Origin of the sequence: Endozoicomonas sp. ALC013 (assembly GCF_049310205.1) — a bacterium.
In the GTDB taxonomy this organism is placed as follows: domain Bacteria; phylum Pseudomonadota; class Gammaproteobacteria; order Pseudomonadales; family Endozoicomonadaceae; genus Endozoicomonas.
On record NZ_JBLYNS010000013.1, the window covers coordinates 1 to 57,671 of the forward strand.

The following is a 57,671-nucleotide window of genomic DNA, read 5'->3' on the forward strand; positions in this document are numbered from 1 at the left end:
GTGCGGCGTTGCAACTCCGGTCACATAGCTACGGCTATGCTCCCTGCGTTGCGCCGTGCATAGCAACTGCCCACTTAGCCAGAAATATACGATTCCATTTGGCCAACTACTTAGCCCGGAAACAAGGGAAACCATGAACGCTTCCCGTTAAATGTTTAAACTGCCGGACTGGTTTGTTGAAGATCCTGGCCTTTGCGGAACAGGCCAAAACCCACCATGGCAAGTACCACAGCAAGAACCGGACTGAGCCAGTTTAAAAGAGCCCAGGGCGCATACTCAATCACGGCAACACCCAGGGTCGAGGCAAAAAACGCACCTCCGGTAGTCCAGGGTATAAGCGCTGTGGTGAGTGTCGCCCCTTCTTCCAGAGAGCGCGAAAGCACACGGCGATCTACACCCTTTTGATCATAGGCTTCACTGAACAGCTGACCACCCAATATGATCGATATGTAAGCTTCCCCCATGGTCAGATTGCCCGTGAAGCAGGCAATAACAGTGGTCGCAACCAGAGTGGATGCCCTGGTTATTTTTATCACAATCGTTTGAATAAGCACCCGCAAAAAACGGCAACGCTCCAGAATGCCACCCAGTGCCAGGGCCATAAGAGATAATGACAGTGTCCACATCATTGAGGTGATCCCCCCTCGTCCAAGCAATGCATCCAGGCTCTCCAGGCCTGTCGCAACCGTGCCGCCGCCATAAAGACTGTTAAGCACCGTGGGCAGACTCTGATCCTGCAGGACGATAGCCAGCACCACCGCAACAGAAGATGCCACCATCATGCTGGGTTCAGCTGCAACACGGGCCATACTGAGCAGCAACATAACGATCAGCGGTAACAAAGTCAGGCCATTGATCGTGAAGGTATCCTTTAAAGCCGCCTGCATGGCGAACAACTGTTCAGCGGGCAACGGGTTCTCAGCGTAACCGAGCCCCATCAGCGAGAATATCACCAGGGCCAACAAATAGGCCGGTCCTGTAGTAAACAGCATGCTCTGAATATGGGAGTAGAGATCAACCCTTGAGGTCATGGCAGCCAAGTTAGTGGTATCGGAAACCGGTGACATCTTGTCACCAAAGCAGGCACCGGAGATAACCATTCCGGCAACCAGGGGTGCGGGTATGCCCATGGAGGTCCCGATCCCCATCAGGACAACCCCCATGGTGCCAACCGTTCCCCAGCTGGTACCGGTGGCCAGGGACATCAGGCTACAGAGAAGCAACCCGGCAGGCAGGAAAAGCGCCGGACTGACAAATTCAATGCCGTAGTAAATCAATGTTGCCAGCGTACCACTCTGAATAAACGCGGCAATCAGCACCCCGATCAGAATAAAAATATAAACCGCCGTCAGCGCTCCGCTAATCCCGGCATTCATGGCACCCCGAATGGCACGAAAGTCATAGCCAAGGGCAAAGGCACTGATGGAAGCGATCATCAGGGACAACAGAATCAAGCTGTGCAGGCTGGTTTCCAGAACAAAAAGCCCGACACTGATGACGCCAATGATTGCAGCAAGGGTGATAAAAGCATGGAGAAAACCGGGCTCTTTCCATGACGTTTCTGCCGAAGTCGATACAGCCAAACCAGAACTCCTTTGGATACTGGGCAAATAGCCAGATATAAATATCTATTTCCCAGTATGAAATACGTTATTTTTAAGAATTTGATCGTTTTATATCCCAATCAATCTATTTAGCAAGTGTAATGACAAAAATATTGCTCTGCTGGACGATAATCGGGATCCTCTTCAACAACCATCAGGCGTGATCACTTATCCACAGGCAGACACCATCCATGCCAGCCCGGTCTCCCTGCGCTGGCGGCAGAGGGAGAAGGCTCCAGTGAATTTCCCTTGGTGGCAACATCGGTTCACCCTCTTAAGCCACCACCATTGCAGTACGATACAGGGCCTGAGCTGGATTTTGCCCGGGTCGCCACCCGAATAACATCCATTGTTATTGACTTGAAGGATCTCGCGTAGTCGTGACTGATAAGACTCATAAGTAATGTAAATATTGTTTTATTAATCAAGATGATAAAATCACCGTTTAAATTTAGTGAACTTATTACTTTTGGAATTGTATATGTAATTTAAGAAAACCAACTTTAAATCGCTTTTGTTGCCACCATACTGGCCACTTCTATCGATCAAGTTGATTCTGAAATGGCTCTTGAATCCAAGGAGAAGGGAAGACCCCCCCTGATTAATAATGGAAAAATTATTTTTAGCATTGATGTTCTCCTCTTCTGTTTTTGCCCAGACACAAAGTCCCATTCACATTGGTGGCAAAGACAATATCGAAGAAGCGATTCGAATGACACGAGTCACAACAGTAGAGATCAAAGTGTCATCGATATCGAAATCGTCTGACTATGAAATCACTGTAGATGGTGAAGTGATTGATACAACTGGAGTGATCCAGGCTCATTCCACCAGGAAGATTGATGTACCTCTTATATTCAAAACATCAAATAAGCCACAGAGGTTTCAAATCTGTTCTGTTTCGATCCCCGGTGAGCGTGATCTATTCAGGACTCGTGTTTGTACCAACGCTGATCTCGTATTCATTATTTGATGAAATCATGAACATCAAATCAATTTTCGCTGCAACACTTTTCATTTCTGCTTCTGCAATGGCTCTCGATGATAATCAAATGCAGTTCTCTACTGACGTTGATCCAATGTATGGAATCGAAATTACCGATGCACAAGGTGCTCTTCGCTTCAAAGGAGAAGCTGCTTCCAATCCAACGGCATTCAAAGTTATTTCCAATACAGGAGAAACATTGACTGTCCATGTCGAATTGGAATCCCTGAATACTCCATCGGGTCAACCTGTTAATAATCTTGAAGATGATCTCTATATGGGTATTGGCTCAAAATCCAGCAAGATAGGCGACGGTGCTGATTTCAGCAATCTGAAATCAGACAAAGTGTATCTTGCTACAGCTCAGTTCGTACATATCGAACGGACAGATGTCAAAGCAGGAACGTATGACGCGATCATCACTCTGACAGTTCAGCACAAGTAAGAGAGACAAATGAAGAAACTTATTGCTATTGCCGCTATGACGCTTTCCATGCATGTATTTGCTGACTCGATTCGTACTGCTGATGGAATCTCCTGTTCTTTCGATGCTGATGATTCTCCATGGAGTGTGGAGACCTATGCTGAAATGGGAAATGATGATTACGATAATCAGTATGAAAGAGGGCACAACAATAGCGTAAGAGATAATAATAAGTTTGGTGTGAAGCTCGTGTATAAATTTGGCGGACCGGGGAGACTCCAGTGTAATGATCTTTATCAACTGGAGCTTCGAGATAAAGAAGCTCGTGTAAAACAATTGGAAGCCAAGCTCAAGATGTACGAAAAAGCTTCGAACCTGGCATGGGACTGATTTGTCAAACTAAAAAATAATTTATATTTCAACCAATTACCGCAAAACATTCCTCACAAAAAAAACCTCCTGAAATGAACTATGGCCTGGCAATATTGTCAGACCCTGTAACCAGAGTGTTATGCAAAAACAAAGCCCCAGCCCTTACTATTTCGATCATTAAGGGATCACACCGGGAGAAGGAGTATGGAATTAACCATTAATCTCGAAAGCTATCAAAATTACACACTGATTATTCTGGATGGCGATCTTAATGCCAGTACCATCCAAATTCTGGAGAATGCTGTAGAGAATGCAACCAGAATCGACACCAGCCATATTGTGCTGGATTGCACCCTGCTCAAAAGCATCAGTAGCGATGGGTTGCAATTACTCCTTCATTGTCAGGTACAACTGGCAGGACATTTCTATCTCTCGCTATATAACGTACCCAACAATGTTGCCTCACTGATGGAGTTATGCGGCATTACGTATTTTATCCAGATGAACACGCAGGAGCAGAATCAAAAAAAACAACCGGCATCAGCCTGATCCATAATAACGGCGGCACTTAAGTAGTTGGCCAAATGGAATCGTATATTTCTGGCTAAGTGGGCAGTTGCAACGCCGCAGAGTGACTGACAACTTAGTCAGAAATATATGATTTCATTTGGTTAACTACTTAACAACAGTACCGCCTGTTTCCGCTTCTCAGGCAACGTCTTCTTTGCCAACTTCAGCAGACTGGTATCGATCCTCCCCGGCACGATGGGGTAGCAGCAAATTCAGAATGACTGCAGTCAGTGCACAAAGACTGACGCCCTTCAGTGAAAATTCACCCAGTGAAATACCCATATTACCGATACCAAATACCAGCACGATAGAGACAATCACCAGGTTGCGGGGCTGTCCCAGGTCAACCCTTGCCTTAATCAGCGTGTTAAGGCCAACAACGGCAATGGAACCAAATAGCAGCATCATAATACCGCCCATTACCGGCACTGGAATGGTTGACAGGAATCCACCAATTTTACCGATAAACGCCACACCAATGGCAATGACTGCGGCCCAGGTCATAATAGCGGGGTTGTAGGCTTTGGTGAGCATCACCGCACCCGTGACTTCTGAATAGGTGGTATTGGGGGGCCCACCCAACATACCCGCAGCCGTCGTCGCCAGACCATCACCGAGCAGTGTATTTTTCAGCCCCGGTTTTTCCAGATACTTTTTCCCGGTCACTGAACTGATCGCCAGCATATCACCAATGTGCTCAATGGCGGGGGCAATGGCCACCGGAATCATATAAAGCACCGCATTCCAATTAAGTTCCGGGGTGGTGAAATTCGGAATAGCAAACCATGGGCGGTCAAACAAAGGCTGAAAGTCCACAACCCCCATGATCACCGCAGCAATATAGCCTGCACCAATGCCACAGATGATGGGAATCAGTCGCAGAATCCCACCGGCCATGGTCGCCACCAGCAGGGTCGCCAGCAGCGAGATCGCGGCCAGGAACAGAGCCTGATCAGCAGAGATTAACCCTTCAACAGGGGATGTTGCCATCCCAACGGCAACCGGTGCCAGGCCAAGGCCGATCACCATAATCACCGGCCCGACCACCACAGGTGGAAACAACCGGTACAGTATGCCGGATCCACGCAACCTGACCAGCACACTCAAGGCGGCATACAGCACACCGGCGGCCATAATGCCACCCATGGTGGCCGCCAGGCCCCAGGATTGAATACTGAACGTCATCGGCGCAATAAAGGCAAAAGAAGATGCCAGGAAGACAGGCACCTGTCGGCGTGTGATCAGCTGGAAAATCAGGGTACCGATACCTGCGGTAAAGAACGCTACATTGGCGTCCAACCCGGTCAGCAACGGCACCAGAACGAGTGCACCAAAGGCAACAAACAGCATCTGCCCCCCCATCAGCGCCTGCCGCCAGAGCGACATCTCTGAGTGCAGGCTGTCCCCCGACTGTGCTGAATGATTCATTGTTGGATATCCTTATTCGTTACTTATCGAGTACCAAAAATTTTGTCACCGGCATCACCCAGGCCCGGAATGATGTAACCGTTGTCATTAAGCCCCTGATCAACAGATGCGGTAAAAATCTTCACGTCAGGATGCGCTGAGCAGATCTTTTCAATACCTTCCGGCGCAGCCACCAGCACCAGACAGCGGATCTCTTTGCAACCTGCCTTCTTCAGCATATCTATAGTCGCCAGCATGGAACCACCGGTAGCCAGCATTGGATCCAGGATCAGGGCAATACGCTCATCGATATTACTGACCAGTTTTTCAAAGTAAGGCACCGGTTCCAGGGTTTCTTCGTCGCGGTACAGACCTACCACACTGACCTTGGCATTGGGGATCATATCCAGAACGCCATCCATCATACCAATGCCGGCACGCAGGATCGGCACAATGGTGATTTTCTTACCCTTGATCTGCTGAACGGTCACCGGACCATTCCAGCCTTCAATCACCGTATCTTCCAGCTCGAGGTCTTTGGTTGCTTCGTAGGTCAGCAGGCTGCCAACCTCACTGGCCAGGGTACGGAAGCCCTTGGTACTGATATCGTGGGATCGCATCAGTCCCAGCTTGTGTTGTACCAGCGGATGCCTGATTTCCTGTACGCTCATGCATGACCTCAACTGTCTGATTGGAGGTGGATGGGTAATGAAGTAAAAAATGAATGGCTGAGATAGAAAACGTTTCTGAGTAAGCACTCATTGAGAGAATGATCGTGCAAAAGCTTTCAACGCCTAAACCTTCTTATTCTCCCACAGGATGTCCGCACTGCCCATAGGTTTTTACAACCGCAACAATCATGTAGTTTTCTCTTGCCCATTGACGACAACAACGGTATTTTTTCCTGCTTTGCTTTTCGTGAAAACTGTTTCCAGCTCTCCACAGGAGAGTAAAAATGGTTTTTTAATCAAAAATGGACTGCCGCTCGCCAGGGTGTCCGACACCTGTACTGCATGAGTTGACTCACTGGAATAACCGGCCGCCAATCAAACGATCAGGGTTTGCACAACATGTCTGTTGATCTCGACCATATCCGGCAAGTGATGGATGAAGCCGACTGTCTCTATAACGAGCAGCAGATTGAAGATGCCATCGCCACCATGGGACGCAACATTACCCACCAGCTGGCAGATAGCAACCCGCTGGTATTCTGCGTAATGAATGGCGGCCTGGTGATTACCGGCAAACTGCTGACTCATATGCAGTTCCCCCTGGAAGCCTCCTACGTGCATGCAACCCGTTACCGGGACCAGTTGACCGGTGGCGGCCTGGAGTGGAAAGTTCGCCCAACCCAGACCATCAAAAATCGTACCGTCCTGATCATCGACGATATTCTGGATGAAGGACATACTCTCGATGCAATTATCGATTTTTGTAAGGAAGAAGGTGCTGCCAGCGTTCTGACTGCGGTTCTGGTGGATAAAAAGCATGACCGTAAAGCCCGCCCCGGCCTGAAGGCTGACTTCACCGGCCTGGAAATCGAAGATCGCTATATTTTTGGCTACGGTCTGGACTATCAGGGTTACTGGCGTAATGCCAATGGCATTTATGCCCTGAAAGGTCATTGAAATCCTGCAATTTCTTAGAAAAAAAGCCTCCGGTCCGGAGGCTTTTTGATTTGGGTTAATCCATTTCGCCAGTGTTATGCTTCAGGATTATTTTCCTGGTCATTTTGTGGTTGGGCAGTGTCTTTCTTTTTAAATCCAGAGCCACTGAACATTTTGGTTACCGTCTGGTTTTGAGCCTTGATATCCTGGTCATACAATTTGCTCATCTCCGAAGTTTTATCATCGTATTGGTTTTCGATTTTCTTTCGTGCTTTTTGTAATGCTGTCATCTCTTTCTTTTTCTCAGCTTGCAGAGTTTTTAAGTCTTTCATAACCTGTATTTGATCATCCTGATTTTTTTTCAGGGCATATTGCAGATTTTCAAGCTTTTTCTGTTCAGCTCCAAGTTCTGAGAGAAGCTCTGTTTTACCCACGTTGATTTTTTTAATGTTTTCAGCAGTTGTAATTTTGGGTGCAAACTCAGGCAGCTTGACCTCAGATTCCTCAACAAACATTAACGACATTTCGTAACCTTGTAGTTTTTGTTGTTTCTCGGCAATGACAGTTTGAATCTCACCAATGCGGGTTTGGTTTTCTTTTATTTGATTACTCAGTTTATTAGCTTCAGAAATTTTATTATCAATTTTTTTATTTATTGTCTCAGTGTATTCGACTTCAGCTTTTTTCAAGTCTGAAATGGCTTCATCTTTCATTTTCTTACTATGAAGGGCCAGAGTCTCTTTGAAGTCATCAGCTCTCTCATTAATAAGCCCCTTATGTTCTTTTTTAAAATTATTTGCCTGCTTAGCCAAAGATGACTTCAATTCATTACGTTCTTTTTCAATATTAGAAACTTGATGCACATTCCTGCTGAACAGATCGTAAGCCTCACTATCCATGAAAATATTTGCAAGTTTTCTCACAGCATTTTTACGCACTCTCTCTGAACCACTTTTCAAAGCCACCAATTGAGGCTCCCCATCCTCAGTGGCCGGCGGTAAAACAATCACTGATCCGTTACGTAAAGAGGTCAAATCCCCATCAACAATCGACAATATAGTTTTGTACTTTTCTCTGAATTGATCATTTTGCATTTTTAACTCGTTAAGATCCTCTTTCTTCTGACCGAGCGTCTTCAAATCTGTATTAAATTTCTGAATCTCTTCCGCCAATATTTGCTTTTTGTCATTACTGTGAGTAGCTTTTAAAGCTTTTTGAGCCTGAGCTGGGGAAATTTCTCCCCAATTCTGATTTTTCACCATCCTCTTGCCTTTGCCCATCACCAAATGCTTTATTCCTTTAACAGGACGGCAGTTACTGAGCCACTGACGAAAATCTTTAAAGGCAACCTTTACAGGCCTGATGCTTTTAGGAAGCTCTTCAAACTTACCCGCAGAAACCTGGATACCGACAAACTCTTCTGGATTAATCTCCTGAATAGTAACCTGCTTCCCATTCAGAAACCCTACTTCTGGGTTAACAATATCTGCTTTTATAGCAAAAGGTAGTTTTTGAATTTGATCAACCCGGTTGTTACTTATAGCGGTCATTTTTATGACTCCTTCCTTTCCATGGTTTAAGAATATTTTTTTTCGATAAAAGATTATTTTTTCCGAAGATTTCTACCTAATTGCTGTTTAAGCATATTCTGTTCAGCTTCCATTTCTCTCTTGTCAGCTTTCTCCTGTTGTTTTAATTCTTTACCTTTTTGCAAGCTATCCACTTCTTTCATCTTAGTATCAAGCTCTGCTTTTTTCTCCTTCATCTCACCGGGTATTGCTTCCAACCTGGCACTACCATTTTCAATAATCTTTTGCGCTTTCTCAATACTATTCACCGTAGCAGTGAATGCTGTCGGTATTCCCTCACGCTCTTTTGGGATCATACTGAGCAGACTCAGTTGTTTTTTCAAGTCTGACAGAAGCTTCTTATGCTCAGCAACGGACTCCTGTGTTTGTTGCTTCTCTGCTTTCAGTGCTCTGATTTCAGTCTGCAACTGGTCAACCTTATCGTCCAGCTTGATACGCTGCTGAGTCAACGTATCCTGTAATTCAGATAGCCTGGTATTTCTACCCTTGCCCTGTTCCAGAGTATGCTGTTGCTCCTTAAAATGTTTGAGAATTTCTTTACCACTATCTTTTATTGAAGATTTCAACTGCTTCTGCTCAGATCTCAGCTTTTGTATTTCTGAATCAAGCCGTTCCATTCGATCAGACAAACCTGAATTTTCAACCTGCTTAATCACCATATTGACCAGATCTTTCCGAGCATCAGGATCCGTTGATGCAATTATCACAGGATCAGCGTCCTCAATAGGAATTGGGAGAGATATTCTCTTTTTGCTATGGATCACGCCATCAGGATTTTCACAAACCTTAATGGTATCTTTGTAGAGCTGCTTGAGCTTATCCAGTTCTGTTTGCTTATCAACCTCCTGTTTCTCAGCACTCTCAAGTTGATCAATTCTGTCATTGTGTGCTTGAGCTTCAAGCTTCAACTGGTCAGAGCCGCCCTTTATTGATTCTTCTGGAATTTTTTCCCAGTTTTCATGCTTGACGGCTTTTTTGATACCATTGAATGAACTTTTTAATTTTTCACTAACGCTCGTATTGAACTGCTTCAGTTTCTTAAATACTTTTTTCCGAACGGAAACCGTATCTTTTTCAGCGGCTATCCCAACTTTTCTCTGTTCAAGGGGTATCTTTTTGGGCACGGATACACCTGATTCCTGGTCTGATAACTTAAGACCCGGTGTTGATAAAACCTTTACTGCCGTAATGGTAACCGTACCCTTAGGACCAAATGTAATGGTAACTTTATTCCCTTCTTGAAGAAGAGTTTTGATCGTGTCCAGTTGCTGTAAACTAAGCGAACCTGTATTAGATGCCCTATCCATAATGGCCCTCAAACATTCCTTTAATTACTCAATCAATTGTAGCCGTGCAAGAAAATTTGAATAACAAAGCCAATAGTGATTTCAGAAAACAGGCAACCGGACAGTGATTCCCGGTAAAATAAACTCTTTGTCAAAATCATGTCGCCTTATAGGCCGCTTTTCCGGCAATGGATTATCTGAGCCTGTCTAAATCCCACTGCAAACATTTACTTTTATTCTTTTTATGCTTAACGTAATCTCAAAATATCCTATTGAGGTTATATATCTTTGTTTTCGACTCAGTAAAATATCCATCTGCTTATAGATTTCGCCCAGACAAACCCTACCCATAAAACACTGGACAGTGAGTCAGCCATGAAGAAAGACAAACAGAAAGTCATTGGAGAGGAATTAAGTGATGAGCGCCTGAAAGCGCTGCTGACACTGCAGCCAGCCGCTGGCAGCAGTCGAGACTATCACATTCTGTTAAGAGCCTACCGCTACCTTCGTGCGGATGATTTTGCCCGTTTTATCCCATTTTATCTGGAAGCCGGCCTGAATCTGGACGCCCGGGACAGCGCAGGGAAAACTCTGGCTGAAACCATCACACAACATCACCACGGTCAACCGTATCTCAAAGCTCTTACTGACCCGGTCAGGCATTAAACATCAGAGGCTGCCCGATACAATGGGCAGCCTGATACCTGTTACCCCTGAACAGGCCTGGCGTCCTGCGAGGAACGAACTGACGTGATCATCGCAAAAATACCACCCAGAATACCTGGTAACAACCAGACCAGACCCTCTGTCTGCAAAGGCAAATACGCAAGCACTGCGTAAGCTGGCTCAATGAAAGCCAGGCCAGCGGCGTGCAGACCTTCTACAAGACTGATCAGACCCACTGGAATTAGTACAAACGCCATTACCCGCTCAGGTTTCGCCAGCCACGATTGCAACAGTGTCACCACAATCAAAGCAATCGCGACAGGATAGATAATCAGCAACGCTGGAATGGTAACCTGCAATAATGTATTCAATCCAACATTGGCAATCAGTGCGCTGGCCAGGGCGCAGAGAATCACCCAGGTGCGATAATTAAATGCCGGAAATACCCGGGAAAAATATTCACCACAGGCACTGAGCAAACCAATCGCAGTGGTCAAACAGGCCAGAATAACTGTGATAGCCAGTACCACCTTCCCCCAGGACCCAAACACCGCGTCGATGAACAGGCTGATAATCTCTGCGCCATTTTGCGGAGCACCCACCAGCTGATGACTGGTAGCACCAATGTAACCCAATACCAGATACACCAGTGACAGACCGACAGAAGCGATCAAGCCTGCAATAAAGGTATAGCGCGCAACCTGCCGTGTATCCGTAACCCCCTTATTTTGAATAGCATTGATGATAACCACGCCAAATACCAGTGCCCCCAGGGTATCCATGGTCTGGTAACCCTCACGGAAACCATTAAAGAAGCCCTGACTGATCATAGACTCGGTGGCAGCACCAGCTTCTCCCTGGGGAAAAAGCAAAGCACCAACGGCAATAATCACCAGAACACCCATCAGTAGCGGAGTGATCACTTTACCTACCGTCTCAACCAACCTGCCCGGAAACAGTGCCAGATACAGCGCAACAGCAAAAAACGTTATGGAAAACAGCGCCAGCGAAACCGCACCGGACTCAGCAATAAACGGCAGAAGACCCAGCTCATAAGAAACAACAGCGGTCCTGGGCGCGGCAAACAAAGGACCGATAGCCAGAAACAGAACAACTGCAAAGGTTAAGGCGATTTTTGCCGGGAAAATGGTAGTCAGCTTTTCCAGACCACCACCGACACGAGCACAGGCAAGCACACCCAGCAACGGCAGGCCTACTCCAGTGAGCAGAAATCCAAGCATCGCAATCATCAGCTCAGTGCCCGCCATATGCCCCAGAAATGGAGGAAAGATAATATTTCCTGCGCCCAGAAAGAGCGCAAAGGTCATCAGGCCCGTGGCCATAATATCTGTGGCTTTTAAAGTCTGCGACAAAACCTGTCCCCTGTACCCACTCTCTCTGGCAAACGACCGGTCAGCCATACCAGAACGGCAAACCCTGTAACCAGAAAGAATAGTGTTGGAAGTGAGCATGGAGAGGCGAAATAAAGGCCTCCCGAGAGGCCTCTTTATTTCATACATGAGGCTCTAGCTATATCAGTGCTTTCACCTAAAAATAACAAAAAAGCAGGATTTATTGCGTTTTAATCAATAATAAAGAAGAAATCCCTTAAGTAAGCATCAAACCTCAGCAGTAATCACTATTAACGTTATTCCCAGCGCCCAATCACAGCAGCGGACTTAATAGCTGCAGCGTATTTTCCAGCAGTTTCCGTCGAAAGGGTCTTTTTGACCAACGGTTGATATCCACCTCACCCGCCTGATTCATATAGGACTGGAGCACATGAAATATCTGCTGGCCAAAGCCATCATCATAAACAATCAACGTCACTTCATAATTCAGCCAGACACTGCGCATATCCAGGTTTACGGTACCAAACAGCGCTGTTTCACGGTCCACCAGAACACACTTGGTGTGCAGCAACCCCCCTCTGAACTGCTGAATAGTCACGCCAGCCTGCAGCAACTCCTGATAATAGGAGCGACTGGCATGATGAACCATTCTCGAGTCATTTTTCTCTGGCACCAGCAACTGGACATCCACACCACGCATTGCTGCTGACTTCAAGGCCGTCAGCAAAGACTCATCGGGCACAAAATACGGTGTACTGATCAGGAGTTCCTGACGACTTTCGTAAATAGCCGTCAGCAGAACCTGCTGCAGCATTTCCCGGTCCACATCAGGTCCGGACGGCAGAACGTGTACAAATGCACCGTCCCGGCCACGATGCTCAGCCGAAGGGTACTCATACTGCCGGTTGAACGAGGGGTGCCCCTGCCCGGTTTCCAGTGCCTTATCCCACTGCACGATGGCTCCGAGCACATGGGCAGCAACACCATCAATCCTGACCATGGCATCCACCCACTGTCCGACCTGAGCATCCTGCTTAAACAGGGATGGATCTACCAGGTTAAAACTGCCGGTCCAGGCCACCTGATCATCAACCACCAGAATCTTCCGATGGTTACGAATATCCATACGCTCCACCAGCATGCGCAGAGGGCCGGCTGACATGGATGCGGTAACACTGATCCCTTCAAGGCGAAAACGACGCGCCCATACTCCATTCAAAAAATCCCGACTGCCGACATTATCCAGCACAACCAGACAATCAACCCCTCGCCTGGAAGCGCGGATAACCGCTTCCGCCACCTCTTCAGCCCGACCGACCGGCTCCCATATATAGAACTCAATCAAGAGACTTTGCCGGGCATTTTCTATATCACGCAGCAGAGGTTCGATAATGTTTTCAAAATCTGAAAAGAGCTGCAGGTGGTTACCCGGCAGCAAAGGAATACTCATGCTTTTTTCTGCCAATGAGAAAATGCCATGATGACTGGTCACCGGACAGCGGGATGGCTCACCACCTGAGATAATCCGGGCCAGGTGCTGATACCACTGGGCATAATCCGGATAAAGTGTGCGCATGCGTTTTAAACGACCAATGCCCAGGCGGGGCGAACCCAATAACAGATACAGCACAAACCCTGCCACCGGCAACGCGAACAGCAACACCAGCCAGGCCAGAGAAACCCCCACAGGCCTTCGGGTCATAATCACTACAACCGCAAAAGCAATAATGGCACTTAAATAGGCAGCGCCAAACAGCCAGCTATACCAGGTTGTTTCCATGCACTAAAGTTCCGAAATTAAACCAGCTGAATTACCCAAATGTCCGGCTGATCTGGCTAGAAGTACTCTGTTGAGGTGTTCGCCATTGCTCCGGCTATAAACCAGCCGCCAAGACTATTGTCTTTCTAACCAGTCACCGGGAATAACGGGGTTTGCAAACTCAGCTGGCATTACCCACAAAGCTGCCCGGTAGCGGGCAGCCTCGACAGATAAAAAGGGACAATGGTTTCAAACAAGATGCCTTTCACTGGAGCAAATGTCCATAATTACCCCAAAGAAGTTTGGCCGTCATAGCCAGAGACACGCAGACAATCATGGGACGGATCAATGCCTCGCCGCGGCTAAGTACCACATATGAGCCAAGTCTGGCACCAATAACCTGGCCCACTATCATGACCAGACCAACCGCCCAGACCGCATGCCCACCAATAATGAAAAACAGCAAAGAGGCCAAATTGCTGGTGCAATTCAAAACTTTGGTATGAGCGGTGGCACTGGTGATGGAATACCCCAGCAAGCCTGCAAACGCCATGGTAAAAAACGAACCGGTACCCGGCCCAAAGAAGCCATCATAAAAACCGATCAGCAACGCCACGGTAAACGCAAACACCGGCACAGAGATCAACTGTCGTGACTGGTCACAGCTCAGTCGTGGAGAAAACAGAAAGTAAAGGACAATACCGATCAGCAGGAAGGGAATGGCCTGTTCCAAAACCCCGGCATCAATCCTCTGCACCAGCAGCGTCCCCATCATGCTGCCAATAAAGGTCATCACTATTGGCAGACGTATCTCCCGCAGGTTAACCGCACCTTTGGAAATAAAGTAAACACTGGCAGACAGCGTACCAGCGGCCCCCTGAAGCTTATTGGTTGCCAGCGCCTGAACCGGTGAAAGCCCGGCAGCCAGAAGCGCGGGCATTGATATCAGCCCCCCACCACCCGCAATGGAATCAACAAATCCAGCCACCGAGGCAACAGTAAAAAGGAAAAGCACAAGATCCAGAGTAATGGTTGCGTCCAAGGTCAATCCTTGCAGATAAAGGTTGATAATTTATGGAAGCGTAATAATAGAACGTCCAGCAAAAAATATTCAGATAAAGTTCACCCCGCAGCAAACGGAATCTACTTACTTTTCGATTACCGGGTTATTAAAAACCCGTAAAAAAATATTCGTACCAATAGCAAAAACCGCTGATTATCTCCCCAGATAATCAGCGGTTGGTAATCTCGCTTGAGCTCATAACACCTGGCCTGCTAATACGCTCTCCGTCATTGAACCTTGTGAGTTCCTCTGACCAGCATTCCTGATTGGGAATACTTTTTCATCTCAGGCTTGTGGCCGGGATGGCTGAAGGTCACTTTTGGCGACACTCTTTATTACGGGATAATTATAGAAAAAACGGCGTGGCAAAAGATTGCGAATTGGTGGATAAAACCCAAAAACAGCGCAATAATATTCCAAAGACTTAATAATTATTAAAAGAAAATATCATGAAACTCGATCGTTACGATATCCGGATACTTCAAGCGCTGCAACAGAATGCCCATATCAGCAATCAGGATCTGGCCGATCTGATTGGACTGACGCCATCCCCATGCCTGCGCAGGGTCAGGCAGCTGGAGGAGTCAGGATTAATAACCGCCAGAGTAACACTGCTCAACCCACAGAAGCTGGGACTAAGCCTTACCGTTCTGATTCATATCAGTATGGATAGACACACCCCGGAGCGATTTGAACACTTTGAAGAAACCATCAACAGTTATGACGAAGTGATTGAGTGCCTGTTGATTACCGGGCAATCGGCAGACTATATGGTCAAGGTGATGGTGCCGGACATGAATTACTATCAGGATTTTCTGCTAAACAAGATCACAAAAATTACTGGCGTCACCGGCGTACATTCCAGCTTTGTACTCCGCCAGCCGGTTCATAAGACCGCTTTACCCCTGAACCATCTCAAGCCTTAACGGCCTGATTAAAAACAGAGGCACAAAAAAACCTTCCTGATATCTCAGGAAGGTTCTGTATGGCTGGGGTGGAGGGATTCGAACCCCCGCATGTCAGGATCAAAACCTGATGCCTTACCGCTTGGCGACACCCCAATAGATTATGCAGGATGCATATTCGAACTAGTGGTAGCTAGGGGCAGATTCGAACTGCCGACCCCAGCATTATGAGTGCTGTGCTCTAACCAACTGAGCTACCTAGCCACTGAATCGGGCCGCTATTGTCGTGATTCAGAATGCTCATGTCAAGAAACATGCCATTCTTTATCTCTACAGCTGTTACAACGACTGTTACAACAACTGCCACAGCAACAGGATAAATGGCTGGGGTGGAGGGATTCGAACCCCCGCATGTCAGGATCAAAACCTGATGCCTTACCGCTTGGCGACACCCCAGCAAATTAGCGAATTGTTATCTCTTCGCTCACAAAGGCCTTTCGATGCTACTATACGAAAACTCGTTTTAGCAACCATCATAAATCTTGCAGAAAAGATTAGATGGTAGCTAGGGGCAGATTCGAACTGCCGACCCCAGCATTATGAGTGCTGTGCTCTAACCAACTGAGCTACCTAGCCGCCGAAAGATGGTGCGCACTTTAGTGATTTCACCTGAGCCTGTCAAGCAAAAAGCCTATAAGCAACGCAGATTCATAACACGACGACATGCGAATACTCGATGCACTGGCGCAACGAAAAAAGGCACGCTTTCGCGTGCCTTCTTCCGTCGTTTTTTTTCAGCCAGGTTCAAACATTAAACAGGAAGTGCATAACATCACCATCCTGAACAATATACGCTTTGCCTTCTACGCGCAGACGGCCAGCTTCTTTGGCACCCTGCTCACCATTGTATTTAATGAAATCATCATAGCCGGTGACTTCCGCACGAATAAAACCACGCTCAAAGTCAGTATGAATAACACCGGCAGCCTGCGGCGCAGTGGCACCCACCTTCACCGTCCAGGCCCTGACCTCTTTCACCCCTGCGGTAAAGTAGGTTTGCAGACCAAGCAGTTCATAACCGGCGCGGATAACACGATCCAGGCCAGGCTCTTCCATGCCAAGATCCGCAAGAAACTCTGCTCGCTCATCATCATCCAGTTCGGCGATTTCCGATTCCAGCTTGTTGCAGATTGGGACCACCACGGCCCCTTCCTGAGCAGCGATTTCCCGAACGGTGTCCAGGTATTCGTTATCCTCAAAACCATCCTCATCCACATTGGCAATATACATGGTGGGCTTGATGGTCAGCAGGTGGAATAAACGAACAAGCTTCCGCTCATCATCACTCATATCCAGAGAGCGAACCGGATTACCAGCTTCCAGATGCGGAATGATTTTTTCCAGCACCCCCTTCTGGGCTACGGAATCCTTATCACCACCTTTGGCAGAACGGGCAACACGCTGCAGCTGTTTTTCGCAGCTTTCCAGATCCGCCAGCACCAGTTCCATATTGATGATTTCAATATCTGCACGGGGATCAATCTTGTTGGCCACGTGAATAACATTGTCATTAGCAAAGCAGCGAACCACATGGGCAATTGCATCCGTCTCACGGATATTCGCCAGAAACTTGTTACCAAGGCCTTCCCCTTTGGAAGCACCTTCAACAAGACCCGCGATGTCCACGAACTCCATGGTGGTCGGCAACACTCGCTGAGGTTTAACGATTGCCGCCAGCTTATCCAGACGGGGGTCTGGCATGGCGACAACACCGGCATTGGGCTCAATGGTGCAGAACGGGAAGTTTTCTGCATCAATACCCGCCTTGGTTAAGGCATTAAATAGCGTTGATTTACCAACGTTTGGCAATCCAACGATGCCACATTTGAAACCCATAGCGCTTCTGCTCGCTCCTGAAGATAGTTAATGGGGGCGAATTATAAAGACTGGGGGAAAAAATTTCAGAAATTTTATGTCGGCAGATAAAAAAACGCCCAGAGAAATACTCTCCAGGCGCTCAATCCAATCACATCAAACAGGCATCAGCCAAACTTTGGCAGAACCCCCATCAAATCGAGCCCCGCCAGCACCATAGCCACAATGCCAAAGAGGAAAATCAGTGCCATTCTCACGGTCCCGCCCGGCACCTGATAGCCACCCTCACCCCGTTGACGGCCAACCCAGGCCATCACTACCGGAGAGAGAATACAGAAAACAACCAGCACCAGCCCGGCGAAGCCAATGGCAGTAATAAAACCATTGGGCAGGAATACCCCCAACAGGGTTGGCGGTATAAACGTGATGGCAGCTGTTTTTAAGCGACCCACAAAGCTGCTGTCGAAACCGAACAGATCTGCGATGTAATCAAACAGACACAGGGCAACGCCCAGGAATGAGCTGGCCACCGCCATATTGGCAAACCACTGCAACACATTGGATACATTTACATTAAGACCAGACCCGGAAAGTGCACCCAGCATATCGCCAATATTGCCTCCGGCAGCAATAATGGCCGGGAACGCCTCACGGGGCAGATTGCCAAAGAAACTGAACTGCCACAGAGCATAAAACGCCAGGGCCAGCAACGAGCCGGTCAAAAGGGCAAACCTTACCTGTTTGCCATCCTTATTGAGATAGCGGGTGATGCTGGGTACAGCGGTCTGCATACCGAAACTGACAGTCAGAAAGCCCAACGCTCCGAAAGAGAACGGAGACACCTCGGCAAACGACAGGCCCGGCATCAGATTATCAGAGGACGCATTACCCAGTAAGCCACTGATACTCCACAGAAAGGTGATCACCATTCCACCAATCAGCACCGTACTGACCCGGTCAACGGCACGGGTTCCGATCATTACGATAGCAGAAAGCACCAGGGCAAAAACAAAGCTGGCCATAGGTGGAGAAAGAGAAACACCATCCACGGCTTCCAGGGAATAAGTAATAATGGAACTGCCGCCCGAGATGTAAGCGTAAGTCAGGATGTAACAGAGAAAGGCAACAGAAGCACCGTTAACAATACGACCAAAAGAACCAATGGTGCCCTCGGCAATAGAGTCAAAACTCGCCCCCAAAGGAAAGCGCAGATTAGCTTCCAGCAGGTAGAGTGATGCGCTGTACATGCAATACCAGGTAAAGACCATCAGCAGCATTGAGTAACCAAACCAGAGACCGCTGGTGGCTACTGGCAGTGAAAACATCCCGGCACCAATCGCGGTTCCGGCTACGATCACCGTTCCCCCAAGAACCGAACCCTGCTTTCCGGCAGCGCCCGCAGAACTTTCCGTTATAACTGCTTCAGACATTCTTATTCCTACTGCTATGGGTCTATTTGCTTATCCAGCTCAGGGCTGTTTCCGGCTCAGGGCTGTTTCCGGCTCAGGGCTGTTTCTGGCTCAAGGCTGTTTTCTAATAAGACACTAACTATTTAAATCTGTTCAATCATGGCTATTTCAGTAGCAGACAGCGTTTTCAGATAATTTGAACCGCGGGTTACTTTGGCGATACTCACCCCGATCCGCGCAGCTATCTCCCGTTGAGACTCTTTTCCCGAAATCAGGGCCCGCATAATGGCCAGCCTTGAGCCAATCGCTTCCCGTTCTTCTCGAGTCAGTAACACCGCCATAATTTCATGGAGCGCTTCCACATCCTGCTGGCTCTTCAGCAGTTTGATTACCTGAAACCAGGACTCAGTCTTCATGCCTTGTTCAATTTATCTCAGCCGCCCGTACTGCCGTAACAGTACAAAAGTACACTCGTTGCCGATATTACGGAAAACACTAAAAATCACAATCAAAATAATCAGAAATTCAGGTCCCGGCCAAACAAATTTATGGTCGTTCGCAAAAAATAGAATTATTCGCACAAAAAAATGTCCAAGCACTCAACATTAAAACGAATTACCCAAAAGCGCTTGCGACCACCCCATGGAGACAAGCCGTTTCAACTTTAACAAGGTGTATTACCTGAATAACCAAGGCGACAATCCTGTGAAACAATTGATCAAAACCGTTATTTGTAAACTGATACTTGCCCTGTCAGCTTTGCCACTCACAGCCATTGCAGCAGAAAGCACTCAACCAATGGCAACCGGCGACCCTGCCGATTCATATCTCACAACCACCGGCTACACCCTTGAAAAGCATTCCAACGCCACCCCAGTCATTACCGCTCACTTTGACCACTGCAAGGGCAACCCCCTTGCCAGGCAAAAAAGAATGGCAAAAGGTATTCTCATTGGCAACGATCGAGTGCTTGCCCCGGCGGATTACTTTATCGACCCATGCTCTCCTCCCATTGTTTTACCTGAAAGCCCTCCTCAACTTTCAAACAACTTTTATTGCCACGACCAGCGAATCAAAAAAATCTCCCACCTTTCTCTTATTACACCGAGCCGCACAGAAAACGAAACCGATGAAACCTGGCAACCGGCCAGAGCGGCCACACCCAAAATCACCAGAGTGTTAAATGAATTACATTTTGACGGAACTTCAACGGTCGACGCCCTTCTATGCCACAGGGTCGAAAATGGCACTATCAACGTGGCACCAGCGGTAGCTGTTCTTTCTCTCAATAAACGAGGCGTTAGTGCAATACCAACAGAAATAGCAACGGCTCAGCTATACGATAGAAGTGACAACAACGGGAGCGAGCTTCCTGTAACCTACAGCTCTTTACTCCTTAGAAACCATATGCACTTTCTAAACAATGAAACAACTGCCAGACCAGAATCACAAGAGATCAATCAGCTTATAGAAGCCGCCAGGCAATTACAGCTTGCCGAAGAAAGCAAAGGCAACACCCGTTTTGATGCTCAACCAGCTGCACTGATAACTTCCACCGATGACAGGCATTATCTGACTGCGCTGGTTAATGACTGGGAAATAATCGAGGAATTTCCCTCCCTATACGATCTCCCCGATTATGCCCAAAGACACCCCTATATCAGCAAACTCTGGAAAGGCTCCAGCCCATTGACAGGAACTATTAGCCATACTTTAGGCATGCAAAGCATTCCCAGCCTGACGGGTGCCGCGGGAGGCATTCTGGCCACCGTAGAAATCGCAAGCACGGCCATGCTTTTTTATATTATTGCCAGCTACCTCTCAACATCCCCTCACATCTATACCGTTATGAAAGCCGGGCTGGGCATCATTCTGGCCTCTGGATTTTATCGCTGGGCAACCTCGGAATATTAATTAACAAGATGCAGGACAACAAAAACAACTACATTTGATGAACTGCACCCTTAATCTTGTGGATCATTAGATGCCAGACAGAAGTATTACCGTGGGAATCATTTGTGGCGGTCCTTCCCCTGAAGCCATTGTTTCAAGACTCTCTGCGGGTCGCATCAGCCCGCCCCTGGAGAAAAACTATCGGAAAGTAGTCACTCTTGAGCTGGACAAGATGCTGCCTGCCAACCTGACCCTCCACCAGGTCGATGTGGTTTTTCCCGTCGCCCACGGCCCCATGGGGGAGGATGGCTGCCTGCAGGGGCTTCTTGAGATTATGAGCATCCCTTATGTTGGCTCAACGGTCCTTGGAAGCGCCTGCGCCCTGGACAAAGTCGCTACCAAGCGTATTTTACAGGCTGCGGGCATCCCCATGGCGAAAGACTGTATCGTTTCCCGTGGAGACCCGCTAAACCGCTCCGTCAGCCAATGCATGGAAGCCCTCGGGGAGAAGGTGATTATCAAGCCCTTCGCCCAGGGCTCTGGTATCGGCATTCAGTTTGCCCGGGGCGAGCAAGAGCTGGAAGAACGACTTGGAAGCGGCTTTGAGAAAGATGAACAACTATTGGTGGAGACATTTATTCATGGCAGAGAAGTCACCGCCGGGGTACTTGAGCTGGATAGCCCACAAGTGCTGCCAACCACAGAAATCATCACGCCTGATAATGCCTGGTATGACTATACCCATCGCTACACACCGGGCCTGAGTGAACATATTATTCCCGCCCGTATTACGGATTATCAGCGAAAAAGAGTTCAGGAGATCGCTCTGCAAGCACACCAACTGCTTCGCTGCCGGGATATCAGCCGCTCCGATTTTATGGTTCCCGAAAACGGAGAGCCGATCTTTGCTGAAATCAATAATCTTCCCGGAATGACGCCCACCAGCCTGTTTCCCGATGGAGCAAGGCATGCCGGAATAGAGTTTGAGGAACTGATCTGCCGATTGATCGACAACGCCATGCTGAGAAAGGGGAAACTGTTTAATGGCAATGATTACTGGCCAATTCCCGAATTGAATGTGTCAAGTCAGTAAGCAGGCAATAGTGGAAACTCTCAGGCAGAGAACGTATGCAACTCCTGCACCGCTTTGGATCGTTTGCCATTCAAGGCTTCAGGTGTGACCCGGATCGATTCATCAATAACCGCATCAATCTTTTGCCGCTCTGCAACCGATGGTTTGGTCAACACATAGTTCACCACATCTTTGCTGTTGCCGGGATGGCTGATGCCAAGCCGAAGCCGTAAAAACTCACGACTGTTACCAAGGGAAGAGATAATATCTCTGAGACCGTTATGACCACCATGGCCGCCACCCTGCTTCAAGCGGCCAACGCCAGCGGGCAGGTCAAGCTCATCGTGAACCACAAGGATAGATTCAGGAGGGATTTTAAAGAAAGTCGCCATGGCAGCAACAGCCTGACCACTTCGATTCATAAAGGTTCCAGGATTGAGCAGGCGAACTTCCTGTCCGCCTATCAGCACCCTGGCAGTCATGCCAAAAAACTTCTTTTCTGGCTGCAAGATAGCACCGTAGCTTCTTGCTAACTGCTCAACGTACCAGAAGCCGGCATTATGGCGGGTATCTTCGTACTGTGACCCGGGATTTCCCAGACCCACAACCAGTCGAATCGACTCATTTGAGGGTAAAAGCTCCGAAGATTTTGCCATAACGCCTCCTTCTGCTTACTCTTCGCCAGCTTCTTCAGCAGATGCTTCTTCGTCAGAACCACCGCGAGTAGCCTGAACACTGGCAATGTCCAGATCCTGACCGTGAGCGATAACTTCAACGCCCGCAGGAATGGTCAGGTCGCTCAGGTGAACGTGGCCGCCCACTTCAACCTTGGCCATGTCAACTTCGATGAACTCTGGCAGGTCACCTGGCAGACACTTGATTTCCAGATCCACACGGTTGTGTACGATCGCACCACCCGCTTTCACACCGACACACTCTTCTTCATTGATGAAGTGCAGAGGAGCGTTGGTAGTGATCTCATGGTCCGCATCAACACGCAGGAAGTCCATGTGCATGGCGAACTCTTTAGCCGGATGACGCTGCAGGTCCTTCAGGATAGCCTGCTGCCTGGTGCCATCGACCGTCAGGGTCAGAACCTGAGAGTAGAAAGCTTCAACTTCCAGAACCTTACGGATGGCTTTACCTTCCAGAGTGATCTGTACCGGCTCAGCTTCACCACCGTAGATGATACCAGGCACCAGGTCAGCACGACGGAGGCGGCGGCTCGCACCTTTCCCGATATCCTTACGCGCTGTTGCGTTTAAAACGATTGCTTCAGACATGATAATCTCCAATAGACCTGCCGCCGCCTTGCGACCAGGCAGCGTCAGGCTGTTCAAACAGAACCCCCCAAAGGGATTCAAAGGTGCGATATCATACCGGCATGGCGCAAAAAAGCAAAATATGTTTCCCGCACCAGACTGGGTATTTACTGAAACATCGCACTAATGGATTCGGCATTACTGATACGACGCACAGACTCAGCCAGCAGAGTAGACATATCCAGCTGACGAATCTTATCCAGCGCCTGGGCCGCCGGACTCAGAGGAATGGTGTTGGTCACCACCAGCTCATCCAGCTGGGAGTTGGCAACATTTTCCAGGGCACGGCCAGAGAGGATCGGGTGAGTACAGTAGGCATAAACGGCTTTTGCTCCCTTCTCTTTCAGGGCAGCAGCGGCCTGACACAGGGTACCGGCCGTATCCACCATATCGTCAACAAGAATACAGGTGCGCCCGGACACATCACCGATGATATTCATGACTTCACTCTTGTTGGCCTCTGGACGGCGCTTATCGATAATAGCCAGGTCAGAGTTCAATCGCTTGGCCACGGCACGGGCACGAACGACACCCCCATGGTCCGGTGAAACCACCATCACATCACTGTAATTACGACGCTCAATATCGTCCAGAAGAATGGGTGAACCGTAGACGTTATCCACAGGGATATCGAAGAAGCCCTGAATCTGGTCCGCATGCAGGTCAACCGTTAACACACGATCCACACCCACACTGGCAATCATATCCGCCACCACTTTGGCACTGATCGGTACACGGCTGGAACGGGGGCGACGATCCTGACGGGCATAACCAAAATAAGGCAGAACGGCCGTTACACGAACCGCCGAAGAGCGACGCATGGCATCCGCCATTACCAGAAGCTCCATCAGGTTATCATTGGTCGGCGCACAGGTTGACTGGATGATGAATACATCCCGGCCACGGACATTTTCCTGGATTTCTACGGCGCACTCGCCATCACTGAAACGGCCAACGTAAGCCTTGCCAAGTGGGATATGCAGGTGATTGACAACTTTGTGAACCAAATCCGGATTTGAGCTGCCGGCAAACACCATCATTTTCGACACGGGAAATTACCTTGCTTGGGTACTGGGCGTAGGTGGAAAAATCGAGTAACGAGAGAGGGTTCAGGCAGGGCACTGCCTGAAAAATCAGCATCAGTAGATGACAGGAGACGACTTTCGGTGTGACGGAGAACACGGACAGAATACTGGCTGGGGTGGAGGGATTCGAACCCCCGCATGTCAGGATCAAAACCTGATGCCTTACCGCTTGGCGACACCCCAGTAAATCTCTTTATCAATCCGCGCACAATCCAGGCCGATTTATCGTAGTTAACACCAAAACAGTCTTGAGCGATAAACAAACAGATTACGCAGTAAGCGTAAAACCTGCCTGCTGCAAAGCCGTATGCAGGGGCGAACGATTAATGCCGCGCGCCACGAAGCTGTGTAGCTTTGATGTATCCTCTGCAATCTCAGGACGAGTGACGCTTTGAGTCAGTTCAGCCTGTGCCGTTAACGCCTGTTCACGACTGGCAAACCGGGCAAATACTGATGCCCCGGAACCACTCATCATGGCCCGCCCGATGCTTGAATCTGCGAGATTATCCAACAGAGAGAGCGTTTTATCAACCTCGGGATACAGTGAACGAACCAGAGGTTCGAAATCGTTTCGCCGCTGTTGCCTGTGATGCCGCTCCAGATAGTTACCCGGAGCCTGATCAAGGGCCGCCCCCTCTCGTTCAAGGACGTCGCGCACTGTAATTGGCAATGAATCTCTTGTCAATTCACTGTGGCCATACATCGCAGCGGTATTCACCTGAGCATTGGGAACCAGAACCAGAAACCACGCTTCCTGAAGCTCGATTGGAGTAAGAATTTCACCCACCCCTTCGGCAAAAGCGCTGTGCCCGCGCACAAACACCGGAACATCGGCCCCCAGTCTTAAACCAAGTGCCGCCAGCTGATCAATCGAAAGGCTCAGCCCCCACAAGGCATTAAGTCCTAACAGAGTGGTCGCGGCATTGGAACTACCACCACCAAGCCCTCCCCCCATGGGCAGCTGTTTATCAAGATGAATCTTTGCACCAAGACGACAACCGGTCTCCTGTTGCAGAAGACGGGCGGCCTTAACAATCAGATTATCCTCATGCTCCACTCCTTCAAGGTCAGTAACCAGCTCAATACCCGAATCACTGCTGGTGATAGTCAGCTGATCACCAAAATCCAGACATTGAAAAAGTGTTTGCAGATTATGATAGCCATCAGGTCTGCGGCCAGTGATATGCAGAAACAGGTTCAACTTGGCAGGGGCTGGCAACACTAATTCTGTCAGCATCCAGAATACTCCAAAAAAAACACCGTCATCATAATGGCTCAAAATGCCCAGGAAAGCATTAAGACAGAAGTACTCGAAGAAAAACATCCAACCTTGAACTTAACACCGGAAAACAAGGTCTGATTGATCACTTTTGACCCATCACTTAATTGCAAATCATTCACCCTGACTCAAACGAGGATGGTAATTATGGGCTATGACTTTCAGATGAAAGGGTATGGTGAAGATACTTTCGTCAATTGTTCCTATAACGTAACACCAATGTTTTGTGCTGCAAAACCAGGCACAGGAATACATGTTATCGAAGGCATGACAGGAAGCCGTGTGGTAAAGCCATTATTGGAAATTCGCAACTACATGGTCGAAAACAGGGCTGCAATGGAGGCCCTGAACCCACCAAATGGCTATGGAAGCTACCACGATACCGTTTATAGAGTGTTAGACAGATTAATAACCATTTCTCAATACAACCCGGAAGGCATCTGGGAAATACTCTGACCCGGGAATGACCTCCCCACTTGCCACCATTAACATAGGCAAAAACTGACTGGCAGTATTAAAGCTGCCAGCTACTCACTATCAGACTCAATCGAACATCACCACGGCTTACAACCAGGCGGACAGGTAATCGCTGACTGCCACTCAATCCGTATTGCTGGTAAGCAACCACCCAACCCTGCTGTTCAATTTTGTCAGGGTATCCCAGGTTATTCAGCTGGACCCTGGCATCATCGCCAGGCACTGGCAACCCCCGGACCCAGTACTTCAGATTACTGACCGGAAACTGCCACCCGGTCAGCGAATACAGCAGCATCTCCGGTGACGGACCATAACGGGTTTCATCCGAGGCAGTGACCGACACACCCTGACGCCCCCCCGAGATACGAGCAATGGATGCACCCAGGGGGCCATCCAGAGCCAACCTGTATTGATCACCTTGTTGTTGCCAGTCAAGCGACATCGTACCTGATTGCCCTGGAACCTTCATGTTAAGACGGCCGGTCATATCCCAGGCCTGAATCAACCCCAAACGTTCCTGGTGCCTCTGCCAGCGCTGTTCTCTCTCTTCGCCACTGACCTGCCTGCCCGAATCAACCGTTCGGGAAGCACAGCCGGCAAGGATGAAAACACACAGAACCAGTAAAATTCTCAAACCAGAAAAGTACTTATCAACACCCATTCCCATATACACCAAGCTATTTTATGCGCACACACCGCAAAATCTTCTTCAGACCACTGAAGGCGTGGCATTTACTGTTAAAAAAATCACGGCGCAGTACTGACTGTTTCTGCCTGACTCTTGGGATCACCCCCTGTGAGCCGCCCCATCGTATCCTTTAAAATCTGACTATCAGGGCTTTTCCGCAGCGCTTCCGCCCACAGAGACCGGGCAGCATCCTGCTCACCTTTCACCCAGAGCACCTCACCCAGGTGAGCAGCGATCTCCGCATCAGGAAACTGGCTGTATGCCATTCTCAAATACTTCTCTGCCTGATCCAGGTTCCCGAGACGAAACTGCACCCACCCCATGCTGTCCAGGATAGCCGGATCCTCGCTGTTCAAATCATAAGCCTGTAAAATCAGCGCTTCCGCTTCTTTAACCCGGTCGGTTCGATCAGCCAGGGTATAGCCCAGGGCATTCAATGCCGCAGCATTGTCAGGATCAAACGCCAGAATAGAACGCAGATCCTTCTCTAACCCCTCCAGATCATCCAGCTTTTCATAAACCATCGCTCTTGAATAGAGAAGATTGACCGATTCAGGGTTTGTTTTAAGTGCCCGTTCAAACAATATCAGCGCCTTGCCCAGCTGACGATCATTAACCAGAAGCTCTCCCTCCAACAGGAAAAGCGACTCCATCCGGGCAGGATGACGGCTTCTTGCTTCCCCCACATGGGTCAGCGCCTCCTCCAGTTTGTTCTGCCCAACCAACATCTGAGTCAGTGCCACCTGAGCCGCCATAAACTCCTTTCCGGGACCTACAGAAAGATAATGCTCTTTGGCAGCAGAATATTTTTCCTGCTTCTCACTCAAACGTCCAAGATAGTAATGGGCTGTATTGTTTCGCTCACCAAGGGCCAACAGCTGTTCAAAGTACTGCACAGCTTCCTGCTCCAGACCATTTTCTGAGGTGATAAGTGCCAGAGACAAGACAATATCACTCTCTCCGGGAGCCCTCTCAAGCAGAATTTCAAACTGCTTCCTTGCCAGGTCGAGCTTACCGGCATGAACAAGAACTCTGCCATATAACAAGCGCAGGCGGTTTTTCTCCGGGTGACGCCGAATCGCGTCAGCAAGCATAATTTCAGCTTCAGCATCCCGTTTCAATTTGTGTAAGGCCCGCCCTTTCACCATCATGGCAGGGACAAACCCGCGATCCTGCCGCAGAAGCTCATTAGCCAGAGTCAGTGCCGATTCAAACGCACCGGTCTGCTGACGCAAAATGGCTCTACCCAACTTCAGCACAGGATAATCCGGGTAAGCCTGAGACAATTGGTCAAACTGTTGGATAAGTTCAAGCTGGCTATCTGTAGCCAGCCGCCCCTGCTCGTTGCCAGCGGCACTGGCAAGCACATCAAAGGCCGGACTGCCCCCCAAAGAAAGTTGTTGACTCATCCGGGCAAAGGCCCGGTCATACTGACCGGCATACACCAGCTCAAGAGCAGACCCATGCAGTGCATCCGGGTTTTCCGGCTCCAGTTCGACCCAGAGTAATGAAGCATCCAGCGCTGCCTGTCTTGCCCCTACATAAACGGCAACCTGGTAGGCTCTCCGGGCTACGCCAATATCTCTGGTTTTGTGTGCCTGTTTTAAATAATTGCCCAGCGCCAGATCATAACGCTGACGCTGACCGCCAATCTCTGCCACCAGCAAATCATAAAGCGTCTCCGCGGCAAAAGGGGTAACAGGCTCATCAACCCCGGCATGTGATTGACCGTTCGTTGCAGTTACAGCGCTATGATCCACTTGCTGAACATTCTTAATGGCACAACCCGCCAGAAAAACAGCAAAAACAAGCGTCAACTTTTTACAATATTTTCTGAAAACCTCAGCCCCGTTGATGAATAATTCAGCCCCGGCAATCGTTCTAATCATGGATGGTATGCCCTTTCCCCTGATTTCCATTAAAAAACGTGAAGAGAGTTTGCAGTTACACGCTTTCCATTGCAGAATTGATCGGCCGAAACACCCATCAATCCAGCAGCCCCGCTCCTGAGTGTGAACCTGATAACTGCGATTGAAGTATCGGACATGGTCATAAGTCAGAAAAAACATAAGCAGGATTTGCACAACACTCCAGCAATCAAGAGCTTTCCTGAAAGAAAGCCTTAAGCAGAAAATGTCAGGCCTTGCCCCCCTTCACCAGGGAATGCGCCTCTGAAAGCATTTTCAAATGAACAATTGAGCGACATAACTCCCTGCCCAGATGGCATTGAACGCCTTATAATCCGGGTACGGATATGTCAGCCAATCTATAGTAGCAGTGAACCTGGACAGCAACAGAGGTCTGATGGGGTATATTACCGCCGGTATCAATCACAGGACAGCACCAATCACATTGAGGGAACAGGTCGCCTTTTCTGCTGAGCAGCTGTCCGATGCGCTGCAAAGCGCCAGAATCCACACTGGTATTGAAGAAATTGCCATCCTGTCTACCTGCAACCGTACCGAAATCTACTGTGCTATTCACAGCTCCGGGGCCGAAACAGTCAGACAGTGCTACGACAAACTGATTGACTGGCTGAGCGGTTACCATCAGACCAACGGCAAATTACTATCAGAACACAGCTACCTCTTCCATGATGAACAGGCGGTCCGCCACCTGATGCGGGTTGCCTGTGGGCTTGACTCCATGGTGCTTGGCGAACCCCAGATTCTGGGACAACTAAAATCCGCATACGCCAGCGCACAGGAAGCCGACACCACCGGCCCTGGTCTGAATCGATTGTTTCAGCACAGCTTCACCACGGCCAAACAGATTCGCACAGAAACCGCTATCAACGCGCAGCCGGTATCCGTTGCCTATGCCGCTACCGGACTGGCCAGACAGATTTTTTCTGACCTTAGCGAAAATACGGCATTACTGATCGGAGCCGGCGAGACCATTGAACTGACCGCACGACACCTGTGCCAGCAGGGCGTTGCCAATATTATCGTGGCCAACCGTACCTTGGAGCGAGCCCGGCGCTTGACCGACATGTTTGGCGGAAAAGCCGTCCTGCTATCGGACCTGCCGCACATACTCCATGAAAGCGATATTGTTATCAGCTCCACCGCCAGCCCGGTACCGGTGCTCGGCAAAGGAACGGTTGAAAAGGCGCTGAAGCAGAGAAAACACAAACCCATGTTTATGGTGGATATTGCGGTTCCCCGGGACATTGAACCCGAGGTCAGTGATCTGGCTGATGTTTTTCTCTACACAGTGGATGACTTGCAGGATGCAATTGAAGACAATCTGCAAGAGCGCAAAAATGCAGCCCAACAGGCTGAACGCATGATTGAGGCCGATATCTTTGAGTTCATGACCCGCCTGCGTGCGCTGGATGCCGTCAGCCTGTTACGCAACTATCGCCAGAGCACCGAAGCGATCAGAGACCTGGAGCTTGAGAAAGCACTGCAATGGCTGGCCAGAGGCGGCAGTCCGGAAGAAGTACTGCAGCAATTTGCCCGCTCGCTGACCAACAAACTGATGCACCACCCCAGCGTACAGCTGAAAAGTGCTGCCGCAAAAGGGCAACATGAAAAGCTGGAGTGGGCCGAGAAACTTCTGGGCCTGAGCCCCAGTCGTCAATCCGATTCAACTCAGGATGCCTGATGGCATTCTGAATCCACCCTTATATAGACACCTTTTACAGACATCATGAAAGAGTCCATTCTCGTCAAACTGGAAAACCTCGGTGAGCGCTTCGAAGAGCTTTCCGCACTGTTGAGTGACCCCGGGGTTATTGGTAACCAGGATCAGTTCCGCAAGCTCTCCCAGGAATACGCTGAACTGGAACCGGTGGTTAAAGCCTACAAAGAGTATGACCAGGTACTCAGCGACAAAGCCGAAGCCGAAGCCATGATGGCGGAAGGCGACCCGGACATGACGGAACTGGCCCGCGAGGAACTGGCCAGTTGCGAACAACAGCTGCCAGCAATGGAACAGAATCTTGAAGTGCTGCTGTTACCCAAAGACCCAAGGGACGGCCTGAACACCTTTCTGGAAATCCGTGCCGGAACAGGCGGCGATGAGGCCGCCATTTTCGCCGGCGACCTGTTCAGAATGTACTCAAGGTACGCAGAAAAACGCGGCTGGCGAATTGAGGTGATCAGTGCCAGCGACGGTGAACACGGCGGCTATAAAGAGATTATCACCCGCGTTATTGGCAGCGACGTCTACGGTCGAATGAAGTTTGAGTCGGGAGCCCATCGCGTACAGCGGGTTCCTGAGACTGAATCCCAGGGCAGAATCCATACCTCTGCCTGCACCGTTGCCGTGATGCCGGAGCCCGATGAACAACAGGCGATTGAGATCCGTAAGGAAGACCTGCGCATCGATACCTACCGCTCATCAGGTGCCGGTGGTCAGCACGTCAACACTACTGACTCAGCCATTCGTATCACCCACCTGCCAAGCGGTATTGTGGTTGAATGCCAGGATGAGCGCTCACAGCACAAAAACAAGGCCAAAGCCATGACCTGGCTGGCGGCCAAACTTCAGGATGCCCAGGATGCCGCTGCCGCGAAAGAGATCAGTGATACCCGGAAAAGTCTGGTAGGCAGTGGTGACCGTTCTGAGCGTATTCGTACCTATAACTATCCCCAGGGGCGGGTCACCGACCATCGTATCAACCTTACTCTTTATAAATTGCCGGAAATCGTGGAAGGTGAACTGGACCCGGTTATTGACCCTCTGCTGCAGGAGCATCAGGCTGAGCTATTGGCCAGTCTGGCTGGCGAATAAGTCATGAGCAGCGCCCGAATTGACACCGCCCTGGCAAAAGCATCCCGCATGCTTTCTGCCAGCCCCACTCCCAGGCTTGATGCAGAACTGCTGCTGGCACATGTTCTCCACAAGCCACGCAGTTATTTTTTTACCTGGCCTGAAGCGCTTCTGACCAGTGAACAGATGGCTCAGTTGGTAAAGCTCGTCGATCAACGAAAAGCAGGACATCCCATAGCCTATCTGATCGGGCAACGGGAGTTTTGGAGCTTGCAGTTAAAAGTTACCGAAGCCACCCTGATCCCAAGGCCAGACACCGAACTACTGGTTGAGCTGGCACTTGGCTTAGATAGCACGCTGGATCAAAACACCGAATCAACAATGAAAGTGGCCGACCTGGGAACCGGTACCGGCGCAATAGCCCTTGCCCTGGCAAAGGAACGGCCGAACTGGGAAGTTACCGCTATCGACAAAAGCCCGGACGCCCTGGCTGTTGCGGCAGAAAATGCGGTGATCAATGATATCCGGAATACCGTATTTATTGAGGGTTCATGGTGTTCACCACTGGCTGAAGGCTCAATGGATATGATCGTCAGCAACCCCCCCTACATTTGCAGCAATGACCCGCACCTGAAAGAGGGAGACGTTCGCTATGAACCCCTGTCAGCGCTGGTCTCTGGAGTGGATGGACTGGACGATATTCGTGTGATTGCCGAACACTCACTGCAAAGCCTGAAGCCCGGGGGATGGCTCCTGTTAGAACACGGCTATGACCAGGGCAGCCCTGTCCAGACAATCCTTTCCCGGGCAGGCTTCACACAAATTCGCACAGAAACCGATCTGGCCGGTCATGACCGCGTAACCCTTGCCCGCAAACCTGCGGCCTGAACTACCAATAACCCTATAGGCTTACTCCGTACTGCCGCCATAAGTAATAGCCCGTAATACCAAGCGGCATTCAGTGCAGATAAACTGAATGCTATTTTTTGCCCGCTGGACCAACGTACTTGTCAAGCAACAACTGGCATGAAATCCTTACGGAGATACTGGTGTAATCAATGGGCTACGGGCGGTTATAGCGGGCACCTGGAGAAAACATGTTTGCCAGACGATTTCATAGCTTCTTGCAGCAGGATTACGCCATTGGCGTACTGCTTTTTATCGCCTCAGCACTGGCGATGCTCGCTGCCAATACACTTTTTGCAGAGTATTATGACTTACTGCTATCAACCCCCATCCGTTTTACCGCAGGCCCCCTGGATATCCACAAACCACTGCTGCTGTGGATTAATGATGGTCTGATGGCAGTTTTCTTCCTTTTGATCGGCCTCGAAGTTAAACGGGAAGTGCTTGCAGGGGAACTCAGTACTCCGGCTCAGGTTATACTGCCAGGTATTGGTGCCATCGGCGGAATGCTGGTACCGGCACTCTTCTATGTTGCTTTTAACTACTCAGACCCTATTGCCATTAAAGGCTGGGCAATCCCCGCCGCCACTGACATTGCCTTTGCCGTAGGCATTCTTGCCTTACTCGGTAAACGCGCACCCGCATCACTGATGACATTCCTTCTGGCCCTGGCCATCATTGATGATCTTGGTGCCATCATTATCATTGCCATTTTCTACACTGAAGAGCTATCTCTGATGTCCATGGGCATTGCCTCTGTCTTACTGGCAATCCTGGCTTTCTTCAACCATAGGGATGTTACCAGGATCGGACCTTACATGGTTGTCGGCGTATTGCTCTGGATCTGCGTGCTAAAGTCAGGCGTTCACGCTACGCTGGCTGGCGTGCTTCTGGCATTTACCATTCCATTGAAAACCGTTGACCGCAGCGGTCGATCACCGCTGAAAGCCCTGCAACACAACCTGCACAGCAGTGTTCATTATGTCATTTTGCCTATTTTTGCCTTTGCCAACGCCGGACTTGAACTGAATGCCGAACAGATCAAAAGCCTGTTTACCCCAATTCCCCTGGGGATTGTGGCCGGCCTCTTCCTGGGCAAACAGATTGGCGTATTCAGCTTCTGCTGGCTGGCGGTTAAATCCGGACTGGCCAAACTGCCCACCGGAACCAGCTGGCTCCAGATGTACGGCCTCTCTATACTCTGCGGTATTGGTTTTACCATGAGTCTGTTCATTGGCTCACTGGCCTTTGAAAACGTGAATACCAACTACCTGGTATCAGATCGCATCGGCGTACTGGCTGGCTCCATACTCTCCGCTGTCTTTGGCTTTATCACTCTTTACTGGGCCGGACGCAAACAGGCCTGAGCCTGTTTCCGGCCTCTGAACAGAGGCCGGAACTCTCAACCAACAAGAAATGACACCATTCTCACCAAAGTCTCTGCAAAGCTGTTAAACTCGCTGTCAATTAATCAATCCTGAAGTACTCCACCCATACGATCCAACCTGAACAATGAAAAGGAATTGGCGGTACTTCTGACAAATCATAGAGAGCTCTTTAGCCCATGGAAAACAGAGGCGTTTTGCTGGTTAATCTGGGGTCACCGGACAGCACATCTGTTGAAGATGTTCGAAACTATCTCAATGAGTTTTTGATGGACAAGCATGTGATTGACCTGCCATGGGTGATTCGCAGGCTTATCCTCAGCCTTTTTATCTTACCTTCCCGTCCGGCAAAATCCGCTGAAGCTTACAGCGCCATCTGGACTGAGCAGGGCTCACCACTCATTGTCAACAGCGAAAAGTGCGCGGAACAGCTCAGAGAGCGCACCAGCATCCCGATTGAGCTGGCCATGCGCTACGGCAAACCGGATATGGCAAAGGCCCTGAGCAATCTGGCAAAGCAACCGGGCATTGAAGAGATCCTGCTGTTCCCACTCTACCCACACTACGCCATGTCATCGGTAAAAACCGTGATTGAACGGGCCAAAAGCCTGATGCAGGAAATGGGCATCACCCTGCCGCTTCGCGTCCACCCGGTGTTCTATGATCACGATGGCTACATTGAGGCGCTGGTCGAAAGTGCAAAGCCCTGGCTGGAAAAAGAGTTTGATCACCTGGTGTTCAGCTACCACGGCGTACCAGAGCGCCACATTACAAAAGATGACCCAACCGGCAATCACTGCCTGAAAGATAAAAGCTGCTGCCAGAAAACCTCCATTGCCCACAAAACCTGCTATCGACATCAGGTATATCAGACAACAGAGGCCTTTGTTGAAAAAGCAGGCGTCCCGATCGATAAATACAGCGTTAGCTTCCAGTCCCGACTGGGAAAAGCCAAGTGGCTGGAGCCAAATACTCTGGATGTTCTCAAGCAACTGGCAGATCAAGGAGCCAGAAAAGTACTGGTTATCTGCCCTTCTTTTGTTTCTGACTGCCTGGAAACGCTGGAAGAAATCGGCATTGGGGCCAAAGAGGAGTTTATTAAAGCCGGGGGTGAGTCACTGGAACTCATTCCCTGCCTGAATGATCATCCAGCCTGGATAGACCTGTTGAAGCAATGGTCAGAACACCCTCTGACTCATTGATGATAAAAATGAGTGGGCATGAAACATGCCCACCACCCCATATCCATCTTGTATCCTGCAAACTCTGCCTTTATAGTACAACTACCTGGCCGATCTACGTATTTCCCTCAAGAGAAGGGCGCAATGAGTAGCGTGATAAACTGGCAAAGACTGTACGTTGATATCAAAAGTAATAATAAGACTTCTTACCAGGAGGGAGTTCTTCTCCTGCCTGAAACTTTCTTCGCTCCTGCTCGCCTGCTACTTCTACTACTGCCTTAGGGCATATTAATTACTATCTCCCCCAATACCCGGCCTTGATGGCCAAACCGCAAGACCACTGATAAAGCGGACTTGCCAGACAAGATTGCTGCGCAGACAAAACAAGTTACAGCAGCATAGCCAATAAGAAATTGACCAGCCTTTCGGACAGCAAAGGCAAGGGATACACCATGAACAACAATCAAGTTGTGATTTTTGATACCACCCTGCGCGATGGAGAGCAAAGCCCCGGCGCAGCCATGACCCGTGATGAAAAATTACGCATAGCCAGAACCCTGGAAAAACTGCGGGTAGATGTTATTGAAGCCGGTTTCGCCATGGCCAGCCCGGGTGACTTTGAAGCCGTCAAAGCCATTGCCACCAATATCACGGAAAGCACCGTATGCAGTCTCTCCAGGGCACTGGAAAAAGATATTGATCGGGCCGCCGAAGCCCTGAAACCAGCCAGACGGGGCCGGATTCATACCTTTATTGCCACCTCTCCCATCCATATGCAGCACAAATTGTGTATGAACCCGGACGATGTGATCAAACAGGCCGTATTTGCCGTCAAACGGGCCAGAAACCACATTGACGATGTTGAGTTTTCCTGTGAAGACGCCGGCCGTTCCGAAATAGATTTTTTGTGCCGTATTATTGAAGCAGCCATTGATGCCGGTGCCAGAACCATCAATATTCCAGATACCGTTGGCTACGCCCTGCCACACCAGTTTGGAGAAACCATCAAAACCCTGATGGAACGTATCCCAAACGCTGATAAAGCCATCTTCTCCGTTCACTGCCACAATGACCTTGGCCTGGCTGTAGCTAACTCACTGTCTGCCGTTGTGAACGGGGCACGTCAGGTTGAATGCACCATCAATGGATTAGGGGAAAGGGCGGGCAATGCCTCGCTTGAAGAGATTGTCATGGCCATTAAAACCCGGTCGGATTGTCTGGGAGTAACCACCGGTATTAACACCACTCAGATTGTACCGGCTTCACGACTGGTTTCCTCCATCACCGGCTTCCCGGTTCAACCCAACAAAGCCATCGTGGGAGCCAACGCCTTTGCCCACGAGTCTGGCATCCATCAGGATGGTGTACTGAAGCACCGGGAAACCTATGAAATCATGTCTGCCGAAGATGTCGGCTGGAATACCAACCGGCTGGTACTTGGTAAACTGTCTGGTCGCAATGCCTTCAAAACCCGAATGGAGGAACTGGGCATATCGTTCAGCAGCCAGGACGACCTGAATGATGCCTTCCAGCGTTTTAAAGTTCTGGCGGACAAAAAATCGGAAATCTACGACGATGACCTTCAGGCACTGGTGAGTGATGCCCGCAGCAGCAGCGAGCTGGTGGAGAAATATAAACTGATCGATCTGAATGCCAGCTCAAAAATTGGCAAAACACCGGAAGCAACACTCACCCTGGCAATCAACGGAAAACAGCAGACGGTATCCAGCAGCGGTGATGGTCCTGTTGACGCCATATTCAAAGCCATTGAAAAGCTGGCCAACTCCCGGGCCAGGCTGGCACTGTATAACGTCAGCGCCATTACAACGGGCACTGACTCCCAGGGTAAAGTCTCTGTCCGGCTTGAGGAAAATGGGCAGATTGTCAATGGCTCCGGGGCTGACACCGATATCGTCATTGCTTCCGCCAAAGCCTACATCCATGCCCTCAACCTGTTGGAAGCCGATATCACCAAAGCCAATCCACAAACCGGGGGAACGGTTTAATCAATTTGGTTTGATTAAAATGCCAACAGGATCTTTCAATGATACTATTGGCTTTTTAATCTTCCTTCTGCTCTTACCCTTGAGAGCAGCAACCGTAAATAGCGGCAACCATTGAGAACCAACATGCAGGGCGAAACCGTTGACCACCCTTCACCATCCAACAGTGATCAGGCTGTCGACAGTTCTGCAGCAAAAATTCAGATTGCCCACCGGGAAAAACTCAGACAGAACTATTTGGGAGCCATGGGCATACAAACCTGGTTTCCCAGATATCAACTGACCAATGCTCAACCAGCCAGACCTTTTGACTGGATAGCAGAGGACGCCCGGGCACTTGCCGAAGCAGAGTCAGCTCAGGCTGTTTCTGGCACTGAAATCAGCTCAGCGTTTAACCAGCAGAATGCCAGAGAGCAGCCCCAGACAGGATACTCGCCGACCAAGCCAGTAGATATCCTTGGGCAATTTATTACCCCATCCAAACCTGTTGAGGACATCAAACAGGAAGCTCAACCTTCACCAGAGCCTGTAAAACAGCTGTCAGGCTCCGTCAGCAAATTCCGTCTGGTGATAAAACCCGTCAGCGATGACTGCCTTGTGGTGGCCGAAATGCCACACTCCGGACTCAACCAATTCAGCCGCTACCATCAACGCCTTTTAGATGACATTCTCAAAGCACTCAAGCTCAACCCGGAAGGTGCACAGACTGTTCGTGAATTTGTCTGGCCCATGAGCGAAAGCCGGGGCCTGCTGAGCCAACTAAGCCAGGATGACTACGCTGCCGCCGATGCCGTCTGTGCTTATCTGAGCAACCAATACGGCTTATCCCGCAGAAAGGTGATTCTGTTATTTGGCCAGTCAGCGGCCAGGTTTGTTATGGATCCGGAGAAAGATTTTGAGCAACTACGCGGCATCCAGCCGGGCACTCATACAGGCCAGTGGTTTGCTGTAACCCATGGGCTGAATGAACTGATGAAACAGTCCATACTCAAAAGGGAAGCATGGCAGGATCTGGCTCCGCTACTCACCAAAACACCAGACACACAGGGCAATGCCTGAAGATCAAACGATTCAGATAAATCATCAACCATGACACAACCCTCACTCACGTTTCGCCCCATGCTGGAAAGTGACCTGGAACAGGTCAATGCCGTGGAGCAACAGTCAGCAGAACACCCCTGGCGAAAAGCACACTTTTCCGCCAGCCTGTCCTCCGGCTATACCTGCGAACTGGCAGTGCTTGATGGCAGAATTGTAGGACACTGCGTCATGATGACGGTAGCCGGCGAAGCCAGCATTCTGATTCTGACGGTGGACAAATCTTTTCAACGGCGAGGTATCGGTCGGCAGCTATTGCAACACATGCTGCAGACAGCAGGACAGTCTGGCTGCAACACCATTCTGCTTGAAGTCCGCCGCTCCAATATCAAAGCCTTCAACCTTTATCTTCATGAAGGCTTCAGCGAGATCGGCATCAGGAAAAACTATTACCCCATGGGCAGGGGTTGGGAAGATGCCATCGTGATGGCAATGGAACCTGATACTTTCCTCAGCTGACAACAACTGACAACAACTGAAAACAACAGCTGCTCTGGAAGCGACTTATTCCTAATAAACTCGTCAAGTTACCGCATTAAACGACAATTGCATCGTATTAGCGCAATGGGTCTTCGTGTGAACGATAAAGTCATCGACCAGGCTTCAAAATCAAACCGGACATCGTAAAAAAAAACTACAAAATACGAGCTTTCCACCCCTGCACAGGGATAAATTGACAGGTATAATCGCGCCCCTGTTTCAGTCACAGCAAGGTCTTAAGCGTTGATTATCTTCACCGTCACCAACAAAACCACCTCTCAAGTCTATGTTGGGTCAACCCGCAATGACCTGGTTGACCAATGGGAAAAAATGGTGGCTGCAGCCGAGCAGAATCTTGACTACCCGCTATACCAGGAGATCCGTGTACACGGCAGGGATGGCTTTGTCGTTGAAGAGTGGGATTTCGTAGAAGACCGCAATGAGCTGAACGCGCTTGAACAGGAAGCCATTGAAACGCTGGGTGCTCGCAGTCTCCGTGGCTATAAAACCAGCACCGTCAAGATCCAGCCTAAAAAGAAAACACGAACCCGCAAGTCCAGCGTGGAAAAAGAGCTTGCCAGCATCTTTGACGAGTTCGACGGCGACATGGATGACTTTGATGAGATTTCTCCAGAGCCGAAAAAGCAGACGGAAGAGAAAACCGCAACACCACAACAGCCCGGCATTGCACAACCAGTGACGCCTGTTTCTGTTGAACGCGTCAGATCACCGGACATCAAACTGGATGTTTCTACCGCACAGGAAAACGCAGCAGAAGCCCGGAAAGAAAAGCTGGTGGCAAAACCGGAAAACGGCTCTCAGGTGAATGCCGTTGTGCAAATGAACAACATCTGTCTCAGCGACGACATTTCGGCCCAGCTTGAAGCCATTCAGGCAGCAGCCAACGCCGTCCTGTCAGGAAACAGCAATGCGGTTGAACTCCTCAACAGCAAACCAGCCGCTCCCGTAACGGTTGAGATCGAAGTGGCTGAACCGCAGCCTGAGCCAGTGAAAGCGGCTGAACCAGAGATCATTATTGAGCTTGACCCACGGGAACAACGCATCCGCGAAGCCATTGAGCGGCACCGCAAAGCCAGGGCCCAGAAGACGTCGGATAGCCAGGCATCCGATCGCCAGCAAATTGAACAACTGCTGGCAGAACTCACCGCAAGAGCCATGGGCATGAATAGCCAGAGCGTGGCTGTCGCTGCCTGATTCCTTATACCGGCATTTTCTTCCCCTGAACGTGCCGGCCACCCTACCTCACATCTATACTTGGGCTATGAACAAGCCCAACGATCGCTCACTTGAACATCTTCAACAAGCACTTCCTGGCAAACTCCGGGAAGCCTGCCATGTTCTGCAACGATTTGAGCAGAGAATGATTCTGATCAGCCATCGCAGTGATCAAATCGCCTTAAAAATGCAGCAAATCCGGAAAGACATCCAGCAGTCAATGCATGGCCACTCAAATCAATCATAAACCACGCTTCACGCCCATGCTATTACGGCCCATAATATGGGCCGTTTTTATTTGATCACGAGCGCTATGTCCCTACCAACAGTCCAACCCGAAAGGTATGAACAGCAACTGGCCCAAAAGGCCAGCAGCATTTGCAGCGAGTTTGCCGAATTCGATATGCCTGAACTGGAACTTTTCCGCTCCAGGTCGGACCATTACCGGATGAGAGCAGAGTTTCATGTCTGGCATGAGGGCGATCACTGCTACTACCGAATGTTCGATCCACAAACCAGGCAGCCCTTTGAAGTCACCTCCTTTCCCAGCGGCTCCGAAACCATTAACCGGTTAATGATGCCCTTGATGGAGGCTATCATCGCCAGCAGCCATCTGAAGAAACGGCTTTTTCAGGTTGAATTTCTCACCACCCAGACAAAGGAAGCCCTGGTTTCACTGATCTATCACCGCCAGCTGGATGATCAGTGGCAACAGGAAGCAACAGCACTGCAGGAACAGTTTGGCATTGCCATTATTGGACGTGCCCGCAAACAGAAACTGGTGCTGGATAAAGAATATGTCACTGAAACATTGACCGTGGATGGCAAACCATTTTATTACACCCAGGTAGAAAACAGTTTTACCCAGCCTAATGCCAGTGTTAATGAGCACATGCTTGCCTGGGCCAGTGGCACCGCACGAGCGATTACGTCCGACCGTAGCAGTGATCTGTTAGAGCTCTATTGCGGAAATGGTAATTTCACCTGCGTGCTTGCCAGACATTTTACCCGGGTACTGGCCACTGAAATTGCCAAAACCTCAGTCCATTCGGCCCGGGAAAACTTTAAGCTGAATAATGTAGAGAACGTAGAAATCGCCCGTCTATCCAGTGAGGAGTTGACCCAGGCCATGAACAGGGAACGGGCATTTCGCCGCCTGAGTGAGATCGACCTGGACAGCTATGATTTCTCAACCATTCTGGTGGATCCTCCCAGGGCAGGTCTCGATGAAGGAACAGAAAAGCTGGTGCAGAATTTCGACAATATCCTGTACATTTCCTGCAACCCTGAAACGCTCAGGAAAAATCTGTCAACCATTTGCCAGACCCATAGAATCGAAAAAATCGCCCTTTTTGACCAGTTCCCATACACTCATCACGCTGAAATGGGCGTTCATCTGATTCGGAAATAGTCAGATTTACACTCCCCGGCGGGACTCCTACCTTGATTCTTAGGAAGAAAAAGTTTTAAGGAAGTTCTCCGGGGTAGCCTCACGTGAAAAACAACAAGCTGAAATATCTGCCAGCATCCATCATTTTCTCTGTTTTCTGGCTTTTCTTTGCACCGACTTCTTACAGCAGCGATGCGGACTATATCAAAACTGCGGTATTGTTCGTGGCCTATGACCAGGGGGAAAGCAACGCTTTCCTGCGTATTCAGGAAAAACTGAAAAACGCCAATATTCCCTACCGGATATTGGCGATGGGCCGTGCTGCTGAAGTCTTCAAAAATGACCCGGCTCTGATTCCATTCGATAGATTGACCCACAACGAAGCGCTGTATGAAAATCGCGACCATCTGCTTAACCAGAAGCTGGTTTACCAACTCGCTGAAAGCATCTCGACCAAAATTGTCTATACCGGTATGGCAAGTCGGGCACAGGCTCAGATTGCCAATATCTGGGAGAGAAGAGGTGCCAGGGTCATCGCATTTTATGATAATTTTGAGCCAGTTGATTCCATCAGCTATGTACAGCCTTTTTTAGAAGAGCTGAGCTACCTGGACGAGTTCCATGTCCCCAGTAAAACCACCGCGCTTAGCTTTCAGAGCATCGCTGCCTCCCTAGGAGCAGCAGTGACCGTTACCGGACAGCCCGCACTGGAAGACTGGGACAAAGTCTATGATGAGACCGATATTTTCCTATTACGCGACACCCTCAATATACACCCGGAGCAGCCTGTAGTGTTGTTTGCCGGTGATTACAGCAGCAGCTATCCCAAGGCTTTTCAAACCTTTATTGCAGCAACAAGGAAGCTGCCCAACATTCTTTTTCTGGTTTCATATCACCCCAAGTTTGGTGGTGAGCTTGAGCGCAGGATCATTGAGGCTCAATCGGACGGCAATGTCCATCTGTTACACCACGGCACTTATTCCACCGCATCACTGAGCACCATTGCCTCTGCGGTTATTGTCCATAAATCATCCGTCGCCCAGCAGGCCATCTACCGGGGCAAGCCGGTCATCTATGTGGCTGATGAAAACTATCAGAACCTGATGCTGACCGAACAGCTGGCCATTCGCGCATCAAACCCGGATCCTTTGGCCGTCATGATTTATGCTCACATCAGGGGCTTCAGGCCACCGGCGGTTGCCGAAAGCCTGGGCATACCGGATGCGCCCAGCAAAACCATAACAAAGCTGATGATTGATGAGCTAAGACGAATGTCTGATTAAAAATAGAGAGTTTTTTGATTCACTGGCTTTATAGAATGTACGCAATGTGATCTACTCAGGAATGATGTGACTCGCATTGAAGGTATACGATGGGTGTCCGAATACCCCATGTACTGATTTTTGTCAGGCTGGCCATTCTCTCTACCATTGTCTTGCTGGCATTGACTGTACTTTGCAACTTGATGGTGGCCAGGGCAACCAATAACGCCCTGTACTCTAACCTGAGCAAGCTCCCCTATAATCAGGTTGGTGTTTTGCTGGGTACCAGCAAATACTCTCGCCTGGGCGGCTTTAATGACCACTACCGGCTCCGGCTGGAAGCAGCCTTCCAACTCTACCAAGCGGGTAAGATTGATTACATTCTCATCAGCGGCGATAACAGCACCCGTTTTTACGATGAACCAAGCACTATAAGGCGTGACCTGCTAAAGAAAGGCGTCCCTGCAGAACGCATATATCGCGACTATGCCGGTTTCAGAACGCTTGATTCCGTTCTCAGGGCACATCATGTTTTTGATTTGGATAGCTTTACAATTATTTCCCAGGCTCCACACAATAAGCGGGCTCTGTATATCGCCATGAATCATGATATTGACGCCATTGCCTTTAATGCGGGCGAGGGCTATGACATTGATATCAGCAATAGAGCCAGAGAGATGCTTGCCAGGGTACTGGCTGTGCTGGAGGTACATTTTCTCAATACTGGCCCTAAATTCCTTGGCCCGACCATTGAGATTGGTGTTACGCCCCCTACCTGATAAACAATACCGTTTTCATCTATCTACGGGACAAAACACTACCAGCAGAGCCCCTTTGATATTTCACTGTGTGCTACGACAACCTGTTTGATGACGCAGATAACCAAAGGGAACACAGCCCCTAAAGGTCAATATTAAAGAACGAAGATTTTTTAACGTAATTTCTGACTTTCTGCATGGCATTAGGAAACCAGTTGTCCAGTCGACGGGTTTCCCGGCAAATTTCATCCGCCAGGCGAGGATTTAGAAAATCATTATAAACAACACCAACTAATGACACATCATGCTGGGTCAGCCTGTCCAGTGCTGTTTTGAATTGTGTTTGTCGAGTCACTCCAGCCATGACGATCATGATTGTTCCATCAACCATGGCACAAATGGACTCTGCGGGAATATTATTACGATTCCTGGCATTTACCGGGGAGGTATCAAAAATCACCGCGTCATAGTTTTCCAGCCAATGCTCCATAAGCTTGCTCATGTTGGTAATACTGCGGAATCCAAGCACATCCGTATCACAAGGAGCCGGCAGTATATCCAGGTTCACATCGTCCGAACGCATAATACAGCCATCAGCAGACTGAGGATTGGGCAACCAGTCGGTATGAATATGCCCGGAAATATCACCCAGTTCAGGGTGCAGCATGTTCACTTCCACCAGCAACGTTCGCTTGCCATCGATTTCACTGCGCTGACTTAACGCATAAGCCAGGGTACTGCAGCCCTCTTCCGCATTGGCGGAAGTAATAGCGACCGAACGCAACCCTTTACCAATACTGTTGCCATATACCTCTTCAATCTCCAGATAGTTAATGGGTAGCTTGATCATGGCGTAAACCATCCCAGATTGGTGAGGAATTGAATTACCGTCAAAACAGCGGCCGCATCAGCAACCAGCCCCATGAGAACATTCCAGTTTGATTGTGATAATTCTGGCACAAAGACCGTATCACCAGCCCTTAACACCGGTAACCGTGAAGCATCCGGGTCTTTCATAAATTCCACCAGATCAAATGTCGCCGTCCGGTTCTCACAACAGGAACTGTTGACTATGAGTATTTTCTCAACATAAGCGGTCTCCTTTGGTCCTTTCGCCTCTGCCAGTAAATCCAGAATGGTCATGTTATTGGTAAATTCATAACGGCCTGAGACAAAAACAGCACCCATAATCCTGACCGTATCTTCAGGTTTTTTCTCAACCCATTTACGTGCTCTGGATGGGAAAAAGATAGAGTCACCGGGTTTCACTTTTGGTAGCAAACTGTCATCACCCGTTTCAAAATATCTCACAAGGTCAAACTTGGTGACTCTGGGAGCTCCCTCATTGCGATGAACGATTCGAATCTGGCTCAGGTCTGCTTCTTCTGAAGGTCCTGAAGTAGCACCGACTATATCCAGAAAGCCCATTTCATTGTTAAAAGCGTAGCGCCCCGGTGTTTTAACAGCACCCATAACGTAGATGGCATTTTCCTTTGGTAACTTAACCCAGCTGGAAGTATTGGCTGATGGGTTCTCCGGCAACTCGGGAATAACGATCGTTGTACCACCCGTCAGTTGAGGCATATCTGACCATGACCCACCAACTTCAATAAACTCCTGCATATTGAACTCAATGATATTCCGCTGATCATTGGGGCCTGGCTTAATAACTTTCACATGGGCGAGGTCTGCTTTATCAGTCGGGCCACCAGCGTTACTGATATAATCCATAAAATCTACCGAAGGTGCCCACTCATAGCGGCCGGGCTTTTTAATAGCCCCGAGTATCTTCAGTGAGTCATCAGTTTCAAGCTTGAGCCAGGACTTATCATCCTCAGGACCTTTTTCGGGGAAAAACACCGCATCGCCCGAGTCAATCGAGGGTATGCTGCTGGTTCGTCCTTCGGTAAAATCCTGAAAGTTAAATGGTACTACTGTACCATTATTTTTCAAAATCCTGACCGAACGAATATCGGCATATTGGGTAGGGCCCCCTGAGCTAGCGAGAATATCCAGAAAACCAACGCCTTCAGATGTTTCGAATGCACCGGGCTTCTGAACCTGTCCCATCACATACACTTTACGCGCGCCACCAGAAACAGAATCAACCTGCTGAGCAACATAGATGGTTGATCCCGGCTCCAACATTGGTAAATCTTCATCTTTTCCACTGTCAAGAAACTTCTTAAGGTCAAACAGCTTGGGCTCTGTACCAGAAAGCAACCGAATCTGTTCAACATTGGCATAGCGGGTAACCCCCCCGCCTTTCAAAATGGCATCCACAACATTAATGCCTTCCTGGTAAGGAAAGCTAACGGGCTTCAGCACTTCACCAAATACCTTGATCACGGTCCTGTCAGAAACAGAATCAAGCGCCTTATCATCTACGGCTCTGGGCTCTCCGTGCACACTGCTCAAACCAGGTGAGGTAGGCACAAAAATCTCATCCAGAGACTTTATCTCCGGAAGAACAGAGGGGTCCCCGGTATCCAGATAGCGTTTAAAGTTAAAGACGTTTTTCTTACCATCCCTTCTCAACTGAAGCCTATCCAGCTGGGCACCATCAACGAAGCCCCCTGCCTCGGTAATCGCCATTTGGATATTACCGGTACTGGGCAGTTCGACCTCACCCGGGTTGTTGACAAAACCCAATACAGTGATCAGTAGCCGTTTTTCCTTCAAATGAATGGTCAGTTTATCAAGCCCGAGAAACACATCGGACAACGCCGTATAAATGGCTTTATCTGCAGCCCTTAACGTAAGGTCGGCTACTTTCAACTGCCCTACTTCAGGCAGGTGGATAGTCCCATCTCTGCCAATAAGGAAGTTCGTATTAAACCCCTCTTCCCCCGGCAGCCCTATAACCAGAATATCCCCTGACTGCAACTGATAATGTACAGGGTCTCTCGTCCGCCCTGATGATTTATCAACCTCAACGCCTGATACGTCAGCTACTTCCGGGGTAGCCACCTCCGCAGTCGCCGATTCTGGCCCCGTCAGAACAGTCTCCTCTTCGCTTACCGGTGCAGCCAACATGTGAGCTTCTATGCCAGCGCTTTGATTGTTTTTCAAACCAGGTTGAGGTGAAACTTCTTTTTTACTGCCCGTCTGCTTCTGCGGATCAACTGTTTTTTCAGGAGTTTTCTCCCGTAAAGAAATCAGCACAGCATCATCGGCTTCCAGCTGCCATTCCCCTGACTGTGCGGCTGGCACTTTAATATGCTGGCTGTTCCTGATCAGGGTAAAATCTGCATCAACATCAGTATCGTCAAAAAAAGTGTGGTACGAATTAAGACTGGTTAACAATGAGTCAATGGGAAAAGGGTACTTCCCGGGATTTTGGATATCACCGAGGATGGCAATGTTGATCAAACGTTCCGGGGCAATATAGTTTATGCTCTCTACATTATAAGATTCACCAGTTTTACTGAGTATTTCAGAGGAAGCAGCCTCTTCATCCATTCCCATCAAATTGAGAACCATTCCATCAGGAAAAGTGACTGCCACCGCCTCATCAACTCGAAGAAGCGGCACAGATTCTCCACCATCACTCAGCTTTATGAGGAACACTCCACCTTTTTCGATGGGTGCATTGGCAAGTACTCCGCCAGAATAGACGACGAATAACAGGAAAACTGCCAGAGTCTGCAATAGCCTGCTGCAAATACCTGTGCAATGGAGAGTCTTCATTGAGGCACCCGCATAAACAGCCATAAATTTACAGGTCTTGGCCAGTCTGAAAGCCCCAGAACAGAGTCTTTCGACCGTAATGGTTTGTGGCCCTCTTGAATCAGCCCTGAAGCATACTGTAAAGGGCATCCGCCATCTTCAGCCATCGCCTCCATGATCAAACGAACCTTTTCCAGGGCCACAAATGATTCACTGAGTTGATGACTGGCATCGCCCAGAAGGTCACCATCAATCTCATGCCTGATAAGCCGATGCTTATCATTGATTAAGCTCATCTGCCCGGGAAGGCAATATTCACCACCAGCGTCTTTGAGCTCAATATATCTGGATTGGCTGATATTCAATAACTTAATCACATGAGACCGGTTAATATCCCTGATATTGCGTTTTTCATCAACTGTAAGGCTAAAATCACGGTCAGCATGAAATGGCCATAGAAATGAGCATGAGGAGAGTAAAGGAAATAAAAAACAAACAAACAGATACCCGGCAGATTTACCACCCGATATCAAAATAGAAAAAAATAAAAATAATTTATTTTTTCGACAGATACTCTTCAATACTCTCATATTGCTTGATCGTCTGGTTAATCCTGAGCATTGTCAATAACTCGTCAGGCTTTCCATTAACACCAAGCAATCCAAGATTTCTGCTCTCAGTCTTTAGACGCTTATAAAGAAAAACCAGCGCACCGATGCCTGAAGAATCAAGTTCATTAACAGAACTCATATCAACAAGGACATCTCCTGCACACTCTTTAATTAAATGATCAAAGTGACCTCTAACCTCATTCACTGTCTCTGCATTGAATTTGTTATGCAATTCAATAATATCACAGCTGCTGGCTTGATAAGTCGCGTAATCCATTACCTGTTACTCCCAACTTCAATACTTCTTATTATTTACCTGATAAAAGTAAAACATAATTTTACACAACACACATTCAATTAGATTAGACAAAAGAACAGAGATGCATTCTGTAAAAGTCATATTTTAAAGAAAAGAGCAAAAGATCATGAAATAGTCTCGGGAATTAAAAAATAATTAAAATTTCATTTTTTTATAAAACACAAATCTGAGCAAACCCTATAGTTAATTCGTAAGGCTGTAAAAAATACCAACCAGACAACACGCCTTAATGCATTCAGACATGAAGCTGTATCCAAATAACTCTGAATCGATGGCTAATTATTAAAGTTATTTTTATGGATACCCAGAAGGGCGTGCATTCTGCAGAACACTTATCCATCAAACTGCTTAAAGCGGTCCTTCTCTGTGCCTGCACATTAGGCATATTACTAAGCCTTGTGCAGGTGTTTCTGGATGCTCACCTGTCCAGCGCTGATATTGATCGAAAAGCCCGGGAATTGCTGGCAATGATTCATGATCCCGCCAGCAAGGCGGTTGATCGTCTGGATACCGATATGGGACAAGAAGTGCTCAATGGTCTGCTGGAAATGAAGTCGGTGCAGGTGGCAGCAATACGACTGGATGATACGGCAAATCTGGCCAAGGTAGAGAGGCCCATTTTTGCTTCCCGGTACCGCCTCCTTTCTGACTATATTTTTGACTCCATCCGTACCTACCGTCAGCCACTTGAATCAGGGAAAGAACACTTTGGGGAATTGATTCTCTCCATTGATACGGCCTACGAAGGTAAGGCGTTTATTCAAAGATCCGTCGTTGTGGTATTTGCCGGGATAATCAGGGCCATAGCAATGGCTCTGTTGATGTACCTGATCTGCTCAACGTTGCTGACTCGCCCCATGAATCGTTTGATTCGCCATTTATCAAGTATCGATCCTGAAGCACCGGGACAACAGCAGCTGCCTGTGCCTGAAGGTAATGAAAATAATGAGTTAGGTCTCTGGGTCAGAACGGCCAATAAACTGTTAACATCCATTAACTACCATCAAAGTCTGCGTCAAAAAGCAGAAGCCCGTATCATGCGGCTGTCCCAATATGACTACCTGACCAGACTACCAAATCGCCGCACCCTGCAGAACCAGATCAATACCTTTATCCAAAAGGCCACTAACAAGCATGAGAACATCGCTATTCTCTGCCTCGGACTGGATGACTTTAAATCCCTCAATGCCCAAGTCAACTTCAATGCCGCCGAACATATTCTGGTAAAAGTCTCGGATCGCCTTAGAAACTGCATCGGCAATAAAGCCTATATTGGTCGATTAGGTGAAGATCAGTTTGCCATTATCCAATCAAAGATCGAACAGCCCTACGAGGCTGCTGAGATGGCCCAGTCTCTGATCAGGCAGCTTGACAGACCGTTCGAGATTAACAATGAGCAGCTGACCATCAGTGCTACTGTCGGAATAACGCTCTTTCCTGATGATGGTGAGGATGTCGACACCCTCCTGCAGCAGGCTGAATTTGCCATGATCATGGCCAAGTCCAGAAGCCACAACCGCTACCAGTTCTATGTAGCCACGATTGATACCGAAATCCGCCAGCGCAAGCGGTTGGAAATGGACCTCCACCAGGCCCTTGAAAACCACGAACTCAGCCTGGCGTTCCAGCCACAGTTTAACTATCAAAAAGGCGAGCTGGTGGGTGCCGAGGCCTTGCTGCGCTGGAATCACCCGGAGAAAGGGGTGATCTCACCGGATATGTTCATTCCCATGGCAGAACACAGTCTTGATATTATTCCTATTGGTAACTGGGTTCTGGAGAATGCCTGCCAACAGTTAAACAAGTGGCACCTTGACGGTCATCAAAACCTGCGTCTGGCCGTCAACCTCTCGGCCATTCAGCTGCAGGATCAGAATATTGCTGATCGAATCGCTTTTTTACTGAATAAATACCAGATTCCCCCTGAAACCCTGGAGCTTGAGGTGACAGAAACCTCCATTATTGATGACCTGGAAGCATCGAAAGCCCAGCTCCAGAATATGAAAAACATTGGGGTAACACTGGCACTTGATGACTTTGGAACAGGTTACTCCTCGCTGGGTTACCTTAAACAGTTTCCCTTCGACAAAATCAAAATTGATAAATCCTTTGTCGAAGATCTTCCTGATAACCGCGAAAACTGTGGCATCGTTGAAGCGATTGTTCAGATTGGCAAGAGCTTCGGCCTGAAAGTTCTGGCTGAGGGTGTAGAGACTGTTGAACAGGAAACCTACCTGGCTAACAAAGGCTGTCAGGAAGGACAAGGCTATTACTACGGAAAGCCACTGTCCGCCCACGACTTTATCAGCCTCATATCAAGTCAGCGTGCCTTGTCGGGTAATACGCAGGTAGAGGGCGGAGATTATGAAACGCCGGGAGACAATAATGACTGATCATCCCATTGTCATACTCCTGGACTCCCGACAGGCAGGTGGTATCGAGACCCATGTTTACCAACTTGGCAAAGCGCTGAAAAACAGTGGCTGGCCTGCAGAAATCTGGTTTTACCAGCAATATCAGGCTGAACACCCTCTTGAACAGGCCTTAACAGACTCGGCCCTCCGTTTTCGCTACCTCAGCGGCAAGTTGCCCGGGTTGATCTCAGCACTCAAAAACACACAGCCTCTGTTACTTCACACCCATGGGTACAAAGCCGGTATTGTTGGCCGCCTGGCTTCGGTAGTCACAAGGACGCCTGTTGTTTCCACCTTTCATAATGGTGATCCGGGTGAAGGTATGGTCCGGCTATATTCACTGCTTGATCAGCTGAGCAGCCCCATATCTGAAAATATTGCCGTCAGTGATGAGATTGCCAGAAGATGGATCAGTGCTCCCCATCGGATTGATAACTTTGTGGAGGTTCCGGAACATTATCCCCCCTCGGGAACAGCCATCGCCTTTGTTGGCCGGTTGAGTCACGAGAAAGGTCCTGACTTGTTTCTGCAACTGGCCAAGCACCAGCCACATCTCCCCTTCCGGCTCTATGGCAGTGGCCCAATGGAAGAAATGCTGCAAAAGCAGCAGGTCAATAACGTCATGTTCATGGGACAGGTTCAATCCATGGAAGCCCATTGGCGCGATATTGGCCTGTTGTGTATCACCTCCCGCTTTGAAGGGTTGCCCCTGGTGGCGCTTGAAGCCATGGCTCATGGTGTGCCTGTCCTCAGCTTTCCATTGGGCGGACTTCCGGACCTTATTGTGCAGGGCTTCAATGGCTGGACGTCTCCGATTGGCGACCTTAATGCAATGAGCAATTTACTGCTGTTCTGGGACTCACTGCCAGAGGCCGTAAAGTGGCAAATCAGAGAAGCCTGTATTGCGACAGTGATCAATAACTATTCAAGTCAGGCAATCCTGCCAAAGATTCTTGATGTCTACCAGCAAGCCGTGCAGGCAAAAGGGTACGATTGGCCCAATAACCTCATCAAAGAGTCCCCTGCCCATGGCCTGGCTAATAAGAAACAGGATCGCTCTCAAACGGTTGGATAAACTCAATGGAACTTGGACAGAATGTTATCAAAGGATTGAAAGTTGGCGCGATCCTGCGCCTTGTGGCCCAGATTTTCACCTGGCTCAATACACTGATTCTGATCCGCCTGCTGACACCTGATGATTACGGCCTTATGGCCATGACCATGGCTTTTATCGGTATCTTTGCACTGATGGGAGACTTTGGTATTGGCAAAGCGATCATTCAGGCAGAAGAACTCACCACAGACCGGCTCCGGCAGGCATGCACGATTAACATTGTTTCCTGTCTGGTTTTTTTCAGCGTTTTCTTTTCCATCGCCCCGGTTATTGCCAGCTTCTTTGATGAACCAAGAGTGACCGTTCTGGTCCGGGCAGTCGCCTGCCAGCACCTTATTATGATCTTTCATACCCTCCCTTATGCCATGGCAAGCCGCAGGATGCTGTTCAAAGAGCGGGAAAAAGTCCAGTTTTATACGGCCCTGATGACCAGCCTTGTCACCATCGCCATGGCTGCCTCCGGTTGCGGCGTATGGTCACTGATTCTGGGGCATCTGTTCATGCGTCTGGCTCTGACCATTGGCTATAACCTAATAGCCCCCTGCTGGGTCCGGCCTGCATTGAGTTTCAGGGGTTTTGCCAAAATGGCAGGATTCAGTGGCATCGCCACCGTTAATGATGTGTTGCGTTATTTCGTCAATGTCTTTGGCAACATCAGCATTGGCCGCCTGCTCAGCAAAGCCGATCTGGGGGTGTTCTCTGTTGCCAGGAATCTGGCCAATCTTCCCAGCGACAAGATCGGCGAACTTCTCAACCACCTTGGGCTTTCATCATTTGCCAAGCTGCAGAATGAACGTAATGTTGCCGGGCAATATCTGCATAAATCCGTTCAGCTTGCCAGTCTGGTACTTTTCCCCATGTATCTCGGTATGTGCGCCATATCGCCTGAATTAATCACTCTGGTCCTCTCTGATAAATGGGCTGCGGCAATTGTACCGTTTCAAATTCTCTGCCTGACCAGCCCATTCCGAATGCTGTCGGAAATGCTGGCTACCGGTATAACGGCCATTGGTGAACCGAAAAAAAATAGCCATACTTTACTGTTAACTATTTTGACCCTGCCAATTTTTTTCGTTGGTATCCAATATGGTGTTGAAGGAGCATGTTGGGCCTGGTTAAGCATTAACCTGATCAGTTTCGCTGTTCACCTGAAACTCATGCTGCCAGCATTCGAGCTGAAATCGTCGTCTTTCCTGCACGCTCTTTTACCCAGCTTTTGCAGCGCCATGATTATGCTGGGAGGGTTACTCCTGCTTAGGGATAATTTGACCGGCCAGGTACATGAGGCAGCTCAACTATTTCTGATGATTCTGGCTGGAGTGCTCCTGTTTTCAGCCACTCAGCTGCTGTTCTTTCGTCGCCCGCTCTTTACCACCCTCAAGTACTTAAGGCACTAGGGTGTTTTAAAGATGCGGCTACCCAACCTTGAACGGCTGTTTGTTAATCGCTACCAGACAGCAACCGTCACCGTTTACTGCGCTCTTGCAGCACTGCCAAGCCTGATCTTTCCACACCCTATAGCCCTGCTCCCGCTGGCAGTGATCCCGCTGGGGTTGATATTTATTCTTAAAAAACCCTTTGTGGTCTGTTTGATTTTTATCATGTTCTCATTTTTCCGGCTCCATGAGGTTTTTCCTCAGCTGGACCCCATCAAGATCCCGCTGTTAACCGCACTTGGGTCCTATTTTGTGCTGGCCTGGCACATTATCCTGACCAAGAAAGTTCAGGTTTACTGGCGTCATGAACACACCATTTTTGCCCGCTTTTTTGGCTGGGTGGTCATTGGTATCGCATTTTCCAGCTATCCCCCCACCGCTTTTGGCAGCTTCACCAGTGTTTATATGAAAATCGGCATCATGGTATTGGCCATCTCGTGGTTGATGACCGAGCACTGGCACTTCAAGCTGGCGCACTTTCTGATCATCTGTTCTGGTCTGGCTGTGGGCGGTGTCACACTGTATAACAACGCCAACGGTATCGGTATGGTCGAGGAAACCCGTGTCACCATTCCGGGTACCAGTCTGGGTGACCCCAACGACCTCTCTCTGGTTCTCAGCTTTCCCATGAGCTATGCCGTGGCCCTCGCTACCACCAAAGGCACCGGCAAGATCAGAACGCTGCTTGGCCTGATTGGTATTGTCATCTTTGTGTCATCTATCATTGCGACGCAAAGCCGCGGCGGCTTACTGGCGACGGTTGCCGTGTTTGGTATCTTTGGTCTTCGCATCATCAAATCAAAATTGCTGCTCATCAGTATTGGCAGCTTTAGCCTGATGATTCTGGTGGCCGCTGCGGGCATCAGCGACCGTAAATCCGGAGGTGCCGCAGAGGAGGGCGTTGATGCATCAGCGATGGGCCGTATCCACGCCTGGGAAGCAGCTTTTAACATGGCCCTCAGAAACCCGATGACCGGCGTTGGTCTATCTCTCTTCCTGGATAATTACTGGGATTACGCAACCCACAGTCGGGCGGAGGGTCAGGCCCACGTTACCCACAGCACCTGGTTTCAGGTCATGTCAGAATCCGGCTTTGTTGGCTTTGGCCTGTTCGGTTTTATGATTTTCACCATTTTCATGTCGATACGCAGCTCCCTGACACGCCTGGATAGAAATAAAGGGTCACCGGAGTACGATCCCCATATGACCGCTATCGCCGTAGGAACCTATGCAGGACTGGTTGGTTTCTGTGTTTCCGGATCTTTTCTGAGTCAGGGCTTTCTCTGGCCAGTCTACATCATTACATCGATCAGTATTGCCATTGCCAACTTTATGGACAATCACTATCCGGCCGAAGAAGAAAACTCAGAGACAGAAAAAGCGTCTATAGTTAATGGATTAGCGGACACCATACACGGCAAGGGTTTGCCACATGCTAAACAGCCTGAAAGCCCGAATAAAAAACAGTGACTCTGTCGCAGGAAGGGCTCTATTCTCTTTTTTGAAATCCATTCGCAGCATTGAAATGCCAGTAATCAGGCCTGCTCATGGCTTAATGTATCAATCGCATAAAATGATTACCGGGGCTTTCAGTAGTCTGATGCGTATTTTCTACTGGACACCGCTGTTCAAATCTCAACTTGCCAATGTCCCGGGGAAGCTCTATCTCTACTCAGGCATGCCGCTGCTACTGGGGCCATTAACCATCACCATGGGTGACCATTGTCGGCTGTCCGGCCACACCACCATCAGTGGCAGAGCTTCAGGCAATAAAAAGCCGGAACTGAAAATAGGTAACAATGTCGGTATCAGTTGGCAAAATGAAATTTTTGTCGGTGACCGGATTGAAATTGGCGATAACGTTCGGTTCGCGGTTAAAGTCAGGCTGGTTGGGTATCCCGGGCATCCTGTTGACCCGGCCGCCAGGGCACAGGGAAAACCGGATACGGATGATCAGGTAGGCAGTATTATTATTCAGGATGATGTATGGCTGGCGGCTGGCGTTACAGTTATGGGGGGCGTAACCATCGGAGCGGGAACCATTGTTGCCACTGGCAGCGTTGTCACCAGGGATTTGCCTCCCGGTGTTCTTGCCGGGGGGATCCCAGCCAGGGTCATCAAATCACTGAACTTGCCATCGGAGCGTGACAATGGCTGATCTCATTGTATTTGGCGAAGACTGGGGAGGCTTGCCTTCCAGTACCCAGCACCTGATCAGCCATTTAATGAAAAGGCACCGGGTCATCTGGGTAAACTCCATTGGCATGAGGTCGCCGCAGTTTTCGTTAAGGGATATAAAAAGAGTCTGGCAAAAAATGTTGGCCATGCTTAAGCGTAATAGTGAACCTGCGCAAACACCCTCAGAGCAAATCCCCCCCATTATCATCAATCCCAAGGTTCTTCCTTTTCACCGCTCCAAACGGGTTCGTCTACTGAACAAACGACTTTTACTGAAAGACATTAACAGGGCAATAGAGCAGGAAGGATTTGATCAGGTTATTCTCTGGCTCTCACTGCCCACTGCCGTCGATATGGTGGGTAGCCTGAATGAACGGGCTTCTATCTACTACTGTGGTGATGATTTTGAAGGCCTTGATGGCGTTGATCATACCATGGTCAAACCATTAGAACAGGAGCTGGCTGAAAAGGTTGACCTGATTCTTGTGGTCAGCAAAACACTGGCCAGGAAGTTTACTCATCCCAACACCATTATTCTGCCGCACGGTGTTGATTACCCGCTGTTTTCATCACCGGCAGCCAGGCCCCATGATCTTCCGGAAAACGGGCCTATTGCCGGTTTCTACGGCAGTATTTCTGCCTGGCTGGAGACAGATATACTGGCCCAGTCCGCCATTGCCCTGCCCAGCTGGCAATTTGTTTTTATTGGCGATATCAAAACTGATGTTTCATCTCTTCAGGCTCTGCCAAATGTACACTTTCTGGGAGCCAGGCCCCATCATCAGCTGCCCTCCTATATTCAGCACTGGAATGTCGCCATGCTGCCCTTTCGCAACAACAAACAGATAGCGGCCTGTAATCCCCTGAAGTTGAGAGAATATCTTGCCTCGGGTACTCCCATCGCTGCCACTTCTTTTCCTGCGGTTCGAGAGTATGAGAATCTTCTGGCCATTCAGTCACCTAAAGAACCCTTTTCCAGAGTCATTTTGAGGGCCAATGATCTGCGGGAGGAGAAAGCCAGCAGGCAGAACAGGGTCTCAACCGAATCATGGCAGCACAGAGCCACGCAGTTGGAAGCACTGATCAACCACTTATCACGTTAAAAACACACTGCTCATTAAATTAATTCCCTGTTAAAACAGCAGCTACAATTAATAATAATGAAGCATAAATGCTTGTATTTATTATTAGAAAGTGTCATGAAAGCTAACACTATTACCAATCAGGAAAATCAACTACTCACTGAAGGACAAAAAACTGTCAATCAATGACAATTTGCCACTGAGCCAGTTGACTGAAGAGTAATATGAGGCTGATAACAGGGAAGTCACCGTGATTAAGCGATATGAATCCCGCATCCTTGCGGTACTGATGTTTTTCAGTATGTCACTCCTTTACGGATGCAAATCACAACTGAATGTTCAGGCCCTGATGGAAAATGAGCAAACAAGATCAACACAGCAGATTGCCGATGTTATCGCGCGAATGAATGAAAAAGAAAACGCATTACCTTTTTCCAAAAACAGGTATCGTCGTCAGTTGTCTATTAATTTCACTCAAAAGGAATTAGAGGTTAATAATCAACATAAACAGGTTATTGATCTCTTTTTTAACTCATTACCCGAAAGCCAGCATCTCAACATCATTATTTCCGTAGCTCCCTCTTCTGCCGGGCAACCCTTCCAAACACTGAATGACTCCTGGGCAAGGCTACAGAGTCTGAAAGATATACTGGAGCAATACAGCGAAAAAATAGAGCTGGTTTACCAACCTGAACTGGATCTTGATTCAGCCACTATTCATGCGGTGGGCAATGATATTTCCGGAGGTAAGGGTGTCCAGTGAAATCCTGAGAAACCTCTTCCGACTTCTCAGCGCAGCCTGGCGGCGCCGTTACACTATTTGTGTGCCTATTTTGATCATGCCGGTGATTGGTTTTTTTGCCAGCTTCATGGCCCCCAAATTTTATGAAGCACACACCACCATACTGCTTCAGAATACCACTGAGTTAAATCCCATTCTGGAAGACTTCACCATATCCACAAACCTGGAAGAACGGCAATTAGCACTGAAAATACTCCTTAAGAGTCGCAAGGTATTAAAGGGTGTTGCCAGAGCTGTTGGGTTTATCGACTATAAATCTTCTGAAGAGCAAATAGATGAGGCCATTGATGAACTATCACGTTCACTGTCCATCGTCTTCGGCGGTGACCTGGTCAAAATCTATTATCGAAGTCAAAACAAAACCGATATTAAAGAACTGCTGACCAAAGTGACTGAACACTTCCTTACTCTGGTTCAGGCACCACAAAAATCCTGGCAAGTTGCCTCAACCCAGTTTCTAAAGGATCAGGTAGATCGTCGACACAAGGAGCTTTCTGAGGCAGAGCTGGAACTATCTGATTACAAGGCAAGGTTCGCATTGGAGCTTCCGGAACTCCATAAAGCAAACGTAACCAGACTGGCCGAACTCCGCCAGCTGTTAATGGAAAAAGAGACTGAACTGGTCGGTGCCAAAGCGGCAATGGAAGAGTTCAATGGTAACCTGGCTCAAACCAACCCCGTTATCGGTAAACTTGAAGAACGAATTATTAACACCCGCACCACTCTGAGTATGCTTCGCTCACGTTATACAGAGAGGCACAGCAAAGTTCAGACCCTGGTCAGAGAACTCGATAGATTGCAGGCTGAACGCCAGAGAATGATTGCAGAAAGCAGTCAGTTAAAAACGGAAGATGTTCAACGTCTCTGGAACCTGGCGTCATCAACCCCCTCCGTTTCAATGGATAACACCCAGGGAGGACAAACCACCATACTGGCCTC

At 48.9% G+C, this 57,671-nt stretch carries 53 protein-coding genes and 5 tRNA genes (1 of these 58 running past the window's edge); 32 read left to right on the top strand and 26 right to left on the bottom strand.

Translation table 11 applies throughout. The features are described from left to right. Window positions 1-155: 155 nt before the first annotated feature. On the bottom strand, window positions 156-1,583 hold the full coding sequence (gene nhaC, locus ACO6V1_RS04575) for a Na+/H+ antiporter NhaC (protein ID WP_422449392.1): 1,428 nt from the start codon (window positions 1,581-1,583) through the stop codon (window positions 156-158). A 273-nt stretch (window positions 1,584-1,856) separates the two neighbouring features. Between nhaC and ACO6V1_RS04580 the strand changes: the two genes are divergently transcribed. The 5 genes from ACO6V1_RS04580 to ACO6V1_RS04600 all read left to right on the top strand — a co-directional run bounded on the left by ACO6V1_RS04580 (window position 1,857) and on the right by ACO6V1_RS04600 (window position 3,934). Further along, the gene (locus ACO6V1_RS04580; protein WP_422449394.1) at window positions 1,857-1,982 is read left to right on the top strand and encodes a hypothetical protein; all 126 of its coding nucleotides are present in this window, start codon (window positions 1,857-1,859) and stop codon (window positions 1,980-1,982) included. Between the two features lie 229 nt (window positions 1,983-2,211). Next, window positions 2,212-2,577 (top strand): hypothetical protein, encoded by a 366-nt coding sequence (locus tag ACO6V1_RS04585; RefSeq protein ID WP_422465995.1) that lies wholly within the window; start codon window positions 2,212-2,214, stop codon window positions 2,575-2,577. Between the two features lie 7 nt (window positions 2,578-2,584). Continuing rightward, a complete protein-coding gene (locus tag ACO6V1_RS04590) occupies window positions 2,585-3,034 on the top strand; it encodes a hypothetical protein (RefSeq protein WP_422459266.1) in 450 nt (149 codons plus the stop codon). A gap of 9 nt (window positions 3,035-3,043) precedes the next feature. Then, window positions 3,044-3,403 (top strand): hypothetical protein, encoded by a 360-nt coding sequence (locus tag ACO6V1_RS04595; protein ID WP_422449400.1) that lies wholly within the window; start codon window positions 3,044-3,046, stop codon window positions 3,401-3,403. A 186-nt stretch (window positions 3,404-3,589) separates the two neighbouring features. Next, window positions 3,590-3,934 (top strand): STAS domain-containing protein, encoded by a 345-nt coding sequence (locus ACO6V1_RS04600; protein WP_422449402.1) that lies wholly within the window; start codon window positions 3,590-3,592, stop codon window positions 3,932-3,934. 159 nt (window positions 3,935-4,093) lie between these two features. Here ACO6V1_RS04600 and ACO6V1_RS04605 read toward each other — a convergent pair whose 3' ends face one another. Continuing rightward, window positions 4,094-5,383: a uracil-xanthine permease family protein gene (locus tag ACO6V1_RS04605; protein ID WP_422465996.1), complete on the bottom strand. Its 1,290-nt coding sequence runs from the start codon at window positions 5,381-5,383 to the stop codon at window positions 4,094-4,096. A gap of 23 nt (window positions 5,384-5,406) precedes the next feature. Then, complete coding sequence (upp, locus tag ACO6V1_RS04610) at window positions 5,407-6,033, bottom strand: uracil phosphoribosyltransferase (protein WP_101744823.1); 627 nt, start codon at window positions 6,031-6,033, stop codon at window positions 5,407-5,409. A gap of 399 nt (window positions 6,034-6,432) precedes the next feature. Here upp and ACO6V1_RS04615 point away from each other — a divergent pair, with 399 nt between their 5' ends. Continuing rightward, a complete protein-coding gene (locus tag ACO6V1_RS04615; protein ID WP_101744821.1) occupies window positions 6,433-6,990 on the top strand; it encodes a hypoxanthine-guanine phosphoribosyltransferase in 558 nt (185 codons plus the stop codon). Between the two features lie 74 nt (window positions 6,991-7,064). On the opposite strand, the gene ACO6V1_RS04620 is transcribed toward ACO6V1_RS04615, so the two are convergent. After that, a complete protein-coding gene (locus ACO6V1_RS04620) occupies window positions 7,065-8,519 on the bottom strand; it encodes a coiled-coil domain-containing protein (RefSeq protein ID WP_422449408.1) in 1,455 nt (484 codons plus the stop codon). Between the two features lie 53 nt (window positions 8,520-8,572). Then, window positions 8,573-9,865, bottom strand: a complete 1,293-nt coding sequence (locus ACO6V1_RS04625) for a hypothetical protein (RefSeq protein ID WP_422465999.1) — start codon at window positions 9,863-9,865, stop codon at window positions 8,573-8,575. A gap of 354 nt (window positions 9,866-10,219) precedes the next feature. Between ACO6V1_RS04625 and ACO6V1_RS04630 the strand changes: the two genes are divergently transcribed. Then, window positions 10,220-10,510 carry a PA4642 family protein gene (locus ACO6V1_RS04630; protein ID WP_422449412.1) on the top strand — a complete coding sequence of 97 codons (291 nt, stop codon included), beginning with the start codon at window positions 10,220-10,222 and terminating at the stop codon, window positions 10,508-10,510. Window positions 10,511-10,551: 41 nt separating this feature from the next. Here ACO6V1_RS04630 and brnQ read toward each other — a convergent pair whose 3' ends face one another. The 3 genes from brnQ to ACO6V1_RS04645 all read right to left on the bottom strand — a co-directional run bounded on the left by brnQ (window position 10,552) and on the right by ACO6V1_RS04645 (window position 14,663). After that, window positions 10,552-11,883: a branched-chain amino acid transport system II carrier protein gene (gene brnQ, locus ACO6V1_RS04635; protein WP_422449414.1), complete on the bottom strand. Its 1,332-nt coding sequence runs from the start codon at window positions 11,881-11,883 to the stop codon at window positions 10,552-10,554. Between the two features lie 292 nt (window positions 11,884-12,175). Beyond that, the gene (gene cls, locus ACO6V1_RS04640) at window positions 12,176-13,642 is read right to left on the bottom strand and encodes a cardiolipin synthase (RefSeq protein WP_422449416.1); all 1,467 of its coding nucleotides are present in this window, start codon (window positions 13,640-13,642) and stop codon (window positions 12,176-12,178) included. Between the two features lie 244 nt (window positions 13,643-13,886). Beyond that, a complete protein-coding gene (locus ACO6V1_RS04645; protein WP_422449418.1) occupies window positions 13,887-14,663 on the bottom strand; it encodes a TSUP family transporter in 777 nt (258 codons plus the stop codon). A 467-nt stretch (window positions 14,664-15,130) separates the two neighbouring features. Here ACO6V1_RS04645 and ACO6V1_RS04650 point away from each other — a divergent pair, with 467 nt between their 5' ends. After that, the gene (locus ACO6V1_RS04650) at window positions 15,131-15,610 is read left to right on the top strand and encodes an Lrp/AsnC family transcriptional regulator (RefSeq protein ID WP_422449574.1); all 480 of its coding nucleotides are present in this window, start codon (window positions 15,131-15,133) and stop codon (window positions 15,608-15,610) included. A 60-nt stretch (window positions 15,611-15,670) separates the two neighbouring features. Here ACO6V1_RS04650 and ACO6V1_RS04655 read toward each other — a convergent pair. From ACO6V1_RS04655 to trpR, 7 genes are all read right to left on the bottom strand, one after another. Continuing rightward, a tRNA-Gln gene (locus tag ACO6V1_RS04655) sits at window positions 15,671-15,745 on the bottom strand. A gap of 31 nt (window positions 15,746-15,776) precedes the next feature. Further along, window positions 15,777-15,853: transfer RNA gene (locus tag ACO6V1_RS04660), tRNA-Met, on the bottom strand. A 117-nt stretch (window positions 15,854-15,970) separates the two neighbouring features. After that, a tRNA-Gln gene (locus ACO6V1_RS04665) sits at window positions 15,971-16,045 on the bottom strand. 103 nt (window positions 16,046-16,148) lie between these two features. Beyond that, window positions 16,149-16,225 (bottom strand) — tRNA-Met (locus tag ACO6V1_RS04670). A gap of 168 nt (window positions 16,226-16,393) precedes the next feature. Beyond that, the gene (gene ychF / locus ACO6V1_RS04675) at window positions 16,394-17,485 is read right to left on the bottom strand and encodes a redox-regulated ATPase YchF (RefSeq protein WP_209275607.1); all 1,092 of its coding nucleotides are present in this window, start codon (window positions 17,483-17,485) and stop codon (window positions 16,394-16,396) included. 146 nt (window positions 17,486-17,631) lie between these two features. After that, on the bottom strand, window positions 17,632-18,894 hold the full coding sequence (locus ACO6V1_RS04680) for an aromatic amino acid transport family protein (RefSeq protein ID WP_422449422.1): 1,263 nt from the start codon (window positions 18,892-18,894) through the stop codon (window positions 17,632-17,634). 122 nt (window positions 18,895-19,016) lie between these two features. Then, window positions 19,017-19,289, bottom strand: a complete 273-nt coding sequence (trpR, locus tag ACO6V1_RS04685) for a trp operon repressor (RefSeq protein WP_101744812.1) — start codon at window positions 19,287-19,289, stop codon at window positions 19,017-19,019. Window positions 19,290-19,545: 256 nt separating this feature from the next. Here trpR and ACO6V1_RS04690 point away from each other — a divergent pair, with 256 nt between their 5' ends. Together ACO6V1_RS04690 and ACO6V1_RS04695 are read left to right on the top strand one after the other, a co-directional pair. Beyond that, on the top strand, window positions 19,546-20,787 hold the full coding sequence (locus tag ACO6V1_RS04690; protein WP_422466001.1) for a hypothetical protein: 1,242 nt from the start codon (window positions 19,546-19,548) through the stop codon (window positions 20,785-20,787). Between the two features lie 70 nt (window positions 20,788-20,857). Further along, window positions 20,858-21,859, top strand: a complete 1,002-nt coding sequence (locus tag ACO6V1_RS04695) for a D-alanine--D-alanine ligase family protein (RefSeq protein WP_422466003.1) — start codon at window positions 20,858-20,860, stop codon at window positions 21,857-21,859. A gap of 20 nt (window positions 21,860-21,879) precedes the next feature. Here ACO6V1_RS04695 and pth read toward each other — a convergent pair whose 3' ends face one another. From pth to ispE, 5 genes are all read right to left on the bottom strand, one after another. Beyond that, a complete protein-coding gene (gene pth, locus ACO6V1_RS04700) occupies window positions 21,880-22,494 on the bottom strand; it encodes an aminoacyl-tRNA hydrolase (RefSeq protein WP_422449428.1) in 615 nt (204 codons plus the stop codon). 15 nt (window positions 22,495-22,509) lie between these two features. After that, complete coding sequence (locus ACO6V1_RS04705) at window positions 22,510-23,121, bottom strand: 50S ribosomal protein L25/general stress protein Ctc (protein ID WP_209200009.1); 612 nt, start codon at window positions 23,119-23,121, stop codon at window positions 22,510-22,512. 146 nt (window positions 23,122-23,267) lie between these two features. After that, window positions 23,268-24,209 (bottom strand): ribose-phosphate pyrophosphokinase, encoded by a 942-nt coding sequence (locus tag ACO6V1_RS04710; protein WP_209275601.1) that lies wholly within the window; start codon window positions 24,207-24,209, stop codon window positions 23,268-23,270. 144 nt (window positions 24,210-24,353) lie between these two features. Next, a tRNA-Gln gene (locus ACO6V1_RS04715) sits at window positions 24,354-24,428 on the bottom strand. 85 nt (window positions 24,429-24,513) lie between these two features. Beyond that, window positions 24,514-25,482: a 4-(cytidine 5'-diphospho)-2-C-methyl-D-erythritol kinase gene (gene ispE, locus ACO6V1_RS04720; RefSeq protein WP_422449430.1), complete on the bottom strand. Its 969-nt coding sequence runs from the start codon at window positions 25,480-25,482 to the stop codon at window positions 24,514-24,516. A gap of 189 nt (window positions 25,483-25,671) precedes the next feature. Between ispE and ACO6V1_RS04725 the strand changes: the two genes are divergently transcribed. After that, complete coding sequence (locus tag ACO6V1_RS04725; protein ID WP_422466005.1) at window positions 25,672-25,980, top strand: hypothetical protein; 309 nt, start codon at window positions 25,672-25,674, stop codon at window positions 25,978-25,980. Between the two features lie 58 nt (window positions 25,981-26,038). Here the strand turns inward: ACO6V1_RS04725 and lolB are convergent, their stop codons facing one another. Together lolB and ACO6V1_RS04735 are read right to left on the bottom strand one after the other, a co-directional pair. After that, entirely contained in the window at window positions 26,039-26,662 is a 624-nt protein-coding gene (gene lolB / locus ACO6V1_RS04730; RefSeq protein ID WP_422466007.1) for a lipoprotein insertase outer membrane protein LolB, read from the bottom strand. Window positions 26,663-26,748: 86 nt separating this feature from the next. After that, window positions 26,749-28,578, bottom strand: coding sequence for a tetratricopeptide repeat protein (locus tag ACO6V1_RS04735; protein ID WP_422466009.1), 1,830 nt, complete (start codon window positions 28,576-28,578; stop codon window positions 26,749-26,751). Between the two features lie 415 nt (window positions 28,579-28,993). On the opposite strand from ACO6V1_RS04735, the gene hemA reads away from it, so the two are divergent. The 13 genes from hemA to ACO6V1_RS04800 all read left to right on the top strand — a co-directional run bounded on the left by hemA (window position 28,994) and on the right by ACO6V1_RS04800 (window position 43,128). Continuing rightward, the gene (gene hemA / locus ACO6V1_RS04740; RefSeq protein WP_422449438.1) at window positions 28,994-30,298 is read left to right on the top strand and encodes a glutamyl-tRNA reductase; all 1,305 of its coding nucleotides are present in this window, start codon (window positions 28,994-28,996) and stop codon (window positions 30,296-30,298) included. A gap of 45 nt (window positions 30,299-30,343) precedes the next feature. Continuing rightward, window positions 30,344-31,429, top strand: coding sequence for a peptide chain release factor 1 (gene prfA, locus ACO6V1_RS04745; RefSeq protein ID WP_422466011.1), 1,086 nt, complete (start codon window positions 30,344-30,346; stop codon window positions 31,427-31,429). A gap of 3 nt (window positions 31,430-31,432) precedes the next feature. Beyond that, window positions 31,433-32,296, top strand: a complete 864-nt coding sequence (prmC, locus tag ACO6V1_RS04750) for a peptide chain release factor N(5)-glutamine methyltransferase (protein WP_422449442.1) — start codon at window positions 31,433-31,435, stop codon at window positions 32,294-32,296. Between the two features lie 209 nt (window positions 32,297-32,505). Further along, a complete protein-coding gene (gene nhaA, locus ACO6V1_RS04755; RefSeq protein ID WP_422466013.1) occupies window positions 32,506-33,681 on the top strand; it encodes a Na+/H+ antiporter NhaA in 1,176 nt (391 codons plus the stop codon). A 197-nt stretch (window positions 33,682-33,878) separates the two neighbouring features. Then, window positions 33,879-34,901, top strand: coding sequence for a ferrochelatase (gene hemH, locus ACO6V1_RS04760; protein ID WP_422466015.1), 1,023 nt, complete (start codon window positions 33,879-33,881; stop codon window positions 34,899-34,901). Window positions 34,902-35,332: 431 nt separating this feature from the next. Continuing rightward, the gene (locus ACO6V1_RS04765) at window positions 35,333-36,886 is read left to right on the top strand and encodes a 2-isopropylmalate synthase (protein WP_422466017.1); all 1,554 of its coding nucleotides are present in this window, start codon (window positions 35,333-35,335) and stop codon (window positions 36,884-36,886) included. Window positions 36,887-37,009: 123 nt separating this feature from the next. After that, window positions 37,010-37,942: a hypothetical protein gene (locus tag ACO6V1_RS04770; RefSeq protein ID WP_422466019.1), complete on the top strand. Its 933-nt coding sequence runs from the start codon at window positions 37,010-37,012 to the stop codon at window positions 37,940-37,942. Between the two features lie 30 nt (window positions 37,943-37,972). Then, complete coding sequence (rimI, locus tag ACO6V1_RS04775) at window positions 37,973-38,440, top strand: ribosomal protein S18-alanine N-acetyltransferase (protein WP_422449452.1); 468 nt, start codon at window positions 37,973-37,975, stop codon at window positions 38,438-38,440. 264 nt (window positions 38,441-38,704) lie between these two features. Continuing rightward, window positions 38,705-39,676 (top strand): GIY-YIG nuclease family protein, encoded by a 972-nt coding sequence (locus ACO6V1_RS04780; RefSeq protein ID WP_422466021.1) that lies wholly within the window; start codon window positions 38,705-38,707, stop codon window positions 39,674-39,676. 67 nt (window positions 39,677-39,743) lie between these two features. Beyond that, the gene (locus tag ACO6V1_RS04785; protein WP_422466023.1) at window positions 39,744-39,944 is read left to right on the top strand and encodes a hypothetical protein; all 201 of its coding nucleotides are present in this window, start codon (window positions 39,744-39,746) and stop codon (window positions 39,942-39,944) included. 66 nt (window positions 39,945-40,010) lie between these two features. Further along, window positions 40,011-41,108 (top strand): tRNA (uridine(54)-C5)-methyltransferase TrmA, encoded by a 1,098-nt coding sequence (gene trmA / locus ACO6V1_RS04790; protein ID WP_422466025.1) that lies wholly within the window; start codon window positions 40,011-40,013, stop codon window positions 41,106-41,108. Between the two features lie 83 nt (window positions 41,109-41,191). Further along, window positions 41,192-42,370: a hypothetical protein gene (locus ACO6V1_RS04795; RefSeq protein ID WP_422466027.1), complete on the top strand. Its 1,179-nt coding sequence runs from the start codon at window positions 41,192-41,194 to the stop codon at window positions 42,368-42,370. A gap of 89 nt (window positions 42,371-42,459) precedes the next feature. Continuing rightward, on the top strand, window positions 42,460-43,128 hold the full coding sequence (locus ACO6V1_RS04800; RefSeq protein WP_422449462.1) for a SanA/YdcF family protein: 669 nt from the start codon (window positions 42,460-42,462) through the stop codon (window positions 43,126-43,128). A 121-nt stretch (window positions 43,129-43,249) separates the two neighbouring features. Here ACO6V1_RS04800 and ACO6V1_RS04805 read toward each other — a convergent pair whose 3' ends face one another. The 4 genes from ACO6V1_RS04805 to ACO6V1_RS04820 all read right to left on the bottom strand — a co-directional run bounded on the left by ACO6V1_RS04805 (window position 43,250) and on the right by ACO6V1_RS04820 (window position 47,664). Beyond that, window positions 43,250-43,957: a CpsD/CapB family tyrosine-protein kinase gene (locus ACO6V1_RS04805; protein ID WP_101744791.1), complete on the bottom strand. Its 708-nt coding sequence runs from the start codon at window positions 43,955-43,957 to the stop codon at window positions 43,250-43,252. Next, complete coding sequence (locus tag ACO6V1_RS04810; protein ID WP_422466029.1) at window positions 43,954-46,797, bottom strand: SLBB domain-containing protein; 2,844 nt, start codon at window positions 46,795-46,797, stop codon at window positions 43,954-43,956. The genes ACO6V1_RS04805 and ACO6V1_RS04810 overlap by 4 nt, the downstream gene beginning before the upstream one ends. Continuing rightward, window positions 46,794-47,141 carry a hypothetical protein gene (locus ACO6V1_RS04815; RefSeq protein ID WP_422449466.1) on the bottom strand — a complete coding sequence of 116 codons (348 nt, stop codon included), beginning with the start codon at window positions 47,139-47,141 and terminating at the stop codon, window positions 46,794-46,796. The genes ACO6V1_RS04810 and ACO6V1_RS04815 overlap by 4 nt, the downstream gene beginning before the upstream one ends. A 190-nt stretch (window positions 47,142-47,331) precedes the next feature. Beyond that, on the bottom strand, window positions 47,332-47,664 hold the full coding sequence (locus ACO6V1_RS04820) for an STAS domain-containing protein (RefSeq protein WP_209199922.1): 333 nt from the start codon (window positions 47,662-47,664) through the stop codon (window positions 47,332-47,334). A 338-nt stretch (window positions 47,665-48,002) separates the two neighbouring features. Between ACO6V1_RS04820 and ACO6V1_RS04825 the strand changes: the two genes are divergently transcribed. The 8 genes from ACO6V1_RS04825 to ACO6V1_RS04860 all read left to right on the top strand — a co-directional run. Then, the gene (locus tag ACO6V1_RS04825; RefSeq protein WP_422449469.1) at window positions 48,003-50,099 is read left to right on the top strand and encodes a putative bifunctional diguanylate cyclase/phosphodiesterase; all 2,097 of its coding nucleotides are present in this window, start codon (window positions 48,003-48,005) and stop codon (window positions 50,097-50,099) included. Continuing rightward, window positions 50,092-51,195 carry a glycosyltransferase family 4 protein gene (locus tag ACO6V1_RS04830; RefSeq protein ID WP_422449471.1) on the top strand — a complete coding sequence of 368 codons (1,104 nt, stop codon included), beginning with the start codon at window positions 50,092-50,094 and terminating at the stop codon, window positions 51,193-51,195. Before ACO6V1_RS04825 ends, ACO6V1_RS04830 begins: the two co-directional genes overlap by 8 nt. Window positions 51,196-51,200: 5 nt before the next feature. Then, window positions 51,201-52,631, top strand: coding sequence for a lipopolysaccharide biosynthesis protein (locus ACO6V1_RS04835; protein WP_422466030.1), 1,431 nt, complete (start codon window positions 51,201-51,203; stop codon window positions 52,629-52,631). 12 nt (window positions 52,632-52,643) lie between these two features. Further along, window positions 52,644-54,140, top strand: coding sequence for an O-antigen ligase family protein (locus ACO6V1_RS04840; RefSeq protein WP_422466032.1), 1,497 nt, complete (start codon window positions 52,644-52,646; stop codon window positions 54,138-54,140). Then, window positions 54,103-54,828 carry an acyltransferase gene (locus tag ACO6V1_RS04845; RefSeq protein ID WP_422466034.1) on the top strand — a complete coding sequence of 242 codons (726 nt, stop codon included), beginning with the start codon at window positions 54,103-54,105 and terminating at the stop codon, window positions 54,826-54,828. Before ACO6V1_RS04840 ends, ACO6V1_RS04845 begins: the two co-directional genes overlap by 38 nt. After that, the gene (locus ACO6V1_RS04850; RefSeq protein WP_422466036.1) at window positions 54,821-55,951 is read left to right on the top strand and encodes a glycosyltransferase; all 1,131 of its coding nucleotides are present in this window, start codon (window positions 54,821-54,823) and stop codon (window positions 55,949-55,951) included. Before ACO6V1_RS04845 ends, ACO6V1_RS04850 begins: the two co-directional genes overlap by 8 nt. A 229-nt stretch (window positions 55,952-56,180) precedes the next feature. After that, window positions 56,181-56,693 (top strand): hypothetical protein, encoded by a 513-nt coding sequence (locus tag ACO6V1_RS04855; protein WP_422460887.1) that lies wholly within the window; start codon window positions 56,181-56,183, stop codon window positions 56,691-56,693. Next, window positions 56,683-57,671, top strand: the 5' portion of a protein-coding gene (locus ACO6V1_RS04860) for a GumC family protein (protein WP_422449483.1). It continues 517 nt past the right edge of the window; the window shows 989 of its 1,506 coding nt (coding positions 1-989); it begins with the start codon at window positions 56,683-56,685; its stop codon lies beyond the right edge, outside the window. Before ACO6V1_RS04855 ends, ACO6V1_RS04860 begins: the two co-directional genes overlap by 11 nt.

What these genes read in the sequence shown, in the direction of transcription:
- ACO6V1_RS04810 (WP_422466029.1), bottom strand. Translation starts at nt 46,797, where the DNA reads ATGAAGACTCTCCATTGCACAGGTATTTGCAGCAGGCTATTGCAGACT.
- ACO6V1_RS04705 (WP_209200009.1), bottom strand. Translation starts at nt 23,121, where the DNA reads ATGTCTGAAGCAATCGTTTTAAACGCAACAGCGCGTAAGGATATCGGG.
- ACO6V1_RS04830 (WP_422449471.1), top strand. Translation starts at nt 50,092, where the DNA reads ATGACTGATCATCCCATTGTCATACTCCTGGACTCCCGACAGGCAGGT.
- ACO6V1_RS04850 (WP_422466036.1), top strand. Translation starts at nt 54,821, where the DNA reads ATGGCTGATCTCATTGTATTTGGCGAAGACTGGGGAGGCTTGCCTTCC.
- ACO6V1_RS04820 (WP_209199922.1), bottom strand. Translation starts at nt 47,664, where the DNA reads ATGGATTACGCGACTTATCAAGCCAGCAGCTGTGATATTATTGAATTG.
- ACO6V1_RS04735 (WP_422466009.1), bottom strand. Translation starts at nt 28,578, where the DNA reads ATGATTAGAACGATTGCCGGGGCTGAATTATTCATCAACGGGGCTGAG.
- ACO6V1_RS04845 (WP_422466034.1), top strand. Translation starts at nt 54,103, where the DNA reads ATGCTAAACAGCCTGAAAGCCCGAATAAAAAACAGTGACTCTGTCGCA.
- ACO6V1_RS04595 (WP_422449400.1), top strand. Translation starts at nt 3,044, where the DNA reads ATGAAGAAACTTATTGCTATTGCCGCTATGACGCTTTCCATGCATGTA.
- ispE (WP_422449430.1), bottom strand. Translation starts at nt 25,482, where the DNA reads ATGCTGACAGAATTAGTGTTGCCAGCCCCTGCCAAGTTGAACCTGTTT.
- nhaA (WP_422466013.1), top strand. Translation starts at nt 32,506, where the DNA reads ATGTTTGCCAGACGATTTCATAGCTTCTTGCAGCAGGATTACGCCATT.
- ACO6V1_RS04605 (WP_422465996.1), bottom strand. Translation starts at nt 5,383, where the DNA reads ATGAATCATTCAGCACAGTCGGGGGACAGCCTGCACTCAGAGATGTCG.
- lolB (WP_422466007.1), bottom strand. Translation starts at nt 26,662, where the DNA reads ATGGGTGTTGATAAGTACTTTTCTGGTTTGAGAATTTTACTGGTTCTG.
- ychF (WP_209275607.1), bottom strand. Translation starts at nt 17,485, where the DNA reads ATGGGTTTCAAATGTGGCATCGTTGGATTGCCAAACGTTGGTAAATCA.
- prfA (WP_422466011.1), top strand. Translation starts at nt 30,344, where the DNA reads ATGAAAGAGTCCATTCTCGTCAAACTGGAAAACCTCGGTGAGCGCTTC.
- ACO6V1_RS04800 (WP_422449462.1), top strand. Translation starts at nt 42,460, where the DNA reads ATGGGTGTCCGAATACCCCATGTACTGATTTTTGTCAGGCTGGCCATT.
- ACO6V1_RS04765 (WP_422466017.1), top strand. Translation starts at nt 35,333, where the DNA reads ATGAACAACAATCAAGTTGTGATTTTTGATACCACCCTGCGCGATGGA.
- ACO6V1_RS04625 (WP_422465999.1), bottom strand. Translation starts at nt 9,865, where the DNA reads ATGGATAGGGCATCTAATACAGGTTCGCTTAGTTTACAGCAACTGGAC.
- rimI (WP_422449452.1), top strand. Translation starts at nt 37,973, where the DNA reads ATGACACAACCCTCACTCACGTTTCGCCCCATGCTGGAAAGTGACCTG.
- ACO6V1_RS04680 (WP_422449422.1), bottom strand. Translation starts at nt 18,894, where the DNA reads ATGTCTGAAGCAGTTATAACGGAAAGTTCTGCGGGCGCTGCCGGAAAG.
- ACO6V1_RS04620 (WP_422449408.1), bottom strand. Translation starts at nt 8,519, where the DNA reads ATGACCGCTATAAGTAACAACCGGGTTGATCAAATTCAAAAACTACCT.
- ACO6V1_RS04840 (WP_422466032.1), top strand. Translation starts at nt 52,644, where the DNA reads ATGCGGCTACCCAACCTTGAACGGCTGTTTGTTAATCGCTACCAGACA.
- ACO6V1_RS04695 (WP_422466003.1), top strand. Translation starts at nt 20,858, where the DNA reads ATGCCAGACAGAAGTATTACCGTGGGAATCATTTGTGGCGGTCCTTCC.
- cls (WP_422449416.1), bottom strand. Translation starts at nt 13,642, where the DNA reads ATGGAAACAACCTGGTATAGCTGGCTGTTTGGCGCTGCCTATTTAAGT.
- ACO6V1_RS04615 (WP_101744821.1), top strand. Translation starts at nt 6,433, where the DNA reads ATGTCTGTTGATCTCGACCATATCCGGCAAGTGATGGATGAAGCCGAC.
- trpR (WP_101744812.1), bottom strand. Translation starts at nt 19,289, where the DNA reads ATGAAGACTGAGTCCTGGTTTCAGGTAATCAAACTGCTGAAGAGCCAG.
- ACO6V1_RS04725 (WP_422466005.1), top strand. Translation starts at nt 25,672, where the DNA reads ATGGGCTATGACTTTCAGATGAAAGGGTATGGTGAAGATACTTTCGTC.
- ACO6V1_RS04590 (WP_422459266.1), top strand. Translation starts at nt 2,585, where the DNA reads ATGAACATCAAATCAATTTTCGCTGCAACACTTTTCATTTCTGCTTCT.
- ACO6V1_RS04785 (WP_422466023.1), top strand. Translation starts at nt 39,744, where the DNA reads ATGAACAAGCCCAACGATCGCTCACTTGAACATCTTCAACAAGCACTT.
- hemA (WP_422449438.1), top strand. Translation starts at nt 28,994, where the DNA reads ATGGGGTATATTACCGCCGGTATCAATCACAGGACAGCACCAATCACA.
- ACO6V1_RS04805 (WP_101744791.1), bottom strand. Translation starts at nt 43,957, where the DNA reads ATGATCAAGCTACCCATTAACTATCTGGAGATTGAAGAGGTATATGGC.
- ACO6V1_RS04835 (WP_422466030.1), top strand. Translation starts at nt 51,201, where the DNA reads ATGGAACTTGGACAGAATGTTATCAAAGGATTGAAAGTTGGCGCGATC.
- ACO6V1_RS04770 (WP_422466019.1), top strand. Translation starts at nt 37,010, where the DNA reads ATGCAGGGCGAAACCGTTGACCACCCTTCACCATCCAACAGTGATCAG.
- hemH (WP_422466015.1), top strand. Translation starts at nt 33,879, where the DNA reads ATGGAAAACAGAGGCGTTTTGCTGGTTAATCTGGGGTCACCGGACAGC.
- ACO6V1_RS04630 (WP_422449412.1), top strand. Translation starts at nt 10,220, where the DNA reads ATGAAGAAAGACAAACAGAAAGTCATTGGAGAGGAATTAAGTGATGAG.
- ACO6V1_RS04585 (WP_422465995.1), top strand. Translation starts at nt 2,212, where the DNA reads ATGGAAAAATTATTTTTAGCATTGATGTTCTCCTCTTCTGTTTTTGCC.
- upp (WP_101744823.1), bottom strand. Translation starts at nt 6,033, where the DNA reads ATGAGCGTACAGGAAATCAGGCATCCGCTGGTACAACACAAGCTGGGA.
- trmA (WP_422466025.1), top strand. Translation starts at nt 40,011, where the DNA reads ATGTCCCTACCAACAGTCCAACCCGAAAGGTATGAACAGCAACTGGCC.
- ACO6V1_RS04600 (WP_422449402.1), top strand. Translation starts at nt 3,590, where the DNA reads ATGGAATTAACCATTAATCTCGAAAGCTATCAAAATTACACACTGATT.
- pth (WP_422449428.1), bottom strand. Translation starts at nt 22,494, where the DNA reads ATGGCAAAATCTTCGGAGCTTTTACCCTCAAATGAGTCGATTCGACTG.
- ACO6V1_RS04825 (WP_422449469.1), top strand. Translation starts at nt 48,003, where the DNA reads ATGGATACCCAGAAGGGCGTGCATTCTGCAGAACACTTATCCATCAAA.
- prmC (WP_422449442.1), top strand. Translation starts at nt 31,433, where the DNA reads ATGAGCAGCGCCCGAATTGACACCGCCCTGGCAAAAGCATCCCGCATG.